The organism is Paenibacillus wulumuqiensis, assembly GCF_000971965.1.
In the GTDB taxonomy this organism is placed as follows: Bacteria; Bacillota; Bacilli; order Paenibacillales; family Paenibacillaceae; genus Saccharibacillus; species Saccharibacillus wulumuqiensis.
This window is the reverse complement of record NZ_LAQP01000023.1, coordinates 1-47,266: the sequence shown is the minus strand read 5'-3', so window position 1 is coordinate 47,266 and position 47,266 is coordinate 1. Positions and strand designations below refer to the sequence as shown.

Here is a 47,266-nt window from a genome sequence, read left to right as displayed (position 1 = left end):
CATGAAAAATGCACCCCCAAATGCTCATTAGTTTAACCGAGGGGTTTTCTAATGTCCATTTTAAGGGGTGCAGTTCAATTGCGCAGCGGAGGCTTCTTTTTGTGATCAGAAATGTCCTTCGTATCATAACAATAATGCTGAATAACAGCAGCATCATACGGGCCGCTGCACTGCAACTTCGCAATTGCTGCGCCCGTCTTTTATAATGAGAGCAGACAAAGGGTGAGAGGGATATCGCTGTGCTTTACCGGTTATTACCTGCAGCTTGTGACCCTCTGCTGCTGTCGCCATTTGGCAGTCGTGCATTCGCCGGCTGACCATTTGGTTAATATAACGAGAGCAGCCTGACATCATGAATCATGGTGTACACAACGAACAACCAAAGGAGTTTTATTTATGAAAAAAACCAGTCTATTGCTTGCAAGTCTGATGCTGATCACGGTATTGTCCGCATGCTCGGGCAACAATAATTCCAGTGCACCGGCACCGAGCACCACTCCGAATACCGAGAATTCCGGCGGTACGGCTCCGGATGCAGCCAATCCTGCCGCACCGGACAGCTCTTCCAATGCTTCCGCCGAAGAGACCAAAATCACCACCAATAAAAAGCTGGTGCTTGGACTGTATACTGATGTATTCAATGGTCATCAGCTGGACAAGGTCAACCAGTATGTGGCAGAAGGTTATGTACAGCATGATCCAGCTTCCGCAACTGGCCGGGAAGGATTCGTGTCCTACTTTACCCCGTTCTTCGAGCAGAATGCCGATTACAAAGTTAATGTACGCGGCATGGTTGGCCAGGGTGATCTGGTCGCTGTCTTCTCCGAGCCATCCGCACCGGCAGGAGATGCAGCCAAAGCTTCCGCTGGCGCTGTAGTCGACATTTACCGAATCGCGGATAACCTGATCGCCGAACACTGGAGCGTGGCTCCCTCCCAGCTGACCGGTTCCGAGAAACCGGCTGATCTGCTGCCGTCGACTTCTACCGAAGCGGCTGTCGCCGATACGCCGCGGGCTACTGTTGCAGCCAATGCGAACTTTGTCAAAAATTTCTATGAGTCGTTTTTCAATCAGCATAATACCGATGCTGCCAACGAAGCAGTAAGTGAAAATTTCGTTCAGCACGGCTCCGGCATTGCCAACGGCCGTGACGCACTCACCAGCCATTATCTGACCGAGTTCCGTGCGCATCCGGACAGCACAGCCAAAGTGATTAATGTGGTCGCTGAAGGCGATCTGGTCGTCGTACACAGCCAGATGCAAAATAGTGCCGATGATCGCGGTACGGCTGTCGCCCATATTTTCCGGATCGAGAATGGTCAGATTGCCGAGATGTGGACGCTGAGCCAGCCGGTACCGGAGCAATCCGCCAATGAGAATACGATGTTCTAATAACAGCGATGACAAGGATGAATACCTCATCCCTTCTCTAAATAAAGGCCGCTATCCATATAATTGGAGAGCGGCCTTTTGCTGTGCTGCCATATGCGCTTGCTGGACGTTTCCTGTCTGTCTGTGCTGATTTCCGTCTGCCGAACTGATGAGAAATACGGCACAGGATGATCAATCCGGTTATATAGGACATTCTACATGATTCGACAGTAGGATAAAATTTCGGGCTTCCTTTTCCGATGTTATATAAGGGCAGAGCAAATCTGCTCACTCAGTTGACAGAAAAGGAGCCTGCGAAATGCGAATCCGGCGTATCCGTAATCTATTCATCGTCCTACTCTATATCACCATCGCCTTCGTCGTGACCTTCTATGTGCTGAGCCTGAAGTATCCACATGCTTCCGCTTTCTCCTATGAGACATGCAGGGCCACATATGATATGACCGATGATTTGTTTGAGACACTGAATGGCGAAGTCCCCGAGGGTGCCTCCAATGTCGCTTCCGCTTCGGAAGTGACCCACAGCGCCCCTCCTGGCAAAGCCAGTCACATCCCGGTACTGATGTATCACTACGTCGTACCTGAAAAGTATAATGTTGAACCGAATAATGCGCGTATCAATCTGGAAGCTTTTGAAGAAGGCATCAAATATTTGCATGACGAGGGTTATCACACCGCTACGCTCAAGGAACTGGAGCGCTATGTGAGAGGCGAGATCCAGCTGCCCGAGAAAACGGTCGTCCTGACCTTTGACGACGGTTATCAGAACAATGTGGTCTATGCCTATCCGGTACTCAAAAAGTACGGCTTCCGTGCCTCGATCTTCATCGTCGGTACCAAGCTCAAGGATCACAAGCAAAAGTTCATCCCCACCGCCAAAACGACCATTTCCCGCAAGGAAATGAAAGCGACGCGCGATGTATTCGAGTACCACAGTCATACGTACAATCTGCATTACAAGCGGCTCGTGCAGTGTGCCGAGTATTATGCAGCCGGCAAGGACAGCACACGTTTTACCCATGATATCGAGATTATGAAATCCAAAACCGGCATCGATACACCATACTTTGCCTATCCTTATGGAGAATACGATCCCAAAATGGTCTATGATCTCAAAATGAACGGATACCGTATGGCCTTTACGGTACGCCCCGGCTATGTGCATCCCGGTGACGATCCGATGTATCTGCCACGGATGAACGTGACTTCGACGACTACAGTCAAGCATCTGCTTAATTTGCCGGACACCCCAGCAGATCGGGTCAGGTCAAAATAACCGCAGCCCTGCGATAAATAAATAAATAAATAAATATTCCCGGCCTGAGCCTGCCTCTTCCCTGAAAAGGGAGCGATGGGACCAGGCCTTTTTTTGCATTTTTAGATTAATTTACTCAAAATAGAGATATGCGGGTAATAAATAATAATTATGCCGGTGCATCTATAGGATGACTGGCAGCCATTCCCTGTATACAAAGGAGCCCGACACCATGACTCTCGGCGAATGCCTGAACCAGCTGCACAACGAGCTGCTGCTGATTGACCTGAGCCGGCCCGGCTATCCGACCCGTACGGTAGCGGAGCTGAAGAAGACCATGCCGCTTGATGACGAGGGCTATGAGGTACGCATCCGCAGCTTTAATTTCGGCCGTACCCAGAAAAGATCGATCGCCAAAATCGGCGGTCCAAATTTGTGGAACGAAACTTAACGCCTTATTTTACACAGCGTTAACAAAAGAAGGCTATACTGGCTACATATGATGTATTTTTGCAGATTTCGACAATATTCCTATGTGTCCTGCACTATACTGGTAGTACGAGTACGTTAGGACAGGAAGCAAATGATTAACCGGAGGCATTATGGAAAACAAACATGGACAACAACAATCCCAGTCGTCTTATATTAACCGTGACTTAAGCTGGATCGAATTCAACACCCGCGTGCTTGAAGAGGCCCAGGACCCGGAGACTCCCCTGCTGGAGAGAATCAAGTTTCTCGGTATTGTATCCCGCAATCTGGACGAGTTCATGAGTGTCAGAGTGGCCGGTATCCGCAACCAGATCAAGGCCGGATACACCAAAAAGGACTTTACCGGCTACACACCGGCAGGTCTGTACAAGCGCCTGACCAAAAAAGTTGAAAAAATGGTCTCCCAGCAATACCGTACCTACCGCGACATGATCCGCCAGCTGGGCAAACAGGGCATTACGGTTAACCGCTACACGGATCTTAGCGCTTCCCAGCAAAAGGCTGCGGATACTTATTATCACGATGTGATCTACCCGGTGCTGACACCGATGGCAGTCGATCAGAGCCGTCCGTTCCCGCTCGTACATGGACTGAATGTGTATGTATCGGTCGTATTGGAACGCAAGGGTGAAAAGCATGAAGATGCGGACGACAGCGACAGATATTATTTTGCCATCGTACAGATTCCTTCGAATCTGCCGCGTATGGTCGCGCTGCCGCATCGCCAGAACAGCAAAAAGCAGCAATACGTTATTATCGAGGATCTGATCTGTCATCATGTGCATACGCTGTTCGGCGGCTACGAACCGGTGGCAGTAAATGCTTTCCGGCTGACTCGTAATGCCGATCTTGACATTAATGAGGAAGATGCGGAAGACCTGATGGAAGAGATTGAGAACCAGCTGCGCAAGCGCAGACGTGGAGCACCGGTACGTCTGGAGATTGAGAAGGATATTCATCCGTATGCCATGGAGATGCTGATGGAGGAATTCGATATCAGCGAAGCGGTATTCGAGATTGACGGTCCGCTCGATCTTGGCTTCCTGCTGTCCTTCTCCGATTCGATTCAGGGACATGATTCCCTGCGCTATCCGCCGGAGATTCCGAGGTACTCTCCCGAATTCCCGGAAGGCAGTGAAACGGATTATTTCAGCGTGCTCAAGGAACGCGATGTGCTGTTGTACCATCCATATGAATCATTTGATGCGATCAGCGACTTTATCGAGCAGGCTGCCGAAGACCCGGATGTCATGGCGATCAAGATGACGCTGTACCGGGTGAGCGGCAAGTCCTCCCTCATCCACTCGCTCGCCAAAGCGGCCGAATCCGGCAAGCAGGTGACGGTTGTCGTGGAGCTGAAAGCCCGCTTTGATGAAGAGCGCAATATCGTCTGGGCACGCATGCTGGAAAAAGCCGGCTGTCATGTGGTCTACGGTCTCGTCGGCCTCAAGACACATGCCAAGGTCATTCTCGTCGTACGCCGTGAAGGCAATATGCTGCGCCGATATATCCATATCGGTACCGGTAACTATAATGCCTCGACGGCTAAGAGTTATACCGATGTCGGCCTGCTGACCGTAAATCAGCAAATCGGGGAAGATGCCTCCGAGGTGTTCAATCATATTACTGGATACACGGAAAGCCATGACTGGAAAGCGGTAGCTGTTGCTCCAGACACGATGATGAACAAGTTTATTGAGCTGATCCAGCGTGAAGCCGATCATGCCCGCAACGGCAAACCGGCACGGATCATCGCCAAGATGAACTCCCTGTCGAACCAGCGCATGATCGACGAATTGTACGCCGCCTCCCAGGCTGGTGTCGATATCGATCTGATCATCCGCGGTGTCTGCTGTCTGCGCCCGGGTATTCCGGGTCTGAGCGAACGTATCCGGGTCCGCAGCATCGTCGACCGGTATCTGGAGCATTCACGGGTGTATGCCTTTGACAATGGCGGCAATCCGGAAGTATGGCTGTCCAGTGCAGACTGGATGACACGCAACCTGACCCGCCGGGTCGAGCTGATGTGCCCGCTGTTCGACAAAAACACAAAAACCGCTATGCTGAATATTCTGAACCTTATCCTTGAGGATAACGTCAAAGCCAGAATACTCCTGCCCAGCGGTAATTATGAATTATTCAAAAATGGTAAACCGCCGCTGCGCAGTCAGTTCCAGGCATGGGATGTCAGTTCGTGGAAACCGTATGTACTACCAACCGGACCCGCACATCCCACTCCTTCTCCAAATCTTTAACAGCGTCGGTAATATCGTTTAATTCCATAGAGGCTTCGGTGCGACAGTGTATGGTCAGCTCGAAGTCTCTTCCTTTGCGTACAGCGGTCATGCGATTGACCGGCTGTGTCTCGCTCGTATCCATAGCGGCGGCGAGCTGCAGCAGCGCCCCCAGCCGGCGAATGCGCTCTTCATCCTTAGGATGCAGAATATCCGCGTATTCTACGGAAATACGTCTTTTCTTGATCTTGCCTTTGCTTCCGAAGATGGCGATAAAAGCGACCAGCACCGTCTCCCGGTGATCCAACCCGGCTACTGCGCGGGTCGTCAGCAGGTAGCGGGTGTGTTCCTCATATTCATGGTAGCCGACCTTCATCCCGACCTGGTGCATCAGGGCTGCCGTACGCAGCAGCTTGCGGTTCCAGGCATCTCCCTGCCCTTCGCCCAGTGCTTCGTAGAGCTGAACCGAGAGCTTGTCCACCTGACGCAGATGACGCTGGCGGGGCAGCGGCTCCTGGGAAAGTGCCGCATGAATCTCATACTCCAGTACATTATCCAGTACCGCGTTATCCTTGCCGCGATCCCATTCAAAGAACAGACCGTCCCGCAGACCGGTACCGCTGATAATGTAATGATCACATTGCATATGACGGAACATTGTATGAAGAATAATAGTACCCGGCACGATAATATCGCTCCGTGTCTTGCTCAGACCGCCAATGCGTTTGCGCTGCTCGTTGGTCAGCGACGGGAGCTGCTGGTAATAGTAGTCCGTGTCTTCCGGCTGGAGCGTATACTGATGGATCTGCTCCATCGAATATTTGCGTTTGCGCTGATGCATTTTACCGACTGCACGAATCGTACCGCCCAGACCGACGAGCGGCAGACCCGGATTGCTGCTGATCCATGGATGTTCACGCGCAGCTTCCAGAACGAGAGCTTGCAGTTCGGAGACCGACTTTTCGTCCCATTTGCCATTGGTATGATTGCCAAAGCGTACATTCATATTCACCGCGCCAAAAGGAAACGAGACGGTCGCCACGCGCTTGCGCTTCTGGAACAGGGTGATCTCCGTACTACCGCCTCCGATATCGATAATATAGCCATCTTTGATATCGATCCGGTTCACGACACCGATGAATCCGTAATGTCCTTCCATCTCGCCGGGCAGCAGTTCAATAGTCAGGCCGGTATGTTCGTTCAGGTAGCGGATGACCTCTTCGCCGTTCACCGCATTGCGGATCGCCGCTGTAGCGACCGCACGAATCTCGCTCACTTCGTAGACCTGACTCACTTCCACAAACTGGCGCAGTACCGGTACAATCACGCTCACTGCTTCCAGCGGCATCTGTCCTTCCGGTGTCACGATCGCACTGAGACGTGCGGATTCGCGGCACTCTTTGAGAACGGTGTAACCTCCAGACGGACTCGTCTCATAAATGACCAGACGAATCGAGTTGGACCCTATATCCATAATGCCTACACGGCTGTGCTCCATTGTATTCTGCATAATATCCTCCTGTCGTTTACGGGTTCAGCCGGGAAAAAATGCTGCTTCTGTCCGTATGATCCGATCTGTCCGGGTTTACAAAACCGGATCGTTCCTACATAATCACGCTTACAGTCTAACTTATTTTAGTACAGTCTACAATAAAGCACTATCGTACATACGAAATAGTTCCTGAGTGCTTTTCCGGGTACTCGCAGACTACAGGGTATGGCAAGGATACAGGAGGTACACGAAATGAATCTATTAATCGATGTGGATGATACACTGTATGATCAATTAACACCCTTTACCGAGGCGTATCAATCGGTATTCGGTCAATTGTATGGGGATGGTCCGGTGGATCAAATATTTGTCAAAAGCAGAGTGTACAGCGATGAAGTGTTTGAACAGGTCAGCAGCGGACAGATGAGCAATGCCGATATGCATGTATACCGAATGACCCGCGCGATGGAAGATTGCGGCGTGCGGATCACTGCCGAACAGGCGCTTGCTTTTCAGGAGCGTTATGCGGAGCAGCAGCAGCGGATTGTTGTGGACCCGCAGATGGAAGAATTGCTGGATTTTGCGGTTCGGACAGGCATCCGGCTGGGCATTATTACGAATGGGCCGGCAGAGCATCAGGCGCGCAAGGTTCGGCAGCTGCGCATGAATCGGTGGGTGGAGGAGCAGAACGTATTCATCTCCGGTCAGCTGGGCATCGCCAAGCCGGACACCGGCCTTTTCCGTCATGTGGAGCAGAGTATGAACATTCGGCCGGAGGAATCGTATTATATTGGCGACTCGTATGCCAATGATATCGTCGGCGCCAAGCGTGCCGGCTGGCAGTCGATCTGGGTGAACCGCCGTCAGCACCAGATTCCGGAGCAGGCGGAATACCGGCCGGATTATGTAGCGGACGGTGAACATGCTCCGCTTGAGATTGTGCGGGCAATCTGGAGTACGCTGACTGTCGGCGAAGAGTCATAACGCTGGCAACCAGGCCATCCGGAATTGGAGCTTTATTTGGAGCGTCTTCACAAATCGGTTATTTTTAAGTTTATTTATCAGCACTCCTCTTCTTTTTAACACTATGTTAGCAGACATCACTCGCCAAATAGTAGGCAGTAAAAAGGCCCGGGACAATGTGTCCCGGGCCTTTTACAAGTATGGTCTCTATGCCCAATAATTTACCATTTAATTCTTTAAAAGTCTAATATTTAAAACTATCGCTTCAACTCTCCATCAAAATCCACTTCTCCAGATCCTGCACAAAGCTGCGCATTTTGCGGGCATGCTGGCGGTCGATCTCGCCGCTCTCATACAGCTCCTGCACCGCATCCCGCTGATTCTGTACAGCTGTCGTAATCAGGTTCAGCTTGCCCTCGTTCAGCGTCACATCCGGTACCATTTTCTCCGTATAATAACGGATCGATTCCATGACCTTGCGATATTTGGCGATTACCTTGTTCGCCGCTTCTTCATTCTGGTCATCGATCCGGCTGCGAATGGACTCGATCGCGGCCGGGCAGGCCTGCAGCTTGAGCTGCTTCAGCATGCGGATTTTGTCCACCGCCTGCTGTGGGTCGGTCTCATCGGAATGGGTCTGCTCGGATAAGGGCAGCGGCGCGGGAATATGCATCGGCAGCATGCCTTTCCATTTGTCCACACACTCGGCGATGCCGGTATCCACCCGGTTGCTCAGCACCGTCTGAATGCGATCCAGCCGGTACTCGAACTCCATCGCCAGCTCCGGCGTAATCTCGCCGCTGTCCCGCATCCGGCGGGCGACTTTGCGCTCGGCCTGAATGCCGGCCAGATACAGCTCGATCTCCTGCGGATTCAGATCCGGATCGTTCATAATATGCTGCTTGAGCATATTTTTGCGGAACATATACTGCGTAATATCCGTGATCAGTCCCTGCGCCACCTCGCGGTTGGTCTCGGTTGTACTCGATTCCACCGACTGGATCGCCGCCTGCAGCACTTTCATCCGGACATGATCGTCCATATCCCGCATCGTCGGCGGCTGACCAACAGCAACCGCTGCTCCCGATTCGGCAGGCTGCGGTCTGGAAGACAGAATCGGCAGCAGGATACTCGCCAGAATCAGACTGAGCAGAATAACTCCTGCCGCGATGAACAGGATCAGCTCCCGCTGTGGAAAGGCAGATCCGTCGTTCAGCACATACGGAATCGAGAAGGCCGCAGCCAGCGTCAGTGCCCCGCGTACCCCGGACAATGAAGTGAGCAGAATGCCGTGCAGATCCGGCTTGTCATCTTCCATCTGCCGGCTCATCATATATCGCACGCTCCAGTAGAGATAGATCCACACAAACCGCAGTATATAGAGCAGCAGCGTGATCAGCGCGACATAACCAAGCACAATCCCATTGTTAAAAGCTGGGTCCGAGAAAATACTGCCCATGACCTCGGGAATCTGGCTGCCCAGCATCATAAATACGAGACCGTTCAAAATGTAGACGATCACCGACCAGGTACTGGTGGAGACGATCTGCATTTTCAGCTGGACCGATTCGGCACGATCCTTTTCCATGGCATAGATGATGCCGCCGGCGACGACCGCCAGGATGCCGGATACACCAATCTCCTCGGCCACCAGATAGATCACGAATGGCGTCAGAATCTGCCACAGCACATGCACGGTAATGTCTTCCATGCCCCATTTGCGGACCAGTACCTGGCACCGGATCAGAACAAAGGACATCAGCGTGCCGACAGCCAGACCGCCAAGCGCAACCAGCACAAAGTTAAACGAAGCCTGCCAGAGCGAGAATGTCCCTGTCACCATCGCAGCTACGGCAAATTTGAAAGCAACCAGCCCGGAAGCATCATTCAACAGGGATTCTCCTTCCAGCAGCCGATGAATGGAACCCGGCAAATGGATACGCTTGGCCAGCGATCCTACCGCTACCGCATCCGTTGGCGACAGAATCGCCGCCAGTGCAAAAGCCGCAGGCAGCGGAATGCTCGGGATTAGATAATGAATCGCATAGCCGGCGACCAGAACGGTTATAAATACAAGCCCAAACGCCAGCAGCACGATCGGTCCGCGCAGATTCCACAGTTCATTCCTGGGGGTCTGCCGGGCATCGTTATACAGCAGCGGGGCAATGAACAAGACGAGGAACAGCTCCGGGTCCAGATCAATCTTGATCCCGACGAGCGCCACCACAATGCCCAGCGCAATCTGGAATAACGGCACAGGAACAAAGGGGATCAGGCGGTTCAACACATTGGAGATTCCGATCAACAGCAGCATTGCCAGTACAGCAATAAAGTATTCCATAGCCATCCCCTTTCCATTGTGCATGGATCTGCATGTTATGGATCCATCTGCTTGTATTTTACCATGAACCGGCTCAGACCGGACGATGAAGCTCGCCCATGAACACGATCAGTCCTGTCGTGCGGTCGGTAATTGCCAGAAAGAACGGACGGTCCATGATCATACGAAACGGCTGCTGCGGCATTGCTCCAGCAGCTATTTCCGCAGAGGTGGCCGCCGCCGCTTCGGTTCCTTTTTCATCGATATGCAGCATGGTGTTCTGCTGCACTTTGCTCAAATAAAGCGTCATGTTATCGCTAATACCATCCAGCTCGGCTTGCTGCGGATCAAATACCCGTTGAATCCCCATTGAGCGCAGCAGCTCCTTGAGTTGAATCTCTCCGGACAAATTCAGACGGGGCAGGCCTATCTCGCCTGCTGTCCGGCTCATTTCGCTGGTCCAGTGCATAAATTCAGGCAGATCCTGCTGACGGAACTTCTGCAGATCATAATCCTCATCCGGCAGTGCAACGACCAGTGACAGATTGCCGGTCTGACCATACGGAATCCGTACCGCCTGAAAATGCTGCTGCCGGGTATACTCATACTGCCCCTGCCGATGCATCATATCCATAATAGTCTTACCGCCACCATCCAATGCAAAAGACTGACGACTGGTCTGCTGCTCATCAAAAGGCTCTGTCCATTCCCCCTGGAAATAGACCGCATTTAGCAGAACCAATGATGTATTTTCTGCCAAAGGCGGCCGTATCATCTGGCGGATACCGCCGTGAGTCGCTTCACTCACCCAGCTGTTCATATCCTGCACGGCCTGATCGGAAGAGAAATCTGCAGAATGCAGTGACGCTCCATAACTGCCTTGCAGGGCATGAATAAATGACTTCTCTGGTACAAATCCGCTGCGGCTCCATAATGAACCGGCGATCTCCATCCGTACATCGAGATCCGAATGCTTCAGCAGATCCTGTATCACCTGCTGTCCCTGATTCAGTTCCTGCACGGTTAACTCCTGGGCCTGCAGTACTTTCTGCAATTGTGTAGCTGTCTGTCCGGATGCTCCGTTATATAGAATGGAGAGATTCATATGCAGGCTTACAGGCGAAACAAACCGATTCTCCTGATCAGCAGCTGCTGTTCCACTCTCTTGGATACTTTTTTCATACAACTGGGTATAGACCTTCAGAGCAAACTGATTCATCGAATCAGTCAGCTCAGAATCTACATCGTCCTGGCTGTAGACAGATTGTACTTGTACAGGTTGCTGTATCTGCTCCTGTTCAGGAGGCGTCAAGGCTGTCGGTCCGGAACAGGAAGAAAGCAGTACAGCCAGCAGCATTTGGCCCAATCGGTAATAGAACTTCAATGTCGGTATCCTCCTTTACTCTGAATAGATATGTATAGAACAGGTGTAGCTGGATTGCTGTAAATGGTTTGCCATTCAGCTTCCATAACGTCTGCATTCCAGGAAAAGTTGCTTGGAGGATTGTTTTACATTTCCGTGGTATCCGTTCAAAACGAATATTAACGTATATTGCTCTCATAAACGATATAATATAACCATTGATCTGCCTGGCTTACCCACAAATGCAGGTCAATGGTTATGAATAACGCCTTGCTTTGGATTAAACAGAACTTGTCTCATTGCCAGACAGATGAGCTGATCAGGAACACTCTCTGCAATCAAAGCATGAGTTACATAGGAATGACATTTGAGGAGGAATATCATGAGCATCAATCCCGATATCGCCGAAGTCGTCTCCCTGCTCGGGGAGACTTCCCGCGCCGCCATGCTGACCGGCCTGCTGGATGGACGGTTTCATACAGCCGGAGAGCTGGCCTATATGGCATCCGTCACGCCGCAGACTGCCAGCTTCCATCTGTCCAAACTCGTTCAGAACGGCTGGATTACGGCCGAGCGTCATGGACGCTACCGGTATTACCAGCTGGCGAATCGTGAAGTAGCGCAGATGCTGGAGACGATGCTGACGCTGTCGCCTCCGCCGCAGGTACGCTCACTGCGCCAGTCCACTGAAGTGCGGTCCCTGCGCGAAGCCCGCACCTGCTACGATCATCTGGCCGGGCAGCTCGGTGTGAAATTGACCGAGGCGATGGTAAGCTCCGGTTATCTGCTGCCGGAATCCGACGAATTCAAGGTTACCGCTGAAGGCGAAGCCTTTTTCGCCGGTCTTGGCCTGAATCTGACGCTGGTGCGTCGCAAGCGCCGTGCTTTTGCCCATGCCTGTCTGGACTGGAGCGAACGCAGGCATCATCTCGGCGGCGCACTCGGACATGAGCTGGTGAATCTGCTGCTGCAAAAAGAATGGATCGTCCGCATGCCTTCCATCCGCGCTGTCAAAGTAACGGACCAGGGACGTCTGGCATTCAGGCAGCATTTTCATCTGGACTGGTCTTGATGACCGGCCGGAATTGGCGATTGACCAGATAGATCCCGGCGATAATGCACAGTCCGCCGCCGATCAGCGAAGGATACAGCGGCTCTCCCAGCAGCAGCCAGCCGGTCAGCACCCCGAAGAATGGCGCCAGGAACAGAAAGGCGCTCGTTCTCGCCGGGTCGCCTTTTTGCAGTACATAATACCAGCCTGCAAACTGCACAATCGAAGACAACAGACTCAGCCACAGCAGAATCATAATCGATTCCCCGTTCCAATGGAAAAAAGGCTCTTCCAGCAGCATACTCGCCATCAATAGCAGCACCCCGCCCGCCAGCATCTGATAAGCGGACAGCACCCATGTATCCAATCCTTGGCCCCACTTCTTGACGAGCAGTGTCGCCGTCGCCCAGAAGATCGCCGAGCACAATCCATAGATTACTCCTGCTTTCCATTCCAGCTGCGCGCCCAGCGTAATACTCACGCCTGCAACGCCCAGCAGTACACCCAGCCATTGATACCAGCGATAGCGCATCCCTGCGAATATCGTACCGAGCACCACAACCAGCAGCGGATTGGTAAAGGTCAGAATCGACGACTCGCTCGCCGTAATCGTACGCAGACTAATAAAAATACAGCCCATCACGCCTGCCGTCTGCAGGGCACCGATAATCAGCATTTTCATCCATTCTTTCTTATGTGCTGGATGCGGACAGCGCACCAGCCGGACGATCACCGCCATAATCACTCCCGCCAGCGCAAATCGCAGCCCGGCCAGCATTAGCGGCGAGGCGTACGCGAGCCCCATTTTCCCGATTGCAAAAGACGATCCCATCAGAAAAGTAGTCAGCAAGATTAAAGGCATAAATTTGAGCATGTTCATTATCGTTCTCCTTTATTCATCATGAATTGGTCTCACCCAGTATAAATGCCCAATAGTTCAGCGCTCATCGAAATATGGAATACATGTCGATTATGCAGATGATCCTGCGTGGATGGATACGTCATTTTCCCTTCAACCACACATACTGCCAACCGCTTTGTCCTGGAAAATATGTCAGATATGCAGTTCCCTCTTCCCTGCTCATAGGCTACATATTGTCAGCCGCTTCTGAATATGTGACCATTCCCTCATATCGTACCCCAATTACGACTACCTTACTCCCGTGCTCTTTTTTAACTTATGTGCAGCCTTTATGCAGCCTTGGGTAGCATGGTGGTGGCCTCTCATGATTTGACCATGCAGCAGCCTGCCCTTTGATAACTGTCAAAGAATGCTGAATACCCGCTGTTATACCTACCAACCCTGGAGGAGTGAACCTATGTTTTTAACCGAGCAAAAGCTGAAATCCCGACTGCAGGAATTGAATGCCTACCGTTACCGTGAAGCGATTCCGATCCCCTCCTTTGCAGCCAAAGAAGATATGGGCGAAGCGATTCATCCCGCTGCGCCTCAGCCGGACGAGAGCTGGACGACGATGGAGCTGGGCGAGCACTGGAGCGGACGTGACCGTTATCTCTGGCTCGCTGCCGAAACGGAAGTTCCGGAGAGCTGGCAGGGACGCCAGCTGCTGGGACGTTTTCATTTTGGTCTGACCGGCGGCGGGACCAACTCCGGATTTGAGTCGCTGCTGTATCTGAACGGACAGCCTTATCAGGGAGTGGATTCCAATCATATCGAAGTCTTCCTGCCTGATGACGCGGCCGGACGCAGTTACCAGCTGACTTTTCGCCTGTGGTCAGGGCTTGAAGGCGGCGGGCAGCCGCGGGTACAGCGGCATGAACTGCGAACAGCCGAGATCTGCTGGCTCGACGAATCCGCGGATAATCTGTATTACACCGGCATGACCGTTCTGGAGACGGTGGAAGTGCTGGAGGAGCATTCGTCCGAGCGCGCCGATCTGCTGCGGGCGATAGACCGTGCTTTTCGCCGGATCGACTGGTCCGAACCGGGCACTCCGACGTTCTATGACAGTGTGCAGCAGGCGGAGCAGCTGCTGACGTCCATGTTGGAAGAGATCGGTAAGCACAGTTCCATCCAGCTGACGGCTGTCGGACATACCCATATCGATGTCGCCTGGCTCTGGCGGCTGAAGCATACCCGGGAAAAAGCGATCCGCTCGTTCTCTACCGTGATGCGGCTGATGGAACGTTTCCCGGAATATGTCTTTTTGCAGACCCAGCCGCAGCTGTATGACTACCTCAAGCAGGATGCGCCGGAGCTGTACGCACAGATCAAGGAAAAAATTGCTGAAGGACGCTGGGAAGCCGGCGGTGCGATGTGGCTGGAAGCGGACTGCAATCTGATCAGCGGTGAATCGCTGACCCGGCAGCTGCTGATGGGGACACGCTTTTACAAACAGGAATTCGGCGTGGAATCGGATTATCTCTGGCTGCCAGACGTATTCGGTTACAGCTGGGCACTACCGCAGATTTTGCGCAAATCCGGTATCCATACCTTTATGACGACCAAGATCAGCTGGAACCAGTACAACCGGATGCCGCATGATACCTTCCGCTGGCGCGGGATTGACGGTTCCGAGGTGCTCACCCATTTCATCACGACGACAGAGCCATGGTCTCAACCGGGCTCCTGGTTCTATACGTATAACGGCCAGCTCGTACCGAAGACGGTCAAGGGCAGCTGGGAAGCCTACCGGGACAAGGAAATGAACCGCGAACTGCTCGTCGCCTACGGTTACGGCGATGGCGGCGGCGGTGTCAATCGCACCATGCTGGAGATGCGGCGACGGCTGGACCGGATTCCCGGCCTGCCCCATGTACGCACAGGCACAGCCGGCGACTACTTTCGCCGGCTGCAGCAGACGGTCGCGGAGACAGACAGCTATGTGCATACATGGGATGGCGAGCTGTATCTGGAATATCACCGGGGAACGTACACAAGTCAGGCCTACAACAAGCGCATGAACCGCAAGCTGGAACTGCTGTACCGGGATGCCGAATGGATTCGCACCTGGCAGAGCGCCCGGTCGGGCGAATGGTCTGCCTATCCGCAGCAGGAGCTGAATGAAGGCTGGAAAATCATCCTGCGCAACCAGTTCCACGATATTATCCCCGGCTCCTCGATCCGCGAAGTCTATGAAGACAGCAAGGTCGAATATGAGCAGGCCTGGCAGATCGGCAGTGATATCTGGGAACAGGGCAGCCGGCAGCTGGGAATGACGGCGATTGATGCTTCCCTGACCGGATCATCCTATACCGTCTGGAACTCCTCGCCATGGCCGCGTACCGGGATCATCACCCTGCCGGTACAGCCAGAGACTCCGGCAGGCCGCTGGAGAGATGCCGACGGACAGGCGCTGACGGCTGTGCAGCAGCAGGATCAGTGGATCATCCGGGTGGATCATGTACCGGCACTTGGCTGCACAACGATCATGCTGGACACTTTGGATGAACCCGATCCATCCATCGCTGATCCGTCTGTCACTGCCGAATCGTCTGAAGCATTCCTGGTAGCCGCAGTGTCTCCAACATCCATGATATCTACCCCATCTGCAGTGACCGCCTCCACTTCCGGTCTGCCGCTGATCGTTGAAGATTACAGAGCGACGACTCCTTTTTACGAAATGGAGTGGAACGAGGCGGGTCAGCTGACCCGGCTGTATGACCGGCAGGCCGAGCGTGAGGTGCTGACTCCGGGAGCCCGGGGCAATGTGCTGCAGCTGTTCGAGGACAAGCCGCTGAATTTTGATGCATGGGATATCGATATCTTTTATCAGGAGAAAATGAAAGAAATTACGTCTCTGGTGCAGACCGAGGTGGTCGAATATAGTGCGCTGCGCGCCGTGGTCCAGTTCCAGTGGCAGACCGGACAGTCTATTATTACGCAGCAGATGATCTTGTATGCGGAGGATCGCCGGATCGACTTTGTGACGCAGGCAGACTGGCATGAGCGCCAGCAGCTGCTCAAGGTCGCTTTTCCCGTGCATATCCGCGCTACCGAAGCCACCTATGATATCCAGTATGGCAATGTCAGACGTCCGACCCACTGGAATACGAGCTGGGACAGCGCACGCTTCGAATCGGTTGGTCACCAGTGGGCCGATCTGTCGGATCGCGGCTACGGTGTCAGCCTGATGAATGACTGCAAATACGGCTATGATATCAAGGACAATGTGATGCGCCTGTCGCTGATCAAGTGTCCGATCCATCCGGATACCGAGGCAGATCAGGGATACCATGAGTTCACCTATTCCCTGCTCCCCCATCAGGGCGACTGGCTGCAGGGCGGCACGGTGCCTGCTGCATGGGCGCTAAACAACCCGCTTCGCATCACAGAGGGCAGCATGGGCACAGGTTCGGCTTCCCTGTTCACACTTTCCGGAAATACGGCGATGATCTCCGCTGTCAAAAAGGCTGAGGATCATAACCGGGTCATCCTGCGTGTGCATGACTTTTCCGGCAGCCGCCAGACGCTGACACTGGACAGCACGCTCGCTGTTATCGGCTACCGCGAATGCAATCTGATGGAGCAGTCGGAGCAGGAGTTCCAGCGCGTGCTGCCGATCCGCTTTGTACTGGAGCCATATGAGATCCGAACGCTGGAGATTGAGCTGCAGCCGGAAATCTGATCTCCGGTACAGATAAGCATACTGCCACAGCACAGGATGAATGACATTTGACAAGCATTTGCATTCAGGCAATACCGCCTTATGAAGGTGGTATTGCCTTTTTTTGCGCATTTTCGACATTTGTCTCATCCCGCGCCACTACAGGGATGGCTGTACATTATCCGGAATTCAACCCTCAACTTGTTACCATTCTTTTGGCTAGCTGTAACTTTTACACTATTTTTTTTCGATAAGATGGAGAACGGATGTTACATATTTATGGCTCATCCTCTTGATTTATACGGTTCGTCGTCTGATGTACACCCTATCGCTGATATTCCCCAGCACATCCCATAAACGAAGGAGATTTATTCACAAGTATGCGTAAGCCCTGGAAAAAGTACTCCATCGCCGTGTTGGCGATACTGCTCGTCGTCTATGTTCTCGGGGTGAATTTCCCGCATTCTTCCGTATTGGCCCACAAAATATGCAGTTCCTGGGTGGCCGCCAAAAACGAGGTGTTCTATTACGAACACTATAACCAGCTGGATGACCACAATGTGGCGCTGGCTGCCGATTATGTGGTACCGGAAGGCACCGCCGACAAAGTGCCTGTACTGATGTATCACTATATCGTCCCGCAAAAGCTCAATACCGAACCGACCAACAACTCCATTATCAACCTGGAGTCGTTTGAACAGGATATGAAATACCTGCATGACCATCATTATCATACCGCTACCCTGCAGCAGCTGGAGCAGTATGTGAATGAACAGATCTCGCTGCCGGAGAAGACCGTCGTGATCAGCTTTGATGATGGATATCAGAACAACATTATCTATGCGTATCCGATTATGAAAAAGTACGGCTTCCACGCGACCATGTTTGTCGTCGGCTCCAAGATTCAGGAGAAGACGCAGAAGTTCAATCCTTCGCGCACCAGCTATGTATCCCGCGAAGAAATGAAAGCCAGCGAGGATGTATTTGAATATAACAGCCATACGTACGATCTGCATTTCAAGGCGCCTTTGCACTGCGGAGATGATTATGCTGCCGGCATGGACCCGGATCGGTTTATGGCCGATGATCACATCATGCGTGAACAGGCAGGCATCAATACACCGTACTTTGCCTATCCATTCGGCGACTTCCGGATGCAGATGATCTACGCGCTCAAGCAGTCTGGCTACCGGATGGCCTTTACCGTGCATCAGGGCTTTGTCCGCCCCGGCGATGACCCGCTCAAGCTGAAAAGACTGACCGTCGTGTCGAGCACCAATATCGGAGAGCTGCTGAATCTGGAGCATGACCCGGACGGCTCTGCACCGGTGGCGTTCTAAAAGAGCTCCATATAGGTAAGCAAAAAGGACCGAAATGCTGGCAATCGCCGCATCTCCGGTCCTTTTTGGTCTGAATATTCTCACCTGGTTCGATCTTGCTTAGAAGCTTGTTCAATCTCTTATCCAGATGTATCTTTCTATCCGGTGTATCCTCTCTGCCTCAATTGAAATGGTCAGAAGAAAATGCTCAACGATTAACGGTCAGCAACCGGCGGGATATCGGCCGGGTCCGAAGCTTCCTGCGGACGATCCAGCAGGGCACCAGCGCCATAATCGGTGAAGTTTTTGATAAACTGCAGCGCTTCGGCACGGGTCAGCGGCTGGCTGCCTTTGAAGGAAGCGACCGATACCTGATTGGAGTCACTGCCGTTCGCCAGGCCAAATGCGAGCAGATAACGGATCGCATTGTTGCCACTGAAGTTAACGCCGTCTGCCGCAGCGATCATTTCCGCCACTTTGGCACGGGTGATCACCTGATTGCGGGAAGCGAGAGCGGTGTAGCTTTTAACCGGGTAGTTCAGCGCTTTGGCGCGATTATAATAAGGAGCCGCCCAGTTTCCCTTGGTGCTGGCGGTCACTTCCGGCTCATAGGAGCGGATCAGCATCGTGAGAAATTCAGCTTCGGTAACCGTCTTGCCCGGCTTGAACTGGCCATCCTGATAGCCCTTGACCAATCCGGAGCTGTACCCCCACTGGATCGTCTCCAGCGCCCAGTACTTATCGGAAATATCGGAGAAAGGAAGACCGGTCGCCGCTTCCGTCGTACGCGATGCACCTGCACTGAACAGGGACAGCAGCAGACAGACAGCGAGCAGCATGCTTGTAAACGATTTTAGATTCATGGCTGTACACCTTTCTATTCTCAACATCGGCATGATGTGTAAATGGTTGGGATAGGATACCGGACCTGCCCGGTGCTTCCGCCCGCAGGCAGTGCAGCACGGCACAGGTCCGGTGATGATTCGGTAACGGTTGACAAAGCAGTGATTAACGGGTCGTAAACTGCATCACAAGCGGGTTCGTCAGACCGGTAGACTGGTCTGCAGCTGCGCTGGATTTGCCTTTGACCCCTTTCTCAATAATAACGGTATACGTCTGGTTCGCTGCGAAAGAGCCGTTAGCAGCGGTAATGAAGATCCGGTTGAACTTCACGGACAGGTTCACATTGCTGACTGCATTGCCGCTGCCATCCAGTATGGTGACATTGTCGGCAGTGATCGAGGACTTGTCGATATATTTGTACGTCGAGCTCTTGAGAGCGGCCTGCAGGCTGATTCGTACCGGCACCGAAGCGCGCAGATTCGCCTTGCTTGGCAGATCCTTGATGCCCAGACTTTGTTTGAGCTGGTTGAGCTGTTTGTTGAATTCGGCATTGTTCATATCTTTTGCGGCAAAGCGGGCTTTCATAAAGTCGGATGCCTTACCGGAAGACTTGGCATTGTTCAGATGCTGCTGTGCCTTTTGGGCTGGTGTAGTGACAGCCGGAGCGGCTGGAGCTGTATCCTGAGCCTTTGGTGCAGCAGGTCTCGGTATACCGCCGCCTCCGCCTCCGCCTCCACCACCGCCGCCCCCGCCACCGGCAGGAATCTGTGCGACCTGATCGCTAGGCGGTGGAGTCGGTACAACCGGAACCGATACGGCAGGAGCTGGTGCCGGTGCTGGCGTTACCGCTTCAGGAGCTGGTGCCGGTGCAGGAGCTGGTGTGCTCTCGGTAGTCGGTACAGCTGCTGTACGTCCGGAGATGGTGACACCGGAAGATTCATTGCCTTTGACATCCACGGTTTTCATTGTAAAAGTATAGTTGGTATCGGCGGTCAATCCGGCTGCCGAATAGACATTGCCGGTCACGGATTGTACCCGGTGATTCTGTGCATCATATACATGAACTTTGGCAAAATCGCTGTCTGCCGGGTTCTGCCAGTTAAAGGTCAGATAATCTGTCCCTTTGGCAGCCAGCTGCAGGTTTTTCACTTCGCCTGGTGCTGTCGTATCAACCTGCGGCTTGAAAGTCACAAAGCCGTAGCCATACTCGTTATCCCGACCTGCAGGGCCCAGGTCGACTGCATAGTTCTGCAGATCGCTGCGCAGCGTGGCCGGGGATGCGCCAGGATACTGCTGCTTCAGAATAGCCAGCATTGCAGCGACGTGCGGTGCGGCCTGGGATGTTCCATCCATGATGGCATACTGGTTATTCAGATAAGTGGAGACGATATCCACACCCGGTGCAGCCACTTCCACTTTGGGACCGGTGGAGGAGAAGCTGCCGCGGTTCAGATTGCTGTCTACTGCTGCAACAGCGATAACGCTGCTGTACTGGGCCGGATAGTTCACCGTATCTGTACCGGCACCGCTGTTACCTGCGGAAGCGACGACCATAATGCCGCTATTGTAGGCCTGATCCAGCATATTGTGCAGCAGCTGGGAATCGTATTCGGTGCCGAGGGACATATTGATCACGTCCATATGGTTCTTGATCGCCCAGTCGACGCCTTCCAGTACATCCTGCAGATTGCCTTTGCCATCCGGTCCCATCGTCTTGACTGCATACAGCTGTACGCCCGGAGCCATACCGGTTACCTGGCCGTCTCCGTTGCGTGCAGCGATAATGCCGCCGACATGGGTACCATGGCCATTATCATCCGTATATGACGAGGTATAATCAACGGTTGATACGCCGCCGGCAATCGTCAGCTCCGGATGGGGTGCGATACCGGAATCGATGACGGCCACCTTGATCCCCGTACCGTTGTATCCTTTATCCCAAGCGATGTTGGGCTGCTCCGCCTGATAGTTCCAGCGGGATTGTTCGTTCACATTAATGGCTGATGCCTGCGCGATCACTTGCTCATCCGCAATAGTAAAAGGAACATTGCGTTCCACATAAGCGATATTCGGGTCCTGTACAAGCTCTGTCAGGTCCGCTGGACTAACTGTAGCCGACACGGCGGGAACGGTGGCAAATTCATGCTGGATCTCCACGCTCTGCTCCAGAACCGCTTTCTTGCCTTCCTGGTTTTTGTAGACAACGATGACCTCCTGGTCGGGGCCAGACGCTGTAACGACGGACTCTTCCCCATACACCAGACCTGTACCAAAAGCACAGGAAAGTGTAAGCAGGGAGGCTGTAAATACGGGCATTATTTTCTTCATAGATGCGGGTCTCCCTTTGGTCAGACAAGATTCAGACTCGTTCATGGCTTCCGGTTCATCATTCGGGAGAGCTGCCAGGCTCTCCATCAGGATTACGATATATATATTCGACTCCGGCGGGCCGCCGAACGAAGTAGCTGTGCTGTCTGTCTTATAGTCTTAGCCAGAATGTGCCAACTTCCGAATAAGGATGCATGTATTGATTCATCAAGAAAGGCTGCGATTATAGTCAGGAATAGGGAAGGGAAACAGGAGGATGAAAAGGATAAAATCAACGAATTTAATCATATATCGGAAAGTTTCGACAAGCTAACTTAGTGGATTATATCGGATGAAAGTTAGCGATTATGTAGAGTAAACATAAAAAATATCCTCCCAAAAATGGGAGGATACCTATAAGAGCTTACTGGCGAGCCAGCAGTCGATACCAACCGGCTGGAACAGGGTAAATCTGTCCGCTTGACGCCATATTTCATAATAATGATTTGTAGGGATTAACCGCGCTTCACTTCTGTGGCTTCGAATACTTTGGCATCCAGTGGAGCCGTAGCGAATTCCTGCATATCCTTAACGAACTTTTGGAAGTGTGCAGTTGCATTATGTTCCTGCATCGCCTGTGCATCTTTCCATTCTTCAACCATGGTGAACAGGTTGGACTGCTTCACATCGCGCTTCAGCACATAGCTGATATTGCCTTCTTCTGCCTGGGAAGCTGTTACCAGTGCATCAATTTCGGTCAGGAACTGATCGACTTTCTCGGGTTTGATCAACATATTCGCATGAATAATGAACATAGGTATATCCTCCTCAGTAGTTATGAACTGTAATAAGCTTACTTTACAAGTATACCCTAATATGCGATAAATCCCAAACCCAAGCAGCTATTTTTCTTTCTATTATAGCTATAATGTGCATGTAATGATGGACATATCCATCATCATCCCGATCAGATCAGCAGATTAAACAGATTCGGATCACGGTTCAATTCCACGTACTGGATATTATGACTCTCCATCCGTTCGATCAGCGCGCCGTAATCATCCGGCGAGCTGAGCTCAATCCCGACCAGTGCCGGGCCGTTCTCCTTGTTGTGCTTCTTGGTATATTCAAAACGAGCGATATCATCATTTGGTCCGAGTACCTTTTCCAGGAATTCGCGCAGGGCACCGGCACGCTGCGGGAACTTGATCGTAAAGTAGTATTTCAATCCTTCGTAGATCAGGGAGCGTTCCTTGATCTCCTGCATCCGGTCAATATCGTTATTGCCGCCGCTGATCACACAGACGACCGTTTTGCCCTTGATCTGCTCGCGGTACATATCCAGCGCAGCGACCGGCAGTGCTCCTGCCGGCTCGGCGACGATGGCATTTTCATTGTACAAATCGAGGATCGCGGAGCAGGCTTTACCTTCCGGCACTTTGACCACATCATCCAGCACCTCGCGGCAAATATCATAGGTCATCTGTCCGACCCGCTTAACCGCTGCCCCGTCGATGAACTTGTCGATCTCGTCCAGGGTAATGACTTCATTGCGGGCAATTGCTTCGCTCATCGAAGCCGCACCCAGCGGCTCGACGCCAATAATACGGGTCGATGGGCTAATCGTATGAATATACTTGCCGACTCCAGCCGCCAGACCCCCACCGCCAATCGTCACAAATACATAATCCGCCGGTGTATCCAGGCTCTCCATAATTTCCATACCGATCGTGCCGTTACCTGCGATAATATGCGGATCATCAAATGGATGAATAAAGCTCATCCCCTGCTCCGTACATACTTTCATCGCTTGAGCATAGGCATCGTCAAACGTATCGCCCACGAGAATGACTTCCACATTCGTACCGCCGAACTTTTTCACCATTTTCACCTTTTGGTTCGGTGTGGTGCTCGGCATATAGACTTTACCGCGTATATTCAGATGTCTGCAGGAAAAGGCAAATCCCTGCGCATGGTTGCCCGCACTGGCACATACAATACCCTTGCTGAGCTCCTCAGGGGAAAGACTGCGGATCCGGTTGTATGAGCCCCGAATTTTAAAAGAGCGGACCACCTGCATATCCTCACGCTTCAGGTAAATCTCGCACCCATATTTTTCCGATAATGTCACATCCCGCTGCAGGGGCGTACGCACAATCACATCCCTCAGCACATGATGGGCACGTATAATATCCTCCATGCCGACGGTCTGCGAATTGTATTCATCCGTTGCTTTCATTGATTCTCTCCTCACTCCAGACGCCTGAGTCTAATAGTTATCTTGTCTGATCCTCGTTCTCGTTCTCATTCACTTTCACTTTCTCACTAACCTGCCATTTTTCTAAAGTACTCCTAACTTTATTCATTTTCAAGTATCTTTATGAAAATGGCAAACTTCTTTGTGCATTGGCGGGAATGGTGCTGCTGTGGATACGGTGCATTTTGCGTGTGGGCATATAGCTAGTTATGGGTGGAATGTATGCGTTGCGTATATTGAGAAAAGTGGATAAGGGACAGCAGGCGCTGCACAAAAGGATCGTACTTCCGCTCTCTGTTAAGATCGCCTATCCTGAATAACTGCTTGCAGCAGTGGATAGACGATCTTAAAGGAGAGCTTCAGTACGATTCCTTTTGCTTCGCTCAGCGGGGTTTATTTACTTTGGTTTCAAAGATAAAGGCAGAGATCTCATTCGTGCTCTGAGAATATTATTATGGCTCAGTGAATGTTCTCTCTATTTTTTAAATATTGTGCCGCACAAACCATGTGCACGAAGCAGTTCGTCCCCTGGCATGCAGACGGGCAAAAGAGATACTCCATTGGTTTTAGACCTGCTTGCCTATTTCCATGCTTGCTGCCCATCTATTTCTGCATTATTGCTCACTTATTTCTATATCGCTGGAAGTCGACACACGAATCATTTCAAAACGAACTGTTGCATTTGGATTGACAATTCGTCTTTTTCTGCATCGGCAGAGTCCTCACGCACCTTACTTGGAGATATCATGCCACTCTACAATAAACTCTCCTTCAAAATTGCTGCCCTCATGCTTGCTCCGCTCTTCGAGCGCATTCCCGCATTCGCAGGACATTTGGTCGGCACCATAATTGTCCGTTCCAAAACTAATACGCTCATTTCGAAAATTGGGACGTCTTCCCGGCACGATCTTCTGTTCCTCGCCGCATTTCAAGCAGCGGATCATAAATCCGGCTTCCATACTGCCACCGCCTTCTGTAGTTATTCATAATGTGAGCTTATTCCAAAAAATCCTTCAATCGCTTGCTGCGGCTGGGGTGTCTCAGCTTGCGCAGAGCCTTCGCCTCAATCTGACGAATACGCTCGCGGGTAACGCCGAACACTTTACCCACTTCCTCCAGGGTTCGTGTACGGCCATCATCCAATCCAAAACGAAGACGCAGAACATTCTCTTCACGTTCGGTGAGTGTGTCCAGCACATCCTCCAGCTGCTCCTTGAGCAGCTCATATGCAGCGGCATCCGCTGGGGCCAGTGCTTCCTGATCCTCAATAAAATCACCAAGATTCGAGTCGTTCTCTTCGCCGATCGGCGTCTCCAGGGACACGGGCTCCTGAGAGACCTTCATGATCCCTCTCACCTTTTCTATGGTAATCTCCATTTCCTTGGCGATCTCTTCCACAGTGGGCTCGCGCCCGATTTCCTGCAGCAGCTGCCGGGATACCCGGATCAGCTTGTTGATCGTCTCCACCATATGAACCGGCACGCGGATGGTTCTGGCTTGATCGGCAATTGCTCGGGTAATGGCCTGCCTAATCCACCAGGTTGCATACGTACTGAATTTGTACCCCTTGGTATAGTCAAACTTCTCCACCGCTTTGATCAGTCCCATGTTCCCTTCCTGAATTAAATCCAGGAACAGCAGGCCGCGGCCGTTATAACGCCTCGCAATACTGACAACCAGCCGCAGGTTCGCTTCAGCCAATCTACGTCTCGCCGCTTCATCCCCATCCTCGATTTTTTTGGCCAATTCCACTTCCTCTTCTGCGGACAGCAGGGGAACACGCCCGATTTCCTTCAAATACATCCTAACCGGATCATCCATTTTAATGCCAGGCGGAAGGACTAAGTGGTCCTCCATATTCAGATCATCCATCAAGGGAGCATCTGAATCATGCGGCTGCCCTTCTTGGGATTCGTTGTCTACATCAATCCCATTTTCAACCAGGAGCTCAAAAAATTCATCGATCTGCTCTTGGTCTTGATCAAACAGAGCGAGCTTATCCATAATTTCCTTGTTGGTCAGCGATGCGTTCTTCTTTCCTTGTTCCAATAAAAACTCTTTCGTTTGTTCAAACGTAAACTCAGTGTCTAATCCTGCCTGCTGTTCGTTCGTCATCCTTCAGCTCCCTCCGCCTTGAAAACGTAATTTACTTTTGTGTTTTCAAGCTTGTATGTAATGATTCTGCTTTCCGGGTCGTGACTATTTCTCTACAGCACTGTGGCCGATAAACATCCGGTCAATTAGGTTGTAGAGTGTATCACCAGCATCGCAATCATCGCAGGCAATGAAAATTGCACCAACAGCCTTCCGATCTTCTCTTCGCCCAATTTTTGAACCTGATCCATGATTCGCCACCTCTCTCAGATTACATACCGTTTCAATTGCTTTCTTCATTCTCGTGTAAAAATTTCATTTCGGTACTTGACATCATCTCGAAATTATGTTATGATTAATCTTGTACTATAAATATATGATAATGTAATCTTTTTCCTTTTACAACCTTATTTTCACTTTTAATGTTTTTGTACATTGAGTCGTCTGTTCAACCTTATTTCGATGCTTAATCGGAATAAGGTTTTTTTGTTTTGGGGAGCGTTATAATGGGCAGCTCGCGTCCCTACAACAAAACAAGGGTGCATTCCCAGTTTCTCTGGAAATACCCCCTTGTTATCTCAAAAGCTTGCCATGTGATGTCTATCGACAATATGCTAACGGGTTTGTCGGCAGGGCTCCAATTCGCTTGGGTCGCCATTTCCGATTTGCGAAAACAAACAAGAGTCTTATAATACCCGAAAGCACGGCAAACCCCTGGTCTGGCGGAATGAATGCCGCACCGATCCTTCTCCATATCAAAAAACATGCAGGTTCCAAAATTTCTAGGCTGCTTCTCCAGATCCATCCTGCTTTTTTAGGCATGGATTTTACTTTCTTCTTGATTATTTTAAGCTCCTGCTCCGTCACGGGAACAGGTCCGCAGCACATTCCATTGCAGCCTTTGCATGGTAAATCTTCCATAATACTCTCCTTTCCCATCGGTAATAGAGGGGAGCAATTATATTGAAATAGGCTCGTGAGCATCATGATTATCGCTTACCAGGAGATATCAATCTACCTCCACAAAGTTATTTATATGACGGATGTAAAATGAATTGCAACACCTCGAATGAAATATAAAAAGACTCATGGCCGGATTCGTGTAGAATGAAGTTACCACACCACCTTCTATAAGGAGAATCCGCCATGAGCTGCACTCATTTTAGTATAATCGAACGCAGCAAACTAGAACTCTTGCATAGTCAGGGAGCCGGAATCCGAGCGATTGGCCGGGTGCTGGGCCGGTCAGCGGGAGCTGTCAGCCGAGAACTCAAACGTAATGGATCGTCTGGACGGTACGACGCGCAAGAAGCTCAGCAGGCCTATGTTTACTTTGCCGATCCATATTCTTCCTGGCAGCGAGGTTCCAAAGAAAATGCGAACGGATGGCTTCGAGAGTTTTTTTCCCAAAGGCCATGATTTTGCCAAAGTGTCCGACGCTGAGCTTCAGCACGTGCTTCACCTGATTAACAACCGGCCTCGCAAAGGTTTAGGCTGGAAGTCGACACACGCATCGTTTCAAAACGAACTGTTGCATTTGGATTGACAATTCGTCATACAACAAAAGGCCCCTATACAAGGAGCCTTCAACCCGCGCAAATGGAAAATGCAGCGGTGGTATGCTTAGTCGACGACGATGACCTGGACGCCCATTTCTTCCAGCTCGTGGATCGCTTCTTCGGGCAGCTGGTCATCGGTAATGAAACGGTTGAGATCTTCCATGCCCATGAAGCGGACAAGGGATTTGCGGCGGAACTTGGAGCTGTCGGTCAGCAGAATCAGTTCATCGGAGATCTCGATGATCTTCTTTTTGAGCTGAACATGCGCTTCGGATGGCTCGGTTAATCCACGGGTGAGATCAAAGCCGTGGCAGGAGAACAGGAACTTGTCCACATGATAGCTCTCGACCATTTTCTCGGCATGAATGCCTGTGTTCGCCATGGAATCGCGATCCAGATAGCCGCCGATGAGAATCACGTTAATCTCTGTCTTGGGTACCAGCTCATTGGCAATCGCCAGCGAGTAGGTCAGGACGGTGAGCGGACGGTTGGGCAGCTGTTTGACCAGATGCAGGCAGGTGGTGCTCGCATCGAGTGCGATCACATCGCCTGGCTGAATCAGGGACAGTGCATGTTCGACGATCGCTTTCTTCTCTTCTATGTTCTGGGTCTCCCGCTGAATCGCCGGAGATTCATACTGTTCACGGTTGCGATTGAATACCGCTCCCCCGTGAGTCCGCACAACGATACCTTCCAGCTCCAGCCGTTCCAGATCACGCCGGATGGTCTCTTCGGTTACATTAAAACGGCGGCTGAGCCCGGATACCCGGACTGTCCCTTCCGCTTCAAGGATACGCAGAGTTTCCATTTTGCGTTGTGCTGCGGATAATGCGTCTTGTCGCCTCGGATTTTTGCTGCTCATTGAGTACACCTGGCCTTACTATTATAAATTATCAATCTAATCTGCAAGCTTCGTAGCCGTTTCCATATATCATTAGGTATTCCAACCTGTCGGGCATGGATCATAAAATCAGTTAACCGCTTGGATGTGCCAGTATATTGCACTGGCGGAATGTCTTATCTGCATCCGCATAATTGGCATCATAACCCCATGTAAACGCTTATTGTTTGCACTGTTAATGACCGTGCGTCTGCAAAATGTTCATATATTTCAATATACCGTATTTAGGAGTTACTCACAATAAAAAAGGGCTTATTCTCTTATTTAATCATTGGAAATCTCAATTTAGTGTTACTTTTTACATTTAATGTATTTTGTTATGGTTATCTCTTTTGAAATTGCCTGAATAAAAGGGATCCTTACGCTCGCTGCTCTTCTCCCAAAGCACGATTTTTGTATAATTCATGGGATACCTCTTGTCTTTCTATATGAAAATGATTATCATTATCATAAAGTCACACCATCTTACATATGCCGTGTCTATTCAGACAGCGGCCCACTAGAGATCAGGAGGTCATTATGTTCAAGCACAAACCCGCGCTGCTGCTCGCGCTGACACTAACCCTGTCGGTTATTGTTACCGCATGCGGTGGCAGTTCCACAGGCACCACCTCTTCGGCAAGCAACACGACCGGTGAAGCAGCGACTACGGCTTCTACCACCCGTGAATTCGATACGGACAAAGGCAAAATCACTATTCCGGCCAAGCCTCAGCGTATTATTACCGACTACTATGGCGGTGAACTGCTGGCTGTGGATGCGAACGTGATCGGTGTAGAACCGACGGCGTTCAAGAATCCTTTTATCAAGGACAAGCTGGCTGAGCACAAGGCTCAGGATGTAGGCACTCCGCTGAATATGGAGAAAATTCTTGAGCTTGACCCGGATCTGATCGTCGTAATGTACGATGACAATTATGATGCGCTGTCCAAAATCGCACCTACTGTGCATATTCCGTTTGGCACAGCCAAAAACATCCGTGAAACGGTAAATCTGTTTGGAGATTTGACAGGCAACACCGAGCAGGCCAAGCAGTTCCTCGCCGATTATGACAAAGCCGCTGCTGCCGGACGCGAGAAAATCAAGGGCGTAGTAGACGCCAATACCACAGTCGGATTGTATGAGCTGACTGACAAAAATGCACTCTGGATCTTTGGCGATAATGCCGGACGCGGTGGTCAGGCTGTATATGATGCTTTGCAGCTGAAGATGCCTGCCAAGATAGCCAAAGATGCGCAGACAACCCAGCTTTCGCTGGAAGCCCTGCCGGAACATGATGCGGATTATATGTTCCTGACGTTCTATGATCCCGAAGGCAAAAGTGAAGCACTAAACAAGCTGAAAAAGTCGCCGGTATGGAGTTCACTGCCTGCTGCCAAAAACAATCATATTTTTTACAATGATTATAATACCTTCTATCCTTATGACCCTATCGCAATCAAAGGGCAAATTCCATTATTCGTGGACATGATCCTCAACAGCCAGCCGGCAAAATAAACCCGGTTATAGCTGTCTGAAGCAGCTATCCATTGGATCTTGCTCTATCTGTACGCATATTCATATGTATATAGTAACAATCTATTCCAGCAGCCTGTATGGTATGCGCAATTTTCTCCATATTTACGGCCAAAAACAAATAATAACGCCCTGATCGCAATTGGTCAGGGCGTTATTGATATCTATGGATACGCTGCTTTACTACGGCTGTTGCTCTGTTAAGGCTGCCGCTTTAATAGTATTCAGCCCGCTTTTGCAGAACGCAGTCAAATCACACGGCTCAGGAAATGCTCCAGAAAGCGGTCTGCATCCACATCAAGCGCCACATCAATATGTACAGCAGGTGTATCGTGAATGCCTGTCGTTTTGCCGAGGCTGTCCGGATCGGTGCACTCGACCTGCACGGCATAAGAAGCGGTACGGACAAAGCTCGGATCGATCGCCACGCCGACCGCGAGCGGATCATGGAGTGCGCAGCCGCGGCCGCTTTTGACGACGCCTTTGTACGCTTCCATATAAAAGTCGGTCATATTCGCCAGGAACAGCGCCAGCTCGCTGTTGGTACGTCTCCACTCTTCCAGATGATCGGCGGTCAGCAGAGTGCGCATCGTCACATCCAGACCGACCAGCGTGATCGGCATGCCCGATCCAAGTACCAGCGCCGCTGCATCCGGATCAGAATAGATATTGGCTTCGGCAAAAGGCGTTACATTGCCCGGTACCGTCACCGCGCCGCCCATAACGACCAGACGGCCGATCTGTCCTACAATCTCCGGCTGCTGCTGAATCGCGCGTGCAATATTCGTCAGCGGGCCCACCGCGATCACCGTTACCTGCCCGGGATTCTGCTGGATCTGCTGTACGATAAATTCGGCAGCTTCCATCTGCTCCGGCTGGCGCGGCGCAGGCTGGCGATACTGGTTGCCGATGCCATCCTCTCCATGAATATGACGGGCAAAAGGCTTGGTATAATCGCGACTCAGTGGCTTGGCTTCGCCCGGATAGACCGGAATCTCCTGATCCAATTGCTCCAGTACAACGAGCGTATTGCGAGTCGCTTCCTCGACCGAGATATTGCCAAATACAGTCGTAATGCCGAGCAGCTCCAGCTCAGGTGAATGCGCCGCATACGCCAGCGCGAGGGAATCGTCGATACCTGTATCTACATCAAGAATTACAAATTTCATCATTAATATTCTTCCCTTTCCTTTTGCAAACCGTTATGTACCTGTATAGTACAGGGTATTATATCATGGGCTGATCACTGTAAACCGTTCATTATACAGTCTTTATCCGTATTACCCGGAGACCTGCTATGTTCTATCATAAGTCTGCTGATGTCCCACTGACAATACTTGATATCCTGAATTTTATATGTTTCAACTGGCAGCTCCGGCAGGTTATATGCCATGTCAGCTATTCAATTTCGCAAATATTACCCGTTCCAGCTTCACAGCACTATAGTCAATTAGGTATTTTTTTTGTAGAATAAGAGGACATGTGCTGGAAGACATCAAATGTAACATGTGATGTCAAGGCAATATTACTCTCTGTTCAGTCAGAGCGCTCTGTCAGGTTGTCAGCTGTATTCATCTGATCAGAGTAAAAGAAATGGAGGATTTTATGAAGAAATCTAGGTTTATGTGGTTATCCATGGCTTTCCTTCTTTTCTTCGCGGTATGTGCCGGTAACTTAAGCCAGACGGCCACTGCCCAAGCCGGAGAAGGCAAGACGTATTCTATTGGAACGGATGTTACTTTTGCACCGTTCGAATTTCAGCAGAACGGCAAGTATGTAGGGATCGACCTTGATCTGCTGGCTGCCATTGCCAAGGATCAGAATTTCAAATACGAGATCCGGCCGCTTGGTTTTAACGCTGCCGTACAAGGTCTGCAATCCAATCAGCTCGATGGCATGATTGCCGGTATGAGCATTACCGATGAGCGCAAGCAGACATTTGATTTCTCGGAGCCTTATTATGAATCCGGTGTTGTTATGGCGGTACGCCAGGATAACAATGAAGTCAAAAGTTATGAAGATTTGCGCGGACAGCGTGTTGCTGTCAAAATAGGTACAGAAGGTTATAACTTCGCCAATTCGATCAAGGACAAATATGGATTTACACTCATACCGTTTGATGATTCCGTGCAAATGTACGAAGAAGTAACAATAGGTAATTCGGTAGCCTGCTTTGAAGATTTTCCCGTGGTGGCATATGCCATCCAAAAAGGGGTGCAGCTGAAGACCGCTACGGAAAAGGAAAGCGGTGCTCCTTACGGTTTTGCAGTCAACAAAGGCCAAAGCCAGGAACTGCTGCAAATGTTCAACAAAGGACTCGCCAATGTTAAAGCAAGTGGAGAATACGATCAGATCGTCTCCAAATACCTGGGCAGCGCCAAGCCTGGTGAAGAATCCACTACACCACCTGCACCAGTCAGCAAATGGAAAATCGTGTCCGATGCGATTCCAGCCCTGCTGAAAGGTCTGGGCATGACCCTGATGTACACAATCATTTCCCTGTTCTTTGCATTTATTCTGGGATTGATCTTCGGCTTTATGAAAGTCAGCCCGAGTAAGACGGCCCGTGCGATCGCGACTGTATTTGTCGATATCTTCCGCGGTATTCCGCTGCTCGTACTCGGATTGTTTATTTACTTTGGTATTCCCGGCGCCTTCGGCTTTAAAATGCCGCTGATTGTGGCTGCCGTACTGGCGCTCAGCCTGAATGCCGGTGCCTATGTGACCGAGATTATCCGTGGTGGTATCCAGTCGATCGACAAAGGACAATTGGAAGCTGCACGTTCACTCGGTCTGTCAAACCGTACAGCCATGATCAAGGTTATTATTCCACAGGCAGTCAAAGTGATGATTCCATCGTTCATCAACCAGTTGGTCATCACACTGAAAGATACGTCCATCATGTCTGCTATTGGTCTAATCGAGCTTACCCAATCCGGTAAGCTGATCGCAGCCAACAACTATCAATCTACCGTCATCTACGGAATGGTTGCCATCATGTACCTGATCGTAATCACGATCCTGACCAAGATTGCAGATGCGCTCGAAAGGAGAACACGCCGTGGGTAAAGTTCAAATTTCCAACCTCAAAAAGAGCTACGGCTCTAATGAAGTACTCAAGGATATCAATATGAAAATTGACGAAGGCGAAGTGGTATGTGTTATCGGGCCATCCGGTTCCGGTAAAAGTACGCTGCTGCGCTGTGTGAACAAGCTGGAGGAAGTAACCGCCGGTGAAGTGATCGTCGACGATTACAATATCAGCGATCCCAAGACCGATATCAACAAAGTACGTGAAAATATCGGGATGGTGTTCCAGCACTTCAATCTGTTCCCGCATATGAGCGTGCTCAAAAACATCACTTTCGCTCCGGTCGAGCTCAAAAAGCAAACCGAAAAAGAAGCGAGAGAAATCGCGCTGAAGCTGCTGGATCGCGTTGGTCTGGCTGACAAAGCGGATGCATTCCCTGCAAGCTTGTCCGGTGGACAAAAGCAGCGTGTGGCGATTGCCCGTGCGCTGGCGATGAACCCGGATGTTATGCTGTTTGACGAGCCTACCTCCGCGCTTGATCCAGAGATGGTCGGCGAAGTACTCGGCGTTATGAAAGACCTGGCGAGCGAGGGCATGACGATGATGATCGTTACCCACGAAATGGGCTTTGCCCGTGAAGTGGCTGACCGCGTTGTCTTTATGGATGGCGGTTATATTGTGGAAGAAGGCGAGCCGGAGCAGGTATTCGGCAATCCGCAGCATGAGCGTACGATCAGCTTCCTGGAGAAAGTGCTGTAAGCGGATCGGATGTATGCCTGCCGCAAACAGGAACTTTGCTAATTTGGAACACAACTTACCACTGTACACTCGTATAACCGTATAACTATAAAAAAACCGCGTATAGAGCAGAGATGCTCTGTACGCGGTTTTTTTGTGACCTGTGATTGATGAGGTGACAGATTATTTGTCTCTGTCCCATTCAGCTGTCCCGTTATCCAATCCGCAGTCCAGCCACCGGGAAAAATCCTCGCAATCCGGTGTTACTCCACATTGCTGTGTTTGGCAAATGCGGCGCCAGGTTCCACCTGCTTCAGCTCTCCATAGCTCAGGCAGACCGCATCCAGCAGAATATGGGTGCACTGGTCAAACAGCGAACCAAGCGGCTGAATGCTGGCAGCCTCGCCTTCGCGGCGGTATTTGGTAGCTGCAGGGATATGCAGCAGCCGATCAGCGAGCTGACCAAGCGGCGATGACTCGTCGGTAGTTACCGCTACGATGGTGCAGCCCAGCTCTTTCGCTTTCTCGGCGGTCCATACGGCTGCCTTGGTCGTGCCGGAGCCGGATACGGCGATGAGGATATCGCCGGATGCCAGCGCCGGTGTGACCGTTTCCCCGATCACGTAGGAATTCGCTCCCAGGTGCATGAGCCGCATCGCAAAGGATTTGGCCATGAAGCCGGAGCGTCCTTCACCGGTGACGAAGATACGGCCTCCTGCAGCGAGTGTCGCGGCAAGTCCGTTTATTGCTTCTTCCGGTACACGGCTGACGACCTGCTGAATTTCTTCCAGAATGCGCTGTGCCTTGATCGATGAGGTAGTATTAGTCATGAGTATGAACTCCCTTCGGCATATTTTGCATCACTTCGTTAATATGGCTGCGAATATCACGTGCCGCCCGGGCAGGATCATCGGCTTTGGTAATGGCCGAACCGACGATAACGACGGATGGCTGAGCCTGCAAAATGGTCGGCAATGTCTCCAGTGTAATGCCTCCGGCTGCAGCGATGGATGGACGCGCGGCGAGCGCGATGTCTTGACTCATCTTGCTCTCGGTGCCTGCTACCTTCTGCCGATGCTCTTGAACCTCTTCACCCAGTGCCTGGCCGATACGCTCCTGAACCCCTTTAGCCAGTGCCTGACCGGTATGTTCCTGCTGATACTCCTGAACTCCTTTACCCAGCAACTGACCTGTGTGTTCCTGCTGGTCCTTGCTCACATGCTGGCACAGTACAGCCTCTGTATAGCGCTGCAGCTCCATTGTCCGCTGCGGCGATACATTCAGCAGATCAATCATGACCGTACCGCCATGAGCCTGTGCAGTCTGCATACACAGATCCAGTGTGGCATCCGGTGCAGCAGCCATGACGGTCGCCACATCCGCTCCTGCACGGAAGCAGAGTTCGAATTCGTATTTGGCGTTATCGATCGTCTTGATATCCGCCACGATGACCTTGTCCGGGAAAGCTTCCTTCATCCGGCGCACACTGTCCATACCGAACTCCTTGATCAGGGACGTGCCGACTTCGATCCATTCCACGGCATCCTGCACCTGATGGGCCATATCGACCGCCTGCTCAATCGTCATGCGATCCAGCGCCAGCTGAATGCGTACAGGCTGCGCGGCATCCAGGCCATCTGCTGCGTCTGTACCGGCATGCAGGTTCGTACTATTGTCCGTACTGGCATTGGGCTTGGCATTGTTACTGTTACCGAGATTGACCTTGCTACTCGTATTGGTAAAGCTTGTCTTGCCAATTTCCAGCTTACTCATTTTCTCTTTCACCTCTCCGATTGCTGTATGATTTAGCTCCTATCCACTATTCCCTATTTATCTACTATTCCGTACTCGTCCAATGCGCACTGGAGTCGGTATTATTTGGAAGCGACTTTCCGATTTGTGTCGGCACGACCGTTTCTTTTATATCCATATCTCCTTAGAGCTGGGTCGTTCTCACTTTCTGTTTCCAGTTCTTTTTGCCGCTCGTACCCTGTCCAGTCGGAGTCGACTGCTTATTGCTTTTGCCTACAGTCATCGTCAGAATCGCCGACAGCAGCAGCGAACCGGCCATGAACATATACGAAGCGTCAAAGCCGCCAGTCAGATCATTCAGGTAACCGACAATATACGATCCAGCAAAGGAACCCAGTGCACCGAGACTGTTTACCAGCGCCATCGCGCCACCGGCCACATTGCGCGGCAGCACTTCCGGTACGATCGCAAAGAAAGGTCCATACGGTGCATACATCGCTCCGCCCGCAATAACGAGCAGGACAAAGGAAATCCAGAAATGATCCGGTCCGATCAGATACGAACCGTAAAAAGCGAGCGCGCCTACCAGCAGAAACGGCCAGACGAATCCTTTGCGGATCTGCATTTTATCCGAAAAGTACGAAGTGACCAGCATCAGAATAACCGCCAGCAGATAAGGGACCGCAGACAGCCAGCCGGTGGACACCATATTCATGTTCGGCGCCTTGGCAATGATGGACGGCAGCCACATTACGAATCCGTACACCCCGATACTCCAGAAGAAATACTGCAGACACAGCTTGATTACGGTCGGCGAGCGGAAAGCTTCGCGGTAGTTTTTCACCTGCTTCATGCCTGCCTGTTCATTATCCAGCTCGGTCTCCAGCGCTTTTTTCTCCGCATCGGTCAGCCATTTGGCCTCAGATGGTTTGTCCTGAACTACTTTCCACCAGACAAAGGCCCAGATGATCGCCGGCATCCCTTCAATGATAAACATCCAGCGCCAGCCTACCGAAGATACCAGATAACCGGACACAATCGACATCCACAGCACAGTAGCGGGGTTACCGAGGATCAGGAACGTATTCGCCCGGGAACGCTCTTTGTTCGTAAACCAGTGCGCATTGAATACCAGCATCGCCGGCATGACAGCGCTCTCCACTACGCCCAGCGCAAACCGAATAACGATCAACACATGCACATTGGTCACCATGCCGGTCGCCGCAGCGAGTCCGCCCCACAGGATCAGCGACCAGAACACCAGCTTCTTGGCGCTGCGCTTCTCCGCATAGTGGGCTCCGGGAATCTGGAAGAAGAAGTATCCGAGGAAAAATAAAGCTCCCAGCAGCGAAGACATCGCTGCCGATATATTCAGATCATGCGCCATTCCGGATGCCGCGCCAAAACTGTAATTGGCGCGATCCAAATAGGCCAGGCTATACGTAATGAAAATAATCGGAATCAGCCGCAGCCAGCGTGAAGCCGGCAGCGGAGTGACAGATTGCCCGGATGTGTCATTATTGTTGGTAGACTTTACATTTCCCATGTTAGTTCACTCCTTCCAGAGATGAGGACGTTACGGACGAACCTGCAGCGGCCTGTACAGATGGCTCTGCCGGGACAGCCGCGAATCGTCCGGTCTGCTGCATATACTGCTGCAGCTGTTCTTCAGTCGGATAGCCTTCATGGTCACCGACCGACTGTACAGCCAGCGCACCGATCGCACAGCCGCGGCTGACCGCCTGCTCCAGCGGCAGTCCGGCGAGCCAGCCGCTGACCGTACCTACGGCAAATCCATCACCGGCACCGACCGTATCAATCACCTCGGGTACGATGAATCCCGATACTTGGCCGGACTGCTCATGGCTGTAATAGGCGGCACCGGATGGCCCCAGCTTTACCACGACGAGCTTCACCCCGCGATCCAGATAGAACTGCGCAATCTGCTGCGGATCACGGGAACCTGTCAGTATCTCGCCTTCCTCGATCCCCGGCAGCACCAGATCGGCATATGCGGCAAATTCATTAATGACGCTCACCATCTGCTGCCGGCTCTCCCACAGCTGCGGACGCAGATTCGGGTCAAAGGAAATGCTTCTGCCCATCTGCTTCATCGCCAGGATCACCCCGCGGGCAAACTCCCGATTGGCTGCAGATAATGCCAGCGGAATACCAGTCATATGCAGATGCCGTGCCGAGGTAAAATATGCCTCATCCAGCTCTTCCCGGTTCATCCGGCTCGCTGCCGATCCTCTGCGGAAATACTGCACTTCCGGGTCACCGGAAGTAACTCTCGACTTGAGCTGGAAGCCGGTCGGAGACTGCTTGTCGGTCAGCACATGTCTTAGATCCACACCTTCACCCATCAGCTTCTCACGGACAAAGGTACCAAACACATCACTGCCCACACGGCTCGCCCAGCCGGAACGCAGTCCCAGTCTGGCAAACCCGATAGCCGCATTCGCTTCCGCTCCTGCCAGTCTGCGGCTGAACAGACTCACCTCATGCAGCGGACCGGATTGCTCCGCGACAAACATCGTCATCGCTTCTCCAAAGGTAACCACATCCAGCGCAGGATGCCCGTCTGTCTGTCCGTTCTGTACATTTCCATACTGCTGTGACATGTTCTCTTCTTCCCTTCCTTCGCCAGCCAGCAGGCTGCAGTAATGGGAGATTGCGGTATCATCCGTCAGTGTAAATTCAATCGCCCGCAGCGCCGTACGAGGCAGCTGGCGGATGATTCGTCTCCACAGGGCATCCGGCTCTTCCGGCAGCGGCAGAGTGACCACTTCGCCAGCATGAATCACGGAATACTTGGCATGAATATAGGAGACATAGGGTGACAGCTGCCCGGCTGCCTGCAGTGCATCTTCATAACCGGCGTACAACCAGTTGCCGGTGTCCAGTGTCATGCGGACCGGAGGCATGCCTTCCAGTGTCCAATTCTCTATTTCCTGGAAAAAGGCCAGCAGTCGTGCCGGGTCACCACCATAGGTCGTCTGATCATTCTCAATCAGCAGTTGTACTTTTTTTCTGTTCGAATGATTTTTATTTTTTTGATTTGTATTTTTTGGTAAATAATACGCTTTCAAAAATGCTTCAAGTACTGCCAGCGGTGACAGCTCTGCATCATAGTGTCCGAGCGACAGCTTGACCTTATCGGCTCCAAGCAGCTCTGCCTCACTTAAAGCCAGAGAGAGTACGTTCGCATCCAGCCGATAATCTTGCTGCCACAGCTGCATTGGTACCGAATAGATCGTCGTCTGCAGCCCTGCCGACTGTATCGCCTGCCGGCATGCTCTCAGCTGGCTCTCTATATTCTCGCTGTCCGTGAACAGCTCTCTACGGATCTCGATGCCCTCCGCTCCGATACGGGCTGCTCTTGCGGCTGCTTCCATCTGTGTCTGCTGCCCGGATACCACTTCACTGAATACCGACGTAGGGATGATGATTCTCATGCTGTATGCTCCTTCCTCTCTCTGGTCATGCCTGCGGATTTGAAATTAATAATGATGTGCGAATCCCGATGCTTCATTTGTTGAATGATGGGTTTCGCTGGATTGTATGTTCTTTAGTATTTTGTATTCTGTAACATTATGCGTTTTGTAGTATTATGTGTCCTGTAGCATTGCTTGTTCTGCTCGACTTCATAAGCGAGACGAGAATCTTTCCTGCTATACATATAAACCGCTAATCGCTTACATAAACCGATTTAGTAAATCGATTTATAAAATCAGTATAAACCTGTCATTTTATAATATCAACCTTTTTTTGTAAGCGTTATCTATAAAATCTTTCTCATTCCCCGGATAAGGCGGGTCGATCCATATCATGCAGTTTGTACCCTGACAGCGCAAAAACGCAGCTGCTTTTTACAAGCGGCTGCGTGCTGGTCCTGCTAGTGGGATATTATTTTTCTACTACTATATTGGTTATGCCTTCTTTGCCAAAAGGAATATTCGCCTCCCGAATACAGTCAGATCGGCACAGCCGGCCCGGACGATTCGCGGATCATCAGACGGCAGGAGAACTGCTTTTCCTGAATCGGCGGCCATTCCTGCTTACGGCTCTCCGCTTCGATATCCGCCAGCAGCATCGCAGCCGCTTCGCGTCCCATCTCGTGGGCAGGCTGTACAATCGTCGACAGTGTCGGCGTGAGCAGCTCGGCGAACGGAATATTATCGAATACGATCAGCGCCATATCGCGGGGAATCTGCAAACCTTTTTCCTTGAGAAAAGCCAGCGCTTCCAGCAGCACCAGATCATTCCCGGCAATAATCGCTTCCGGCAGTGCATTTTGCTGCTCCAGCTCCATCAGCCGCTGCTTGAGCTGGCTGACCTCTTCGGAGATCACGAGCGGCTCGATCTGCGGCAGCTGTTCCTGCATAGCCCTGCGGTAACCTTCGACGCGCTCGAGGCGGGTGGAGATGGATAATGGAGCGGTCAGCATCGCTATACGCTTGTACCCGGAGCCGATCAGATGTGTGGTCGCTTCATGGGCAGCCTGTTCATTCTCCACCACGACCCGGTTCACCGGTACATCGTCCAGCTTGCGGTCGATAAAGACCAGCGGGAACTTCTCCTCGACCAGCTTGCGGTAGACCGGAGTGAGCGGTCCCGAAGGGAAAGCAATTACACCGTCCACTTGCTTGGATCGGAGCATCTCCAGATCATTCTGCTCCCGGTTCTGGTCTTCATCGGTATTACAGAGAATAACGCTGATCCCCTGCTCCCGGCAGTAGCTCTCAATACCCCGGCAGATCTCGATCGAGAAGTGGTGCAGCATATTCGCCACAATCACCCCGATCGTAAAGGTACGCTTCTGCTTGAGTCCCCGGGCCAATATGTTCGGCCGGTAGTCCAGCTCCCCAATCGCAGCGGCAATCCGTTCACGGGTAGCGGCACTCATATATTCATAACGCCCATTGAGGTACTGGGAGATCGTGCTTTTGGACACGCCTGCCTCACGGGCTACATCAGCCATCGTTACTTTCGCCATATTTGCATTGCCCTTTCTGTAGTGACGATTGGTGGATATGCGGGATCGCTTGTTGCAGATGCTGCTGTTACCGATCAACATTTTCCGGTATGATCCATACCTATCATAACCTGCGAACCGGCCGCCACTCAATACAACAGTTCCCCTACGGATACCGGGATATACGCGGGCGTACCAAAATATCTCCGCTTCATCCACAGAACCGGATAACAAAGAGACCGTTCTCTTCAACATGAATGCTACGGTCTCTGCTGCCTGCAAGGATTATTTATTTTTTGTTTTTGTCATAGGATAAAATGGTATTGAACAGCACCTGAATCTCGGCAGAGATTGCAGACATGTTCTGCAGGGCTTCCTGGAAATTAACGACCAGCTCGGCCTGCTGCGTGGATGAAGAGGAAATCTGCGAAATATCCCCTTCCATCTGTATAATCGAGCTGCGGATATCGTTCAGCGAGTCTTCAATCTGTCCGGTCGCCTGCTTGGCATCCACGGACAGCTTGCGTACTTCCTGGGCAACAACGCTGAAGCCTGCGCCTGCTTCACCGGCACGAGCGGCTTCAATCGCCGCATTCAATCCGAGCAGATTCGTTTGTTCGGAGATTTCACGGATGACACCGGTAATCTGGGTGACCGAAGACGATTTGCGTACCGCTTCTTTGGAATTGTGGAGCACCTGATTGGATACGGAAGACAGCTGATCGGAGTGGGACGCAACATGATGCACATTGCTTACGAGCTGGCTGGTGATTTCTGCCGCTGCATGCATCAGTTCTTCCATTCGCTGCTTGTTGTCTATGCTCATGCCGAGTGCGATAACGGCCGCGACCTGTCTTTTCTCATCATGGATAGGCACATATAACACATCGACAGCGGTACCCAGCACTTCCTTGGGAAAATGCAAAAAGCTGCGTTCGGTTTTGCTTTTCAGAAATACAAAGTTCTGTTGATCCGACGGCAGCACATCTCCCGCATGCAGACCAATATTGAACGAGCGGGCAGGTGAAGCATACAACACACGTTCACGGTCCATAACGGCCAGCATACAATCTTCCCGAATCAGCTGCTGTATGTACGGCATCGACTGAATAACGGATTCCACAATACTCATTTTTATATCCCCCTGAACAATGGTTTGGCCAATCTCTACTCTTTTAATATCGGCAGAGCAGCTTCCATCCATAATATGCAAGGGGATAATTCCCAAATCTTACTGGGATTCCAACCGGATCGGCCTGTTATGTACAAAGGAACCCTGCGGGTTAATCACTCGCAGGATTCCGGCAGCACCGGATCAGCTATCCTTTTGACAGTATCGCCCTACCTATCTGCTGTAGGGTGGATACCGGATAGACGGATCCATGGTCTGCCTGTTGCTGCTCTAATCCAGCTTACTATACGTTCTGCGTGTGCATTACTGCTATCTCAAACTACAACTGCTTGATATGATCCAGCATTCCGTCTCTTGTTATCTAGGATCGCTGTCACTTTCCCAGGTATAGGTCGTCTCAATCGTAACATCCGCTGTGCCTGTTGTGGAGAGAATCACCCGGTAAGGCACAGGTGGGATGTGAATTACATCTGTGGGTACCCGGTAATAGACGCTGTCCGAGCCATTAATCAGCTTCACCTGAAGCGGATCCCACTTGCGTGTCTGGAAGTTATACTTCTCGATCGACACGACCATCTTGCCATCCTGCTGTACATCCAGCCCTACATAACTGTCCCCGGACGAATTAAATTGAGCGGCTACAAAGGCACCGTCCTTCTTGGTCAGAGTATAGTAGTCGACTGTTGTATTGGAAGTATCCTGAGTGCTTATCGTGCCTCCACCCTCTCCAGCGACGCTGCTAATAGGCGCTGCGCTGGCATAACTTCCGGCAGTTGCTGTCAGCAGCGTGCCTGCCAGCAATAACGTGTAATATTTTTTGTTTTTCATTGTTTCCCTCTCTTCCTCTGTTATCCAGAAAAGTGCAAATGTATTCAGTGAATCGATGTCTATCCAACCAGTCTGCTGAGGTGCTCACCTCCCTTCCAGACCAACCCCTGTCTTGATGCGGGCAAATCTCTTATGTAGTTTCAGGTCGCTGCTTAAGATTTACTATACTTTAAATTTAGTGGGAAATATAACATGCCACATGATCCTATTTTCGTATAATAAGGATAAAAAGATCACTTGTCCATAGTTATGCACATATAGCTAAGAAGCTTATGAAAATGGTTTTAACCTTCAAATGCTTTTCGAAAACACCGGAAATGAGAAACAGGTATTCCGGTACCTGTAGCGAGATGCCTTCATCCCGCTTCACCAGAGAGCTGGCGTGTTAAATTAAGGACATATGTACCATATTGCGGCCAGAGGCCATTTAGCTCAAAATCCAATCTGCACAGGGAGGCAGCGCATATGACAAATCGCATCTTGACACCTGTAGGAGAGTTGACGATTCACCAGCCAGCAGAAGGACCGGCATTCGCACAGGGTACGAGCAAGGAAGGAGAAACGGCCAGTATATTCTTCTCCATCCAGCTGGATGAACAGAATCGTACCGAACACCTGCCTTACGGATTTATACGTGAGAAGCTGCGTCACCTGGACCGATACTGCCGGGATGCCAGGCAGTTTCTCATCGCCGAATTTGGCTGCCCTCCTGGGGAGGATGAAGCCGCAGTTGTATCCCATCCGGAAGTGACGTTCTGGGATGACCTGTACTGGTCGGTACGATTCGCAGAAGGAACACTGGATATTTGCCGCCCGCATGGGGTGCTGGTGCACTGGAAAGGCGAGCAGATTATCGGGTACGATGATTTATCGGTGGTGGAAAAGGTCTAGAACAGAACCTTCTGTATATCTGAAGTACACTTATATTGTCAAATGATCCGTTCTCCGTTTGTAAGCAGATCATCTATCTGGTACTGTACGTGTCTCTCGTTCCAGCCATTGCAATCGGGGGATCATGATATTTTCCACAAGAGGATACTGAGGATCATTGCGAAAAGTAAGGCGGAACCCATACCATACCTGCGCTGCCACAGGTAACATCTTCAATTTTTGCTGCGTAAAAGTTAACTTACCGGTTATTTCAAAAATTAATTTATTATGTTTCATCCCTATTACTTTTACTTCGTTAGATTCTATTGCCTGCAGGATGGAGTATGGCGGAAGCTTACGGGTAGAACGCAATATACCATCGAGTTTATTCATCTGTAATTGATCTTTAACAAGCTGCTCATATGCCGAAAACAACTTATTCCGAATACTTTCTATAGATTCTAGCAGTCTGGCAAACAAGCAGACAACCTGTTCTGATTTTTGTGAAGCTACAACAGCAGGTAAGACAGCGTACTCTTCCCGGGTATAATCAAATTGGTTAAGCGGATGGATAATCATTCGCTCCAAATTATTTTGGATGCATACGATATCTATATTGAGTTCATTTATAATAAACTCATCCATTATCTGTCCTCTGATCGCATACATTACACGATAAACAGGCACAAACACTTCGGGTATTTCACTATCTAGATGAACATAATCTGAAAATGGCAAATCATCGTTAGGTGCCATCCTGTGTAATACCATTACCATCACTTCCTGAAATGCAGGCGCAAAATTGCAAATCTCTGCACCATCTCTGAAGTTGCCCAGTTTGTTAAGCGCATACGTTAATTTTACTTTTTCATGATAATTTAGCATATGCAGCACATGATCAAATTTTTCTTCATGCATTATGTAATTCTCCTTGCTGATACAGAATGGTGAAATAACCGAATAAACTGTTACTTCAGAATGACATTAATCTTATGATTTCGCATTACTTTCAGTACGGCATCGAAAAATGCACTTCCCCCGCTCTTCAAATTCCGGAATTGTACGCAACATCATATCGATGCTTCGTTTATATTGGATTTTCTCCATCCAGGAAGATGAGTTCAAGCATTCTTTTGCAATACCAATGTAAACCAGTCTATTGATAGATTCTTTTAAAATCCGAGCCAGATTCGGAATATATAGTTCCTTCCCATCCTGTAACTCCTTCACCATCCCCTATAACCAATTCACTGTAATCATTCCAAACAGTAAATCTCATCTTCATATTGCTACCTCATTATTTGATTTAATATAATCTACGCTGCTCTCAATTCTCGTACTTTTGAAGAATAATATCTTCACACCATATTTCCAGCTTAAGTGGATAAGCATCTATTACAATTGCATACAAAGAGTCATGTACTCCTTGATCTATTATTTTTAGCTCAATATCTCTAAGAAAACAAGGGGAGGATTCCTCTGTATTCGAACTGCGCTCATACTCTAAACAATGATCAAACAAAACTTTATAACCATTTTCAAAAACATACATATATCTTTTGTCATTTGTGTAAGAAAATTGTATACGTTTAAATTCCGCCTCAATAATCAGATCTTCAAGAAGCATATCCCAATACTTATGGCTATCTATAATGTCTTGAAAAATTTCCGGTTTTTTCATATACTCACCTCTTATTTTTTAGTAGGAATATACCCATATTCCGCATTATAGGGCACTTTATTCAAGTCAATATCATACAGTATATTTTGTTTAGGAGTTTTTTTATTGTAATAATCATACAAATGAATGTGATCATATAGAGTTACTTTATCCGGTGGATCCAATCTACCTCTAAAGTTGCCAGACTCATCATATAAGTGAGCATCAGGCATTCTCCCTTTTACTGTCCAGCCATTAGGCAAGGAATCAATTATTTCCTGTTTGGTCATATCAGGGAAATTTTTGATTTGATTATAAAATTCGTATTCATCAGCTTTGATCGTTGCCCCTGAAGGAGGAGCATAAAAATCAGTAAAAGAATCCTCTTTTTTCAGCAAACAATTGCAAATTAAGTTTTAGAGGTGATTGCGTTTCAGGTGTATATCGCGCTGCCTTGTTACCCCATCCAAAGAAATTAATCGCTTTTTTGCGCCCCATATAATACCTTCCGCAGCATACTTACCAACATGTTTGGAGCCAAATATACCAGTAACTCCACCTACTCAGCTATTTTTGTTTCTTTCAAGTAGGCACTCAGCTCCATTTTGATACACTTACTAGTCTGAAAGTGGAAAAACATATCTAGAAATCTTTGATTAAAATCATATAAAGGATGAGTACATTTGTGTATCAATGCTCTTTATAAAAACAAAAGAACGCTCAAATAATAAAAAATTGAGCGTTCTTTTGTTTAATTATAATTACTTTAATAAAGTTAAGTTATAACAATAGAATCCTTATTAGCAATTAGATCAAGTAATAACAAGTCATCATAACTTAGAAACTGCAAGTGTATTAAATTAATATATTCTTTTTCAGAATAGCCTATCAATTTCATTTCTTTTTTTTCTTCTTCCAGCAAAGTAGAATCAACTAAAATTTTATATTCGCTAATTTCTCTACCTATACAATTATAATCGTATACACGCATATAATCTTTTACAATTAATATAAGTTCTTTATTGTTCCACTGTTTGATAGTAATGGTAAGAGCACTTTCATCAGCTACGATTTTTGAAATTTTCCCTTCTTCAAAAGAATATTTTTCCATTATTATCATGGGTTAACTCCTCCTTTATCCCAACACAGGAAGAATTATCCAGGTATAAAACCTGTGCCTACTCCCTCTTCATAATTATTAGGCTTAACATAATCTTGCTTATTTTTTCTGTTATGCCATTGCCAGCTTTTATTGGGATCTGTTTTAACCTCTATATGATAGTGGAGTCCATGATGGCGTGGATGAAAACTTTCACCTGGCTTCAGAGGATGCTGCTCTATCCTAATTCTTGTATTGTCATTAGGATAGATATAAGATTTGTCTCCTTTTACTTCTCTTTGCAATTCAGGCATTAAATTATTGGGGTCGTTAGGAAATTGCCATTTTAAATCACAACTCTCTGTATTATGCACCCAGATCCCCATGTCACTCACGAAGTACGTGTGGAAGTCGGCAACGGTCATATTGTATACTCTGGCTTGACGCTGCTCTAGTTCTATCTTCTCGATCTGCTGCTTCGTTCCATCATCTTCTACCAGCCAGTCGCCAACCTTCAGGTCCTTGACATAGGTCCATCCTTTATCGTCTACCCAGAATGGATGGTTGTAGGTCGATTCAATCTCCTGACCACCCACATAAATGGTATAGATTTCCTCTGCCATATGATTGAATGTAGCGGTGACCGTCTTGTAATCTTCTTGACCTGTCGCTTCATCCTTGGACAGAACCTGATCGCCGACCTCAATATCTTCGATATTTTTATCGCCCTGGTCGGTCTTTACTTTGGTTCCGGCTGTAAAACAGTTGCAGGCATTGATGAGCTTACCCGCAGACTTTTCAGCTTTGGTACTCCAGCCAAACAAATCTGCTGCCTTTTCCCCTGCCCAGATGACTCCTTTAACAGTATACTTACCCGCATATTTAGAGCCAGGAACAGGAGCCAACCCAGCAAAGCCGCCTACGAGATCACCAATCCGGTCGCTCACGCTGAGCTGTTCACCAGTGATATAGTTTACGCCGGTAATGGTCTGCTGCCAGGCTTTGATGGAGCCCACTACAGGGGTCATGTCTGCAAGAGCGTCACCACCAATGACCATCCAGTCGGCTCCGTCCGCACTCAGTCCAAATGGATCAATATACGACACCGGATTGCCATTCACATACGCATACCGGTTCATCGTCAATCCATTATCGATACTGCCTGTCAGCACATCTCGGTTCACAAATCGCTTGATCTCCGGATTGTAGTATCTGGCACGCATCTGGTACAGACCATTTGCATCGGTCTGCAC

Annotated in this window: 37 protein-coding genes and 2 pseudogenes; 14 read left to right on the top strand and 25 right to left on the bottom strand. The window is 50.2% G+C overall.

Annotation, left to right across the window (positions count from 1 at the left end; translation table 11 throughout):
- Positions 1 to 396: 396 nt before the first annotated feature.
- From WH45_RS22230 to ppk1, 4 genes are all read left to right on the top strand, one after another.
- Positions 397 to 1,392, top strand: a complete 996-nt coding sequence (locus WH45_RS22230; RefSeq protein WP_046216615.1) for a nuclear transport factor 2 family protein — start codon at positions 397 to 399, stop codon at positions 1,390 to 1,392.
- Positions 1,393 to 1,690: 298 nt separating this feature from the next.
- A complete protein-coding gene (locus tag WH45_RS22225) occupies positions 1,691 to 2,668 on the top strand; it encodes a polysaccharide deacetylase family protein (protein WP_046216614.1) in 978 nt (325 codons plus the stop codon).
- A gap of 211 nt (positions 2,669 to 2,879) precedes the next feature.
- Complete coding sequence (locus WH45_RS22220) at positions 2,880 to 3,098, top strand: hypothetical protein (protein WP_046216613.1); 219 nt, start codon at positions 2,880 to 2,882, stop codon at positions 3,096 to 3,098.
- A gap of 151 nt (positions 3,099 to 3,249) precedes the next feature.
- A complete protein-coding gene (gene ppk1 / locus WH45_RS22215; protein ID WP_046216612.1) occupies positions 3,250 to 5,394 on the top strand; it encodes a polyphosphate kinase 1 in 2,145 nt (714 codons plus the stop codon).
- Here ppk1 and WH45_RS22210 read toward each other — a convergent pair.
- Positions 5,327 to 6,883, bottom strand: coding sequence for a Ppx/GppA family phosphatase (locus tag WH45_RS22210; protein WP_052723922.1), 1,557 nt, complete (start codon positions 6,881 to 6,883; stop codon positions 5,327 to 5,329). The two genes, ppk1 and WH45_RS22210, sit on opposite strands and share 68 nt — an antisense overlap.
- Before the next feature lie 234 nt (positions 6,884 to 7,117).
- Here WH45_RS22210 and WH45_RS22205 point away from each other — a divergent pair, with 234 nt between their 5' ends.
- Positions 7,118 to 7,849 (top strand): HAD family hydrolase, encoded by a 732-nt coding sequence (locus WH45_RS22205; protein WP_046216611.1) that lies wholly within the window; start codon positions 7,118 to 7,120, stop codon positions 7,847 to 7,849.
- 244 nt (positions 7,850 to 8,093) lie between these two features.
- Here WH45_RS22205 and WH45_RS22200 read toward each other — a convergent pair whose 3' ends face one another.
- Together WH45_RS22200 and WH45_RS22195 are read right to left on the bottom strand one after the other, a co-directional pair.
- Positions 8,094 to 10,169, bottom strand: a complete 2,076-nt coding sequence (locus WH45_RS22200; RefSeq protein ID WP_046216610.1) for a Na+/H+ antiporter — start codon at positions 10,167 to 10,169, stop codon at positions 8,094 to 8,096.
- A 73-nt stretch (positions 10,170 to 10,242) separates the two neighbouring features.
- Entirely contained in the window at positions 10,243 to 11,532 is a 1,290-nt protein-coding gene (locus tag WH45_RS22195; RefSeq protein WP_046216609.1) for a serpin family protein, read from the bottom strand.
- Positions 11,533 to 11,893: 361 nt separating this feature from the next.
- Between WH45_RS22195 and WH45_RS22190 the strand changes: the two genes are divergently transcribed.
- Positions 11,894 to 12,583: an ArsR/SmtB family transcription factor gene (locus WH45_RS22190; protein ID WP_046216608.1), complete on the top strand. Its 690-nt coding sequence runs from the start codon at positions 11,894 to 11,896 to the stop codon at positions 12,581 to 12,583.
- Here the strand turns inward: WH45_RS22190 and WH45_RS22185 are convergent.
- Complete coding sequence (locus WH45_RS22185) at positions 12,552 to 13,442, bottom strand: DMT family transporter (protein WP_046216607.1); 891 nt, start codon at positions 13,440 to 13,442, stop codon at positions 12,552 to 12,554. The genes WH45_RS22190 and WH45_RS22185 overlap by 32 nt on opposite strands.
- 439 nt (positions 13,443 to 13,881) lie before the next feature.
- Here WH45_RS22185 and WH45_RS22180 point away from each other — a divergent pair, with 439 nt between their 5' ends.
- Positions 13,882 to 17,151 carry an alpha-mannosidase gene (locus WH45_RS22180; protein WP_046216606.1) on the top strand — a complete coding sequence of 1,090 codons (3,270 nt, stop codon included), beginning with the start codon at positions 13,882 to 13,884 and terminating at the stop codon, positions 17,149 to 17,151.
- Positions 17,152 to 17,510: 359 nt separating this feature from the next.
- The gene (locus WH45_RS22175; protein WP_046216605.1) at positions 17,511 to 18,470 is read left to right on the top strand and encodes a polysaccharide deacetylase family protein; all 960 of its coding nucleotides are present in this window, start codon (positions 17,511 to 17,513) and stop codon (positions 18,468 to 18,470) included.
- A 194-nt stretch (positions 18,471 to 18,664) separates the two neighbouring features.
- Here WH45_RS22175 and WH45_RS22170 read toward each other — a convergent pair whose 3' ends face one another.
- The 7 genes from WH45_RS22170 to WH45_RS24035 form a co-directional block, all read right to left on the bottom strand.
- Positions 18,665 to 19,312, bottom strand: coding sequence for an S-layer homology domain-containing protein (locus WH45_RS22170; RefSeq protein ID WP_046216604.1), 648 nt, complete (start codon positions 19,310 to 19,312; stop codon positions 18,665 to 18,667).
- A gap of 145 nt (positions 19,313 to 19,457) precedes the next feature.
- Positions 19,458 to 21,620: a S8 family serine peptidase gene (locus WH45_RS22165; protein ID WP_052723921.1), complete on the bottom strand. Its 2,163-nt coding sequence runs from the start codon at positions 21,618 to 21,620 to the stop codon at positions 19,458 to 19,460.
- Between the two features lie 494 nt (positions 21,621 to 22,114).
- On the bottom strand, positions 22,115 to 22,414 hold the full coding sequence (locus WH45_RS22160) for a putative quinol monooxygenase (RefSeq protein WP_046216603.1): 300 nt from the start codon (positions 22,412 to 22,414) through the stop codon (positions 22,115 to 22,117).
- A 152-nt stretch (positions 22,415 to 22,566) separates the two neighbouring features.
- Positions 22,567 to 23,838, bottom strand: a complete 1,272-nt coding sequence (gene ilvA / locus WH45_RS22155; protein WP_046216602.1) for a threonine ammonia-lyase IlvA — start codon at positions 23,836 to 23,838, stop codon at positions 22,567 to 22,569.
- 749 nt (positions 23,839 to 24,587) lie between these two features.
- Positions 24,588 to 24,815 carry a hypothetical protein gene (locus WH45_RS22150; protein ID WP_046216601.1) on the bottom strand — a complete coding sequence of 76 codons (228 nt, stop codon included), beginning with the start codon at positions 24,813 to 24,815 and terminating at the stop codon, positions 24,588 to 24,590.
- A 37-nt stretch (positions 24,816 to 24,852) separates the two neighbouring features.
- On the bottom strand, positions 24,853 to 25,971 hold the full coding sequence (gene rpoD / locus WH45_RS22145) for an RNA polymerase sigma factor RpoD (RefSeq protein WP_046216600.1): 1,119 nt from the start codon (positions 25,969 to 25,971) through the stop codon (positions 24,853 to 24,855).
- Between the two features lie 502 nt (positions 25,972 to 26,473).
- Positions 26,474 to 26,704, bottom strand: a complete 231-nt coding sequence (locus WH45_RS24035; protein WP_235338455.1) for a YkgJ family cysteine cluster protein — start codon at positions 26,702 to 26,704, stop codon at positions 26,474 to 26,476.
- Positions 26,705 to 27,096: 392 nt separating this feature from the next.
- Between WH45_RS24035 and WH45_RS24030 the strand changes: the two are divergent.
- Positions 27,097 to 27,171, top strand: a pseudogene (locus WH45_RS24030) (hypothetical protein); the annotation flags it as partial.
- 105 nt (positions 27,172 to 27,276) lie between these two features.
- Positions 27,277 to 27,496: pseudogene (locus tag WH45_RS24025) on the top strand (IS30 family transposase); the annotation flags it as partial.
- Positions 27,497 to 27,573: 77 nt separating this feature from the next.
- Here the strand turns inward: WH45_RS24025 and WH45_RS22130 are convergent.
- Positions 27,574 to 28,371 (bottom strand): DeoR/GlpR family DNA-binding transcription regulator, encoded by a 798-nt coding sequence (locus WH45_RS22130; RefSeq protein WP_017814577.1) that lies wholly within the window; start codon positions 28,369 to 28,371, stop codon positions 27,574 to 27,576.
- 558 nt (positions 28,372 to 28,929) lie between these two features.
- Here WH45_RS22130 and WH45_RS22125 point away from each other — a divergent pair.
- Entirely contained in the window at positions 28,930 to 29,907 is a 978-nt protein-coding gene (locus WH45_RS22125; RefSeq protein WP_046216598.1) for an iron-hydroxamate ABC transporter substrate-binding protein, read from the top strand.
- A gap of 266 nt (positions 29,908 to 30,173) precedes the next feature.
- Here WH45_RS22125 and WH45_RS22120 read toward each other — a convergent pair whose 3' ends face one another.
- Positions 30,174 to 31,097: a nucleoside hydrolase gene (locus WH45_RS22120; RefSeq protein ID WP_082097055.1), complete on the bottom strand. Its 924-nt coding sequence runs from the start codon at positions 31,095 to 31,097 to the stop codon at positions 30,174 to 30,176.
- A gap of 463 nt (positions 31,098 to 31,560) precedes the next feature.
- On the opposite strand from WH45_RS22120, the gene WH45_RS22115 reads away from it, so the two are divergent.
- Both WH45_RS22115 and WH45_RS22110 read left to right on the top strand, forming a co-directional pair.
- Positions 31,561 to 32,994 carry an amino acid ABC transporter substrate-binding protein/permease gene (locus WH45_RS22115; protein ID WP_407668048.1) on the top strand — a complete coding sequence of 478 codons (1,434 nt, stop codon included), beginning with the start codon at positions 31,561 to 31,563 and terminating at the stop codon, positions 32,992 to 32,994.
- The gene (locus WH45_RS22110) at positions 32,987 to 33,715 is read left to right on the top strand and encodes an amino acid ABC transporter ATP-binding protein (RefSeq protein ID WP_046216596.1); all 729 of its coding nucleotides are present in this window, start codon (positions 32,987 to 32,989) and stop codon (positions 33,713 to 33,715) included. Before WH45_RS22115 ends, WH45_RS22110 begins: the two co-directional genes overlap by 8 nt.
- A 242-nt stretch (positions 33,716 to 33,957) precedes the next feature.
- Here the strand turns inward: WH45_RS22110 and hxlB are convergent, their stop codons facing one another.
- From hxlB to WH45_RS22075, 7 genes are all read right to left on the bottom strand, one after another.
- Positions 33,958 to 34,524 carry a 6-phospho-3-hexuloisomerase gene (gene hxlB, locus WH45_RS22105; protein ID WP_046216595.1) on the bottom strand — a complete coding sequence of 189 codons (567 nt, stop codon included), beginning with the start codon at positions 34,522 to 34,524 and terminating at the stop codon, positions 33,958 to 33,960.
- A complete protein-coding gene (locus WH45_RS22100; RefSeq protein WP_052723920.1) occupies positions 34,517 to 35,467 on the bottom strand; it encodes an orotidine 5'-phosphate decarboxylase / HUMPS family protein in 951 nt (316 codons plus the stop codon). Before WH45_RS22100 ends, hxlB begins: the two co-directional genes overlap by 8 nt.
- Before the next feature lie 163 nt (positions 35,468 to 35,630).
- Complete coding sequence (locus WH45_RS22095; protein WP_052723919.1) at positions 35,631 to 36,992, bottom strand: MFS transporter; 1,362 nt, start codon at positions 36,990 to 36,992, stop codon at positions 35,631 to 35,633.
- A gap of 1 nt (position 36,993) precedes the next feature.
- Positions 36,994 to 38,904 (bottom strand): PfkB family carbohydrate kinase, encoded by a 1,911-nt coding sequence (locus tag WH45_RS24175; protein WP_082097053.1) that lies wholly within the window; start codon positions 38,902 to 38,904, stop codon positions 36,994 to 36,996.
- A 518-nt stretch (positions 38,905 to 39,422) separates the two neighbouring features.
- Positions 39,423 to 40,445: a LacI family DNA-binding transcriptional regulator gene (locus WH45_RS22085; protein ID WP_046216617.1), complete on the bottom strand. Its 1,023-nt coding sequence runs from the start codon at positions 40,443 to 40,445 to the stop codon at positions 39,423 to 39,425.
- Positions 40,446 to 40,713: 268 nt separating this feature from the next.
- Positions 40,714 to 41,556: a methyl-accepting chemotaxis protein gene (locus WH45_RS24170; RefSeq protein WP_046216594.1), complete on the bottom strand. Its 843-nt coding sequence runs from the start codon at positions 41,554 to 41,556 to the stop codon at positions 40,714 to 40,716.
- Between the two features lie 357 nt (positions 41,557 to 41,913).
- The gene (locus tag WH45_RS22075) at positions 41,914 to 42,384 is read right to left on the bottom strand and encodes a hypothetical protein (RefSeq protein ID WP_046216593.1); all 471 of its coding nucleotides are present in this window, start codon (positions 42,382 to 42,384) and stop codon (positions 41,914 to 41,916) included.
- Positions 42,385 to 42,849: 465 nt separating this feature from the next.
- Here WH45_RS22075 and WH45_RS22070 point away from each other — a divergent pair, with 465 nt between their 5' ends.
- Entirely contained in the window at positions 42,850 to 43,275 is a 426-nt protein-coding gene (locus WH45_RS22070) for a hypothetical protein (RefSeq protein ID WP_046216592.1), read from the top strand.
- Positions 43,276 to 43,344: 69 nt separating this feature from the next.
- On the opposite strand, the gene WH45_RS22065 is transcribed toward WH45_RS22070, so the two are convergent.
- The 5 genes from WH45_RS22065 to WH45_RS22045 all read right to left on the bottom strand — a co-directional run.
- Positions 43,345 to 44,172: a hypothetical protein gene (locus WH45_RS22065; protein WP_046216591.1), complete on the bottom strand. Its 828-nt coding sequence runs from the start codon at positions 44,170 to 44,172 to the stop codon at positions 43,345 to 43,347.
- Positions 44,173 to 44,581: 409 nt separating this feature from the next.
- Positions 44,582 to 44,935 (bottom strand): hypothetical protein, encoded by a 354-nt coding sequence (locus WH45_RS22060; protein WP_046216590.1) that lies wholly within the window; start codon positions 44,933 to 44,935, stop codon positions 44,582 to 44,584.
- A gap of 11 nt (positions 44,936 to 44,946) precedes the next feature.
- Complete coding sequence (locus WH45_RS23030) at positions 44,947 to 45,312, bottom strand: hypothetical protein (protein ID WP_052723918.1); 366 nt, start codon at positions 45,310 to 45,312, stop codon at positions 44,947 to 44,949.
- A 377-nt stretch (positions 45,313 to 45,689) separates the two neighbouring features.
- Complete coding sequence (locus WH45_RS22050) at positions 45,690 to 46,034, bottom strand: hypothetical protein (protein ID WP_046216589.1); 345 nt, start codon at positions 46,032 to 46,034, stop codon at positions 45,690 to 45,692.
- 35 nt (positions 46,035 to 46,069) lie between these two features.
- A partial coding sequence (locus WH45_RS22045) for a polymorphic toxin-type HINT domain-containing protein (protein ID WP_235338453.1) occupies positions 46,070 to 47,266 on the bottom strand: 1,197 nt, incomplete at its 5' end.

What these genes read in the sequence shown, in the direction of transcription:
- WH45_RS22095 (WP_052723919.1), bottom strand. Translation starts at nt 36,992, where the DNA reads ATGGGAAATGTAAAGTCTACCAACAATAATGACACATCCGGGCAATCT.
- rpoD (WP_046216600.1), bottom strand. Translation starts at nt 25,971, where the DNA reads ATGACGAACGAACAGCAGGCAGGATTAGACACTGAGTTTACGTTTGAA.
- hxlB (WP_046216595.1), bottom strand. Translation starts at nt 34,524, where the DNA reads ATGACTAATACTACCTCATCGATCAAGGCACAGCGCATTCTGGAAGAA.
- WH45_RS22230 (WP_046216615.1), top strand. Translation starts at nt 397, where the DNA reads ATGAAAAAAACCAGTCTATTGCTTGCAAGTCTGATGCTGATCACGGTA.
- WH45_RS22065 (WP_046216591.1), bottom strand. Translation starts at nt 44,172, where the DNA reads ATGCATGAAGAAAAATTTGATCATGTGCTGCATATGCTAAATTATCAT.
- WH45_RS22070 (WP_046216592.1), top strand. Translation starts at nt 42,850, where the DNA reads ATGACAAATCGCATCTTGACACCTGTAGGAGAGTTGACGATTCACCAG.
- WH45_RS22160 (WP_046216603.1), bottom strand. Translation starts at nt 22,414, where the DNA reads ATGTTCATTATTCATGCGAATATGTTGATCAAACCCGAGAAAGTCGAT.
- ppk1 (WP_046216612.1), top strand. Translation starts at nt 3,250, where the DNA reads ATGGAAAACAAACATGGACAACAACAATCCCAGTCGTCTTATATTAAC.
- WH45_RS22175 (WP_046216605.1), top strand. Translation starts at nt 17,511, where the DNA reads ATGCGTAAGCCCTGGAAAAAGTACTCCATCGCCGTGTTGGCGATACTG.
- WH45_RS22170 (WP_046216604.1), bottom strand. Translation starts at nt 19,312, where the DNA reads ATGAATCTAAAATCGTTTACAAGCATGCTGCTCGCTGTCTGTCTGCTG.
- WH45_RS22185 (WP_046216607.1), bottom strand. Translation starts at nt 13,442, where the DNA reads ATGAACATGCTCAAATTTATGCCTTTAATCTTGCTGACTACTTTTCTG.
- WH45_RS22100 (WP_052723920.1), bottom strand. Translation starts at nt 35,467, where the DNA reads ATGAGTAAGCTGGAAATTGGCAAGACAAGCTTTACCAATACGAGTAGC.
- WH45_RS22075 (WP_046216593.1), bottom strand. Translation starts at nt 42,384, where the DNA reads ATGAAAAACAAAAAATATTACACGTTATTGCTGGCAGGCACGCTGCTG.
- WH45_RS22205 (WP_046216611.1), top strand. Translation starts at nt 7,118, where the DNA reads ATGAATCTATTAATCGATGTGGATGATACACTGTATGATCAATTAACA.
- WH45_RS22115 (WP_407668048.1), top strand. Translation starts at nt 31,561, where the DNA reads ATGGCTTTCCTTCTTTTCTTCGCGGTATGTGCCGGTAACTTAAGCCAG.
- WH45_RS22180 (WP_046216606.1), top strand. Translation starts at nt 13,882, where the DNA reads ATGTTTTTAACCGAGCAAAAGCTGAAATCCCGACTGCAGGAATTGAAT.
- WH45_RS22225 (WP_046216614.1), top strand. Translation starts at nt 1,691, where the DNA reads ATGCGAATCCGGCGTATCCGTAATCTATTCATCGTCCTACTCTATATC.
- WH45_RS22085 (WP_046216617.1), bottom strand. Translation starts at nt 40,445, where the DNA reads ATGGCGAAAGTAACGATGGCTGATGTAGCCCGTGAGGCAGGCGTGTCC.
- WH45_RS24035 (WP_235338455.1), bottom strand. Translation starts at nt 26,704, where the DNA reads ATGGAGAAGGATCGGTGCGGCATTCATTCCGCCAGACCAGGGGTTTGC.
- WH45_RS22190 (WP_046216608.1), top strand. Translation starts at nt 11,894, where the DNA reads ATGAGCATCAATCCCGATATCGCCGAAGTCGTCTCCCTGCTCGGGGAG.
- WH45_RS22210 (WP_052723922.1), bottom strand. Translation starts at nt 6,883, where the DNA reads ATGCAGAATACAATGGAGCACAGCCGTGTAGGCATTATGGATATAGGG.
- WH45_RS22120 (WP_082097055.1), bottom strand. Translation starts at nt 31,097, where the DNA reads ATGATGAAATTTGTAATTCTTGATGTAGATACAGGTATCGACGATTCC.
- WH45_RS22165 (WP_052723921.1), bottom strand. Translation starts at nt 21,620, where the DNA reads ATGAAGAAAATAATGCCCGTATTTACAGCCTCCCTGCTTACACTTTCC.
- WH45_RS22150 (WP_046216601.1), bottom strand. Translation starts at nt 24,815, where the DNA reads ATGGAAGCCGGATTTATGATCCGCTGCTTGAAATGCGGCGAGGAACAG.
- WH45_RS24170 (WP_046216594.1), bottom strand. Translation starts at nt 41,556, where the DNA reads ATGAGTATTGTGGAATCCGTTATTCAGTCGATGCCGTACATACAGCAG.
- WH45_RS22125 (WP_046216598.1), top strand. Translation starts at nt 28,930, where the DNA reads ATGTTCAAGCACAAACCCGCGCTGCTGCTCGCGCTGACACTAACCCTG.
- WH45_RS22220 (WP_046216613.1), top strand. Translation starts at nt 2,880, where the DNA reads ATGACTCTCGGCGAATGCCTGAACCAGCTGCACAACGAGCTGCTGCTG.
- WH45_RS22130 (WP_017814577.1), bottom strand. Translation starts at nt 28,371, where the DNA reads ATGAGCAGCAAAAATCCGAGGCGACAAGACGCATTATCCGCAGCACAA.
- ilvA (WP_046216602.1), bottom strand. Translation starts at nt 23,838, where the DNA reads ATGAAAGCAACGGATGAATACAATTCGCAGACCGTCGGCATGGAGGAT.
- WH45_RS22050 (WP_046216589.1), bottom strand. Translation starts at nt 46,034, where the DNA reads ATGATAATAATGGAAAAATATTCTTTTGAAGAAGGGAAAATTTCAAAA.
- WH45_RS24175 (WP_082097053.1), bottom strand. Translation starts at nt 38,904, where the DNA reads ATGAGAATCATCATCCCTACGTCGGTATTCAGTGAAGTGGTATCCGGG.
- WH45_RS22060 (WP_046216590.1), bottom strand. Translation starts at nt 44,935, where the DNA reads ATGAAAAAACCGGAAATTTTTCAAGACATTATAGATAGCCATAAGTAT.
- WH45_RS22200 (WP_046216610.1), bottom strand. Translation starts at nt 10,169, where the DNA reads ATGGAATACTTTATTGCTGTACTGGCAATGCTGCTGTTGATCGGAATC.